Raw genomic sequence first — 55377 nt, forward strand, 5'->3', positions numbered from 1 at the left:
CATCTGATCAGACCCCGGCCGCCTTCGCGGTCGGGGTTTTGTGTTGTCCGGGGGTCCGTGGTGAAGCGCCGTGTCGCCGGTCCTCGACGGCTGGTGTAGGCGTCCGGCGGTACGGGTCCCGGGGGCGTCGGCGTTTCGGACGGCCGTACGGATTCCACGGATGGCGCAGGCCTGACCGGGGCAGGATGGGCCACGGCCGGGAGCGCGGGTACGGAGCGACGGGAGCGGCGCGTGCGGGGGCGAGGGTGTAGGACGTGGTGGCGGCGGGCCGGCCGGCCGACGGGTGCCGGAGCCCGGGCGGCGGTCGTGGCGGCCGTGCTGTGTGCCGTGGCCGCGCTGCCGGGCGGGATCGCGGCCGGCAGCGGGCCCGCGACATACGCCTTCGCCTCGAACGCCCGGCGGGTCACGGGTGCGGCGGGCACCACCGGCGCCCAGCTGCTCGAACCCGGCCGGACCTACCGCAGCTCCCTCCCCGAGCACGGCAGGCTCTACTACCGCCTCGACCTCGCCAGGACGACCACGGCGTACGTCCCCGTCACCGCCGTACCCCCCGCCCACACCACCGTCGCCGCCACCGACGGCATCCGCGTCTCCGTCCAGGACACGGGCGGCGGCTCCTGCTCCTACGCCTCCGCACGCTTCGGCGCCGCACTGAGCCCGCGTCCCGTCACGGCCCTGGGGCAGCGCGAGGCCGGCCGGACGCTGTGCCAGGGGGCGGGGACCTACTACCTCGTGGTGGAACGACTGGACTCCCAGGACTCCGCCGCGGCGGGCTCGGCGCAGCGCTGGGACCTGGAGATCGCACCCGTCACGGAACCGCGTCCGGCGCGGCCCGGTCCCACCACGGCGCCGCGGAGCTGGGACTCCGCCTCACCCGAGCCTCTCGCCGACAATCCCCGCGAGCGGTCCGGGGGTGCCGGCTTCGCCGGGGCCCGTCCGCTGGACCAGGGGGTCTGGCGGACCGACATGGCCCCCGGGCAGACCCTCTTCTACAAGGTGCCGGTCGACTGGGGCCGCCGGGTGCACGCCGTCGCCGAACTGGGCAGCTCCACGAGCGGCCACGGCTACGTCGGCGGTGCCCTGACCCTGTCGCTCCACAACCCCGTCCGCGGATACGTCGACGACGCCTCCCTCGGTTACACCGGCACTCAGAAGAGCGCGGCGCTCGACCCGCTGCCGCCCGTGGAGTACGCCAACCGGTACGCCGTCCTCACCGGGGAGAACGCGGTGCGCTTCGCCGGCGAGTACTACCTGGTCGTGCACCTGAGCGAGCGGATGGCCGACACCTTCGGGCCAGGGCCGTTCGGGGTGACGCTGCGGGTACGGATCGACGGGCAGGCCCACGGCGGCCCCGGGTACGCCGGGCGGCCCGTGCCGGACGACGTCTTCACGGTCACGGAGCAGGACCGGGAGGCAGCGGTGACCGGGCGCACGAGAGGCGGCGGCACGGCGATGAAGGCGCTCGCGGTGGGCGGGATCGGCGCGGGGACCGCGCTGCTGCTGGTGCTGGGCGTGTGGACGGTGGCGGCCCGGCGGGCTCAGACGCGCATCAGCGCCCAGAAGCCCACGGCGTAGCAGGCCAGCGCCAGGAGCAGGATGGGGATCGCCGCCCTGGCCGGGGGACCGGCGCGGCGGGCCCGGTGGCCGTGGGCGCGGACCGGCTCCGTCGGCCGCGCAAGCGGTGGGACCTGCGGGTCCTGAGCGGTGTACGAGGCGGTGGAGGTGTCGGCGCGCAGGTGTGCTTCCGGGGCAGGAGGGGCGGTCGGGACGGGGTGCCAGGTGGTGTACGGCGGGTGCGTGGGGGCGTGCGGGGAGAGCGGGAGGGGCCCGGTGGTGGGAGTGGGGGCCTGCTCGGCGGGGTGCCCGCCGTACTGGTCGCCGCGCTGTGCCCGCCGGAGTTCCGGCTGCGGGGGCGGGGTGTACGGCTGGGGGCTCGGGGTCGGCTGTGGGGGCGGGAGGTGGAAGCTTCCGGTGTCCGACATCGACGAGGGCACGGAGTGCTGCGTCCCGTCGCCCTCCCGGCGGGGATCGAGGGGCTCGGCGGCGGATGCCGGCCCCGCTGTGCTCCCCGTGGTCCCGTCGGTGGTGTCCGTGGCCCGTTGCACTGCCCGTAACCGCACTCCGGATGCGGGCTCGAGCGGACCGTCGGGCCCGAATCCCGGTGGCAGCGGTCCGAGTTGGTCGAAGATCTCGATCAGCTCGTCGTCGGGACCGGGCTCCGGCAGGAGCTCCGCCGCGGAGGCGAGCGCCTTGCGCGCTCCCGTGGCGGTGCGGAAACGGGTCCCCGGATCGGGCTGCAGCAGGGTGGCGACGACCTGCCAGAGCGGCTCGGGAACTCCCTTGGGCGGGCCGGGCGTTCCGTGTTCCATGAAGTACTGCACGAGCGCCTTGGCGTCGGGCTTGGCACCCTCCATGAGATAGAGGGCGACCAGGCCCACGGCGAACAGGTCGGCGGGGAAGTCCGGTTCGGCGCCCAGCATCTGCTCGGGCGCCAGGTAACCGGGCGTGCCCACCACGAGGTTGGTCTCCGTCAGGCGGGGCTCGCCGAACCGCATGGCGATGCCGAAGTCGGACAGCCTGAGCCGCGGCCGGCCGGTGCCGGTGGCTTCGAGCAGCACGTTGGCGGGCTTGATGTCCCGGTGCACGACCCCTTCCGCGTGCACCGCGGCGAGGCCGGACAGCAGTTGGTCGAGCAGGACGCACACGAACGCCGGCGGCAGCGGGCCGTAGTCACCGACGAGGTGGACCAGCGAGCCGCCCGCGACCAGGTCCATGGTGAACAGGACCTTGTCGTCGTCGGCGGCCCAGCTGGCCGGAGCGAGGACATGGGGGTGGTCGATGCGCAGCGCCTGTTCCCGTACGAAGCGCAGCAGTGAGTGGGCGTCGCGCTGCTGGAGCACCTTGGCGGCCACATAGCGCCGGCGCCGGTGGTCCCAGGCACGCCAGACGGCACCCGCACCGCCACGCCCGATCGGGTCGGCCAGCTCGTACCGGCCGGCGAAGACCTCACCCATGACAGTCCGCCGCTCCTCCCCCTAGCCCCTCGCTGCTCCCTCTACCCGCTGCAGCCCCGGCTTGCCCCCGGGTTCTCCCCCTGGATGAGTGATGACGCCCCGGGCCCTCACGCCCCGAAAGGAGGCTGCCCCTCGAACCCTGCCCATGGCCCGGCCCCGGACCCCCTCCGAGAAACCGGGCCCCGGGATCAGTTCTGGTGGGACTGGTAGTGCGCGACCGCGTCGGAGGTGCGGCCGGCGCCGTAGACCCGGAGGAATTCCGCCAGTTCGGGGTGGCTCGGGGCGAGGGTTTCGGCGGCCTCGATGATGTCACCGGCGGCGGCCACCGAGCGCAGCAGCGACTGGATCTCGCGCACCACGCGCTTGACCGTCGGCGCGCCCGAACTGTTCGTCGTGTGCGTGGTGTTGCTGAGCACGGATCCCCCCTGAGACTTCTTGATCTCGTCCATGCGGTCGGTCGCCTCCGCCGCGCTGACGCTGCCGTCCGCGACCTGGGCCGCCAGCTCCTGCAGCAGTTGCACCCGCTGGACCACGGCGGGATTGCCGATCTTCGCGCGCTGGCCGCTCATCAGCTGCGACAGCATCGGAGCCGACAGGCCCAGCACCGCCGCGAGCCGGGCCTGGTTCAGCCCGAGATCGTCGATGAGCTTACGGAAGAGCGCCCCCAACGGCTCCCCGTACCAGTTCCGCTGCAGCTCCCGCGCTCTGGCGGTGGCTTCCTGCTGTGCGGCGTCCATTGCGTCTCCCCATCGCTTCCCCTGAAAACCGCGGTTCGCTGTAGCGAACCACGTCGAGCATCTTACGGAGAGTGGTCATCCGCGGGGACCCCCAATCTTTTTGCGGGATACGGGGGGTGACCCGGTACTCTGGTCTGCGGCGCCCGCCGGATCGCGAGATCTCCGGCCGACGCTACCCTTCCGGGGCCTTAGCTCAGTTGGTAGAGCGCCGTCTTTGCATGGCGGATGTCAGGGGTTCGACTCCCCTAGGCTCCACGCTTCAGACCCCCTCTGACCTGCGAAATCGCGGTCGGAGGGGGTCTTTTTCGCGTACGAGCGGCTTCGCGCTGCCGTGGGTCACACCCCCGGCGGCGCCTTACGCACCAGGTCAGAAGGCGATCAGCCAGCGGCCGCGCACTCCGCCGGCGGCCGGCCGTTCATGGGCGGTGGCGGCCTCCTCGGGCGGGAGGACGGCGGCCGTGCGCAGGGCGATCGCGCCCTCGGCGGCCGGCCGGACGAGTTCCGTCAGGCCTCGCGGGGCGCGGGGTGGGCCATCACCAGCACCTGGTGGCAGGTGATGTCCCGGGCCGCGGGCAGATCGTACGGACGGCGGCGGACGAGGTGGCCGCCGTCCCGGACGATGTCGAGCGCCGGTGCGCCGAGGGACGGCGGCGTCCACGACGACCTCGGCGCCCTCCGGCAGCGCCCGCCGGTAGGCCGCGACCGTCTCCTCGGCGCTGCCGCCCCGGGGCACCACCAGGTCGGCACCCAGCGCCCGCAGCAGGTCGTGGTCTCGGGGCGGCCGACCACGCTCAGGCCGCGGTGCCGGGCCGGCTGCACGACGTACCCGCCGAGCAGAGCGCTCCGCCACGCCGATAACGGACAGCACGCTGCCGGGACTCAACGGGGGCAGGGACAGCCCCTGATGGGCGGCCAGCCCGTTCACGGGCAGCCCGGCGGCGCCGGTCAGCGGCAGCGATCCGGGCAGCCGTACGGTCTGCTCCACGGGCACGCACAGATGGGTGGCCCGCGAGCGGCCGGCCGGGGTGAAAGGGGTTGACGAAGACGACGACACGGTCGCCGACGGCGAGGTCCGTGACGCCGTCGCCCAGGGCGTCGACGTGGCCAGAGGCATCCATCCCGGGGGTGGAGGCATCCGTCCCGGGGGTGAAGGGGGTGTGAACACCCTCCAGCCCCTGCCCGCCCCGCGTCCCCGCCGGGCCCCACGCGCACCTCGAGGACGCGCCGGCTCGAGGACCGGTAGGCCTCGCCGTACGGGCCGTCTCCCGCCGGAGCCTGCGTCCCCTCACCGCCTGTCCGACCGCACGCTGACGGCTCCCGGGCCGACCCACAGCGGTTTCACGTGAAACGAGCCGTGGGGCGGGCAACCTCACGTCGCCCGCCCCACAGCCCAGTTGACATCGTGACAGCCGGTCGCCTCACTCCTGCTCGTCGCGATCAGCGGCCTCGGCCTGCTTCGCCTGGACCTCAGGGTCAAGCACCGAGGTGCCGCTGCCGTCCACGGAACTCAGCCGGCCCGACTCCGGCACCTCCGTCGCGGCGGGCGGCTCTACCAGCCAGTCGGGATTGGCCTGCTTGTCCCACCACTTCCAAGCCGCGAACGCGCCGCCCGCCACCAGGCCCAGCAGCGCCAGGACCTTCACGGCACGGCCGGTCCGGGACCGCCGCTCGTGCCTGCGGGCCAGCTTGTGGATCTCCTTCGCCGAGACCTGACCGCGCAGCGCGGCAAGCGCGGCAGCACCTGCGGCGGCACTCCGCGCGGCGGCCTCGTCCGCCACGGGGGCGGCCACGGCCACCGCCTGCTCGATCTTGGGGCGTGAATAGTCGGCCGCCTGCCGGGCAGCCTTGCGGGTGCGGATGGCGGCCTCATGCGCGGCAAGGTCCACTTTCGGCGGCACATGCGCACGGGCCTGCTCCAGGCGTGGGGCGAGCCGGGCGTCGTACTGCTCGCGGGCCTGTTCTGCGGCCTGCGACACCACGGGTGCCAGCCGTACGCGTGCCTCCTGCGCGTAGTACGCGGCACGCTCCTTGGCCGTGTCGGCGTAGGGCGCCACCACTTCCGCGGCGTGCAGCACGCTGTCCTTCGCCGAGCCGGTCGCGGCGCGCACGCTTTCAATGCGGGTCACGGGTTCCTCCTCCTCGGTGGCGTACGGTAATCGACTTTCCACCCTTTTACGGATCATGCCTGCCAACGGCGCGCGCGGCATGCGAGGGCGGGCATATGGGTGCAACAGGTGCCTCCCGTCGACACTCCCACGAATCGCGGTCACGCGCCCCCTCACTGGAGGAACTCGTGGCGGCCCGGCTCCGTCGGCTCCCGGGCGTGCGAGGATCAGGGGGTGACACGAGGACAACGGAAGGCAGATCGTGGCTGAGCAGCTCTACGCCACCCTGAAGACCAACCACGGCGACATCGAGGTCCGGCTGTTCCCGAACCACGCGCCCAAGACGGTCAAGAACTTCGTCGAACTCGCCCAGGGCGAGCGTGAGTGGACCCACCCGGGCACCGGTGCGGTGACCACGGACAAGCTCTACGACGGCACGATCTTCCACCGGATCATCAGCGGCTTCATGATCCAGGCCGGCGACCCGCTGGGCAGCGGCATCGGCGGCCCCGGCTACGAGTTCGAGGACGAGTTCCACCCGGACCTGCGCTTCGACCGGCCCTATCTGCTCGCCATGGCCAACGCGGGCCCGGGCACCAACGGCTCCCAGTTCTTCATCACCGTCAGCCCCACCCCCCACCTGAACCGCAAGCACACCATCTTCGGCGAGGTCGCCGGCCCGGCCGGCCAGAAGGTCGTGGACGCCATCGCCGCCGTGCCGACCACCCTCCCGAACAATCGCCCGGTCAACGACGTGGTCATCGAGACGGTCGTCGTCGAGAAGCGCCAGGGCTGAGCCCCGCCACCGCCCGGCAACCTCCCGGGGAACCAAACGCCCCGCTCGTCCGTATGGAGGAGCGGGGCGGGGTATTGCCGGGAGACAGGCCCACGACCAGCAAGGGGATCCGATGGACCAGGCCGCAGGCAGCACGCAGGACGCCCGGAGCCTGCCCGTGTGCTACCGGCACCCGGACCGTGAGACCGGCGTGCGCTGCACCCGCTGCGAACGCCCCATCTGCCCCGAGTGCATGGTCAGCGCCTCGGTCGGCTTCCAGTGCCCCGACTGCGTCCGCGGCGACTCCGGCACGGGACACGCTCCGGCCGCGTCCCGGCCTTGTACGGTGGCGGGGGGCACGGTGGCGGCCGACCCGAGGCTGGTCACCAAGATCCTCATGGGGATCAACATCGCCGTGTTCATCGCGGTGCAGGCCAAGAGCTCGCTCCTGAACGACCTGGTCCTCATCGGACAGTGGCCCCCGAAGCCCTTCCAGCCGACCATGGGCGTCGCCCAGGGCGAGTGGTACCGCTTCGTGACCTCGATGTTCACGCACCAGCAGGTCTGGCACATCGGTTTCAACATGCTCAGCCTGTGGTGGATCGGAGGCCCCCTCGAGGCGGCCCTCGGCCGGGCCCGCTATGTGGCGCTCTACTTCGTCTCCGGCCTGGCCGGAAGCGCGCTCACGTATCTGCTCGCGGGCCCGTCGACGGCCTCGCTCGGCGCCTCCGGGGCGATCTTCGGGCTCTTCGGCGCGACCGCCGTGCTCATGCGCCGGCTGAACTACGACATGCGGCCGATCATCGCACTGCTGGTGATCAACCTGATCTTCACCTTCGGGTTCAAGGACATCGCCTGGGAAGCCCACATCGGCGGCCTCGTGGCCGGTGTCGTCACCGGGTACGCCATGGTCCACGCACCCCGCGAGAAGAGGGCACTGGTCCAGTACGGCACCTGCGCCCTCGTCCTGGCCGTGACGGTGCTCCTCGCGCTGGTCAGGACCGCTCAGCTCAGCTGATACCGAACCGTTGTCCACAGCGTGTGCCGGATCTTGTGCATACGGTGCGGAAACAGCTGTGCCCCCTGCCGCTCGCATGTGTTTCCGCAGGTGGGGCAGGGGGCGAACAGGCGTATGAGCGCCGGTAGGGCAGTCACACCGGCGTCAACCGCCGATGAGTTATCCACAGATCGTAGTCTTTTCCCCAGGAGGGTGTGGACAGGGGGTCGGACCTGTGGATAACTCAGCGAACAGCCGTGGGCAGAGCTGTCCGGGCAGTGGCTACTTCCACTGCGTGGAGACACCGAACCCGGCGGCGATGAAGCCGAAGCCGACCACGATGTTCCAGTTGTCCAGGCTGTCGATCGGCAGTGAACCGTCGGTGACGTAGAAGACGACGATCCAGGCCAGGCCGATGAGGAACATGGCCAGCATGACCGGCGCGACCCAGGCGCTGGTGGTGAGCTTGATGGCCTGCGTCGGCTTCGCGGGCGGCGGCGTGTAGTCGGCCTTCTTGCGGATACGTGACTTCGGCACGAGGGTCTCTCCTGTCGATGCGCTGCGTGGCCGCGCAGGGAACTGGGTCGGGCTCGGGGGAGCGTACAAGGGTCCGTGAAGACGACTCTGCGTGCTGCCCCGGGCGTCCGTTAGCGTAGTGCTTCCGTGGCGCCGAAGGAGATAAGGGTACGTTGAGCAATTCTGCCGACTCCCCCGGGACGGGATCAACGGGTCCCGGCCCCGCTCGTGGGCTCCGCTACCGGCCGGTGCGGATCCTCACGGTGGCCGTCTTCGCGCTGGCGGGGCTCATCTTCTTCACGAGCTTCAACACGGCCAAAGGCACCGACATCCGCGAGGACTCCTCCCTGCTGAAGCTGTCCGACCTGATCCAGGAGCGCAGCCGCAAGAACAAGGAGCTGGACACGTCCAACGCGACCCTGCGCGAGAACGTGGAGTCGCTCGCCGAGAGCGACGACGGCAGCACCAGGGCCCAGGACGAGAGGCTCAGCGGGCTCGAGAAGAGCGCGGGCACCGAGAAGGTCACCGGCAGGGCGATCACCGTCAGCCTCAATGACGCCCCGCAGAACGCGACCGCCAAGCTCCCCGGCTACCCCGAGCCGCAGCCCGACTACCTGGTCATCCACCAGCAGGACCTGCAGGCCGTGGTGAACGCGCTGTGGCAGGGCGGAGCCAAGGGCATCAAGGTCATGGACCAGCGGCTGATCTCCACCAGTGCTGTCCGCTGCGTGGGCAACACCCTGATCCTCCAGGGCCGCGTCTACTCACCGCCGTACAAGATCACGGCAGTCGGGGATCCCGGCAGGCTGCAGCAGGCGCTCGCCGCGAGCAAGGCGATCCAGACCTACATGGTGTACGTCAACGTCTACGGCCTCGGCTGGAAAGTCACCGAGGACGGGACGGTGACTCTGCCGGGCTACTCGGGCACAGTGGATCTGCACTACGCGAAGCCCGTCGACTAGTACGTCCAGCACGTGCAGGTCCCCCCTCAGGAGCCGCTGGTGCGTGTGATGGTCCGGACCGTCAGCGAACTGTGCATCACCGTCGGCGCCCTGATCGTGCTCTTCGTCGTCTACGTGCTGTTCTGGACCGGCGTCCGGGCCGACGCCGTCATGAGCGACCAGATCGACCAGCTGCACCAGCAGTGGTCCAAGGGAAGCGTCCGGCCCCCGACGGGAAGCTCCGGGGCCCCGGCGAGCGAGGCGAAGCCGGCGGTGTACCACTACGGCAGGCCCTTCGCGATCATGTACATCCCGCGGCTCGGTTTCACGTGGAACAAGCCGGTGCTCGAGGGGACCGGCACCGATGTGCTGAAGAAGGGCCTCGCCCACTACGCCGGGACCGCCCGCCTCGGGCGGAAGGGCAACTTCGCGGTCGCGGGCCACCGGCGCACCTACGGCGATCCCTTCAAGGACTTTCCGCGGCTGCGGGCGGGCGACACGGTGGTGCTCACGGACGGAACGACCTGGTTCACGTATCGGATCGACAAAGGGCCCTACAAAACGGTTCCGGCCGACGTTGAGGTGATCGACCCTGTGCCACGTAAGTCGGGGTACACGCGACCGGGCCGGTATCTGACGCTGACCACGTGCGATCCGGAATGGGGGCACAGTCATCGGCTGATCGTCTGGGCGCATCTGGACTCCACGCAGCCTGTGGAGGCAGGCCAACCGAAGGCTCTGCGCCGTTAGTCTGGTGCTGTACGGCGTGAGTCAGGTGCCGTGGCGGAACGGAAGGGACGGCATGTACGGCTGGATCTGGCGGCATCTGCCGGGGAACGTGTGGGCGAAGGCGCTGATCTCGCTCCTACTGGTCCTGGCCGTGGTCTACGTCCTCTTCCAGTACGTCTTCCCCTGGGCGGAACCGCTGCTGCCCTTCAACGATGTGACGGTGGACAACCAGTGAGCGCGCGGATTCTCGTCGTCGACAACTACGACAGCTTCGTCTTCAACCTCGTCCAGTACCTGTACCAGCTGGGTGCCGAGTGCGAGGTGCTGCGCAACGACGAGGTGTCGACGGCGCCCGCCCAGGACGGCTTCGACGGCGTGCTGCTCTCGCCCGGTCCGGGAACGCCGGAGGAGGCGGGTGTGTGCGTGGACATGGTCCGCCACTGCGCCTCGACCGGGGTGCCGGTCTTCGGGGTCTGCCTCGGCATGCAGTCGATGCAGGTGGCCTACGGCGGTGTCGTGGACCGGGCGCCCGAGCTGCTGCACGGCAAGACCTCCCTGGTGGAGCACGCGGGCAGGGGCGTCTTCGCCGGGTTGCCCTCGCCCTTCACGGCGACCCGCTACCACTCGCTGGCCGCCGAGCCGGCCACCGTCCCGGCGGAGCTGGAGGTCACGGCCCGGACGCACGACGGCATCATCATGGGCCTGCGTCATCGCGAACTTCCGGTCGAGGGCGTGCAGTTCCATCCCGAGTCGGTCCTGACCGAGCACGGGCACCGGATGCTGGCCAACTGGCTGGTGGAGTGCGGCGACCAGGGTGCCGTGGCGAGGTCGGCGGGGCTCGCCCCGGTGGTGGGCAGGGCCACGGCGTGACCGCGCTGCGCCCGGAGCGCGAGACCGATGCCTCGTACGGGGATCAGTCGTACGGGGCTTCCGGTGCGCTTGGGGACTGGACCGCGGCGGGGGCGATGCCCGAGGAGCCGTACCGGCCTTCCCTGGACGACGAGACGATGGCACTGCGGATCCCCGAACGGCCGCCGGGCCGGGGGAGCGGGCCCGTACGGCTCTCTCACGCCTCTTCTGCATCTCCCGCCGATGGAACCCCAGTGGGCGGTCGTGCGGCCCGCAGAAAGGCCGCCAAGCGGCGCGGCGGGCGTCATGGCGGCGCACGGGAGGTGGCGGGTTCACCGGGCACCCCGCCGGAGTCGGGCCCCCGGCGGCCGCTCTCCCGTGTCGAGGCCCGGCGTCAGGCGCGGCTGCGCAAGCCGAGTCCGGCCGTGCTCGCGAGCCGGGCGATCGGTGAGGTGTTCATCACCACCGGGGTGCTGATGCTGCTGTTCGTCACCTATCAGCTGTGGTGGACGAATGTCCGCGCGCACGCGCAGGCCGGCAGTGAGACGCACCAGCTGCAAAGCGACTGGGCCAGCGGCAAACGGGCCCCGGGGGCGTTCGAGCCGGGGCAGGGCTTCGCCATCCTGCACATCCCCAAGCTGGACGTCGTGGCGCCGATCGCGGAGGGCGTCAGCAACAAGAACGTGCTCGACAAGGGCATGGTCGGGCACTACAGCGAGGGCGCGCTGAAGACGGCGATGCCGGGCGCGAAGACCGGCAACTTCGGGCTGGCCGCGCACCGCAACACGCACGGTGAGCCGTTCCGTTACATCAACAAGCTCGCAGCCGGCGACGCGGTCGTGGTCGAGACGCAGAACACGTACTTCGTGTACAAGGTGACGTCGATGCTGCCGGTGACACCACCGTCCAACACGAGCGTGCTGAACCCGGTCCCCAGGGGTTCGGGCTTCACCAAGCCGGGCCGGTACATCACCCTCACCACCTGTACGCCGGAGTTCACCAGCAAGTACCGGCTGATCGTCTGGGGCAAGATGGTCGAGGAACGCCCGCGCAGCAAGGGCAAGCCGGACGCGCTCATCGAGTAGGGGCTAAGGAACAGTGGCAGGGACCGCCGACGACACCGAAGAGCACACGGACGCGTCCGACGCGGCGTCCACCCCGCGCCACCGGCGCCCCGGGCGGATCGCCCTGGCGGTCAGCGTCTTCGGTGAACTCCTCATCACAGCGGGCGTGGTGCTCGGCCTGTTCGTCGTCTACTCGCTGTGGTGGACGAACGTGATAGCGGACCGCAAGGCGGACAAAGAGGCCGACAAGGTCCGCGACCACTGGGCCCGTGCGACCGACTCGGGGCCCGGGGCGCTGGACACCAAGGACGGCATCGGCTTCCTGCACGTTCCGGCGATGCGGAACGGCGAGGTCCTGGTCGAGAAGGGCACGGGCACGGACGTCCTGAACAACGGCGTGGCCGGCTACTACACGGACCCGGTCAAGGCGGCCCTCCCCATGACCGGCAAGGACGGCAACTTCGCCCTCGCCGCCCACCGCGACGGCCACGGCGCGAAGTTCCACAACATCGACAAGCTGAGGAAGGGCGACCCGATCGTCTTCGAGACGAAGGACGACTGGTACGTCTACAAGGTGTACTCGATCCTGCCGGAGACCTCGAAGTACAACGTCAAGGTGCTGACGTCGGTCCCCAGGCAGTCCGGCAAGCAGCAGGCCGGCCACTACATCACCCTGACGACCTGCACCCCCGTGTACACCTCCCGCTACCGGTATGTGGTGTGGGGCGAGCTGGTCCGTGTGCAGAAGGTGGACGGCAAGCGGACGCCGCCGGCGGAACTGGGCTGAAAAACTGGGCTGAAAGAAAGGGCCCCTGCCGGGAAGTCCCGGCAGGGGCCCACTCATATGTCCGTCCGCGAGCGGTGTCAGCCGGTGACGCCGCCGAAGATGTTGGTGCCTCCGTTGTTGCCGCCGTCTTGGCCGTTGCCCAGGTCCACGGTGGTCAGAACGATCTGCGTGTTGCTCGGGTCCGCCTGGGTGCCCTGCGGCGGGGTCTGCTGGATCACTCGCGCCTTGTCGTCGCTCGGGCCGTTGACCTGGATCTGGGTGAAGCCCTTGCCCTGCAGGATCTGCCTGGCGTCCTTCAGGGTCTGGCCCTGGACGTTCGGCACATCCGTCTGCGTGGGCTGCTGCACCTTGCCGACGTTGATCGCCACGGGCGTGTTCTTGGCGACCTGCTGACCCGCCTGCGGGTTGGTCGAGAGGACCTTGCCGTCGTCGTCGGGGTTGGTGGTGGGGGTGTCGTTGCAGGTGGGCACCAGGCCCAGCTGCTGCAGCTCGGCCTTGGCTTCGTCGCAGGACTTGCCGACGAGGTCGTTGGGGACGGTGACCTTCTCCTCGGCCTTGGCGACCGTGAGGGTGATCGTGGAGCCCTTCTGCTTCTCCGCGCCGCCCTCAGGGTTCTGGGCGGTGACGACACCCGGGGTCTGGGTGGACACCTGGGTCTTCTTGTCGACCTGGAAGCCCTTGGCCTCCAGCTGGGCCTTGGCCTTGTCGAACTGGATGCCGAGCACGTCCGGCACGGCGACCTTGGGGGCGCCCGTCGACACCACCAGGGTGATCGTGTCGCCCTTCTTGACGTCCGAGCCCGCCGTGGGGTTCTGGGAGCAGACGTTGCCCCTCGGCTGGGTGTCGCATGGCTTGCGCTTGGGCGCCGCCAGTTTCAGGTCCGAGTTGACGGCCATCTTCTGGGCGGTGGCGTAGCTGTTGCCGACGAAGTTCGGGGCCGCGAAGGTCCCGTCCGTGTTCTTCCCGGTGAACGCCCACTTCCCGATCAGGATCGCGCCGACCAGGACCAGGATGCCGGCGACCACGAGGAGGATCGTGGAGGTGTTCTTCTTCTGCTGGCGGCGCCGGTCGGGCCGGTCGTCGTAGCCGTAGCCGTCGTCCGGGTGCATCGGCGGGAGCATGGTGGTCGCTCCCGCACCCGCGTCCGCACGCAGCGCCGTCGTCGGCTGGTCGTCGGGATAGCCGCCGTAGCCCATCCCACCCATCGCGGCCGTCGCCGCGACCGGCTGGCCATCCAGGCAGGCCTCGATGTCGGCACGCATCTCGTCGGCCGACTGGTAGCGGTAGTTCGGGTCCTTGACCAGCGCCTTCAGGACGATGGCGTCCATTTCGGGAGTGATCTCGGGGTCGAAGACGCTGGGCGGCTGCGGTTCCTCGCGGACGTGCTGGTAGGCCACGGCCACCGGGGAGTCGCCCACGAAGGGCGGCCGTACCGTCAGCAGCTCGTAGAGCAGGCAACCCGTCGAATACAGGTCCGACCTGGCGTCGACCTGCTCACCCTTCGCCTGCTCCGGCGACAGGTACTGCGCGGTGCCGATGACCGCCGCCGTCTGTGTCATGGTCATACCGGAGTCGCCCATGGCGCGGGCGATGCCGAAGTCCATGACCTTGACCTGACCGTTGCGGGTCAGCATGACGTTGGCCGGCTTGATGTCACGGTGCACGATGCCGCTGCGGTGGGCGTACTCCAGGCCCTGGAGGATGCCGATGGTCATCTCCATCGCGCGCTCGGGCAGCAGCTTGCGGCCCGAGTGGAGCAGCTCACGGAGCGTGGAGCCGTCGACGTACTCCATGACGATGTACGGGATCGAGACCCCGTCGATGTAGTCCTCGCCCGTGTCGTAGACCGCGACGATCGCGGGATGGTTGAGCGAGGCGGCCGACTGGGCCTCCCGGCGGAAGCGGGCCTGGAAGGACGGATCACGCGCGAGGTCCGCGCGCAGCGTCTTCACCGCCACGGTGCGGCCGAGGCGGGTGTCATGCGCGAGGTAGACCTCGGCCATGCCACCACGGCCGAGCACCTGGCCCAGCTCGTACCGGCCGCCGAGGCGACGCGGCTCTTCCATAGCTACCTACCAGCCCTCTCCGTCGGTCTCGGCCACGCACGTCCTGTGCGGCCCGAGGCTGCCGTCCGGGCCTACCGTACCCGGCTCGCTCTGTGTGACCTGGCCAAGCCCGAAACCCGATACAGGACCGGTATCGCAACGTGCGACGATGTGAAGAGGGCGTGATGGGGGTCACTTCTTGGAGTGGATGACCGCCTCCATCACGTTCTTCGCGATCGGCGCGGCCAGGCCGCCGCCGGAGATGTCGTCGCGGTTGGCGCTCTCGTCCTCGATCACCACGGCCACGGCCACCGGCGAGCTGTCGTCGCTGAGCTTGGCGTAGGAGATGAACCACGCGTAGGGGTTCGCGCTGTTCGCCACACCGTGCTGGGCGGTACCGGTCTTGCCACCGACGGTGACGCCGCCGCCGATCTGCGCCCTGGTGCCGGTGCCCTTCTGGACGACCGTTTCCATCATCGACTGCAGGATCTGCGCGTTCTGCGGCGACAGCGGCCGGCTGAGCTCCTGCGGCTTGGTCTTGGCGACCGGGTCGAGGTTGGAGGACTGCAGCTCGTCGACCATGTACGGCTTCATCAGCCTGCCGTCGTTGGCGACGGCCGAGGCGACCATGGCCATCTGCAGCGGGGTGGCGGCCGTGTTGTACTGGCCGATGGAGGACAGGGCGGTCTGCGACTGGTTCATGTGGTCGGAGAACACCGAGGCGTTGGAGCGCACCGGGGTGAACTGCTCGCTGTCGAAGCCGAACTTCTTCGCCTCGGCGAGCATCTTGTCGTTGCCGAGGTCGGCGCCGATCTTGCCGAAGACGGTGTTGCAGGAGTACTGCAGCGCGGTCCGCATGCTCGCGTTCTTGCAGGGGATGCTGCCTTCGTTCTTCAGCTCGGTCGTGGTGCCCGGCATGACGTACGGCAGCGGCGAATCGGTCTTCTCGTCGGCCGAGGTGTACTTGCCGTTCTCCAGCGCGGCCGCGGCGGTGACCACCTTGAAGGTGGAGCCCGGCGGGTAGGTCTCGCGCAGCGCCCGGTTCAGCATCGGCTCGGCCGGGTTGTTCTTCTTCTGCAGCTTGTTCCAGGCCTTGGCGTCGTCGTTGGAGTAGCCGGAGAAGGACGAGGGGTCGTACGACGGGTAGGAGGCCAGCGCGAGGATCTTGCCGGTGGAGGGTTCGAGGGCCACCACGGCGCCCTTGGCGCCCCGTTGCTTCAGACCGTCGTAGGCCGCCTTCTGCGCGGCCGCGTTGAGCGTGGTGACGACGTTGCCGCCCTGCCTCTGCTTGCCCGTGATCATGTCGAGCGTGTTGCGGAAGAACAGCCGGTCGTCGTTGCCGGTGAGGATGCCGTCGTTGAGCTTCTCCAGCTGGCTGCCGTCGAAGGCCTGCGAGGAGTAGCCGGTGACCGGGGCCCACATGGGCCCGTTCTTGTAGGTGCGCTTGTACTTGAAGTCGCCACTCTTGGACTCGGCCGAGCCGGTTATGGGGTCGCCGTCGACGACGATGTCGCCCCGCGGGTTCGCGTACCGCTCGATGGCGACCCGGCGGTTGTCCTTGTCGCTCGCCAGCTGGTCGGCCTTGACGTACTGGAGGTAGTTGTCACGGATCAGCAGGGCCAGCACGAGGAGGCCGCAGAAGATCGCGATCCGGCGCAGGGGCTTGTTCATGACGGGCGGACCACCTGGGTCATCTCGGCGTCGGGGTTGGCGGCGGGAGCGGGCGCCGGGCGCCGGGCGGTGTCGCTGATGCGGATGAGGATGCCGATCAGCGCCCAGTTGGCGAGCACGGAGGAACCGCCGTACGCGAGGAACGGCATGGTCATACCGGTCAGCGGGATGAGACCCATCACACCGCCGGCCACGACGAACACCTGGAGTGCGAAGCCACCGGACAGGCCGATGGCCAGCAGCTTGCCGAACGGATCACGGGCGGCGAGGGCGGTGCGGACACCGCGCTCGGCGATCAGGCCGTAGATCAGCAGGATCGCCATGATGCCGGCGAGCCCCAGCTCCTCGCCGAAGGTGGCGAAGATGAAGTCGGAGTTGGCGGCGAACTTGATCAGGTCCGAGTGGCCCTGACCGAGGCCGGTGCCGAGGGTGCCGCCCGAGCCGAAGGCCCACAGGGCCTGCTGCAGCTGGTCGGAGTGGAGAATGCCGTCGTGGGTGATCTGGCGGCTGAGCTGGTACTCGCGCATCGGGTTGAGCCAGGCCTGCACACGCGTCTGGATGTGCGGCTCGAAGCTCGCCACGCCGACGGCGCCGACCGCGGACATCAGCAGACCGAAGACGATCCAGCTGGTCCGCTCGGTGGCGACGTACAGCATGATGACGAACATTCCGAAGAACAGCAGCGACGTACCGAGGTCGGTCTCGAAGACCAGGATGAGGATCGAGATCGCCCAGACGACCAGGATCGGACCGAGGTCGCGGCCGCGTGGCAGGTACAGGCCCATGAAACGGCGGCTGGCCAGGGCCAGGGCGTCGCGCTTGACCATCAGGTAGCCGGCGAAGAAGACCGCGAGGACGATCTTCGCGAACTCACCGGGCTGGAGCGAGCCGAGGCCGGGGATCCTGATCCAGATCTTGGCGCCGTAGATGTTGGCGCCGAGGCCCGGCACCAGCGGCAGGATGAGCAGGACCAGGGCGGAGAACATCGAGATGTACGTGTACCGCTGAAGGACGCGGTGGTCCTTCAGGAAGATCAGCACGACCGTGAACAGGGCGATGCCGAGCGCCGTGTACAGCAGCTGGCGGGGCGCGGCCGGGGCGAAGTGGGGCAGCGACTGCAGCAGTCTCGACTGGTCCAGCCGCCAGATCACCACCAGCCCGAGCCCGTTGAGCAGGGTGGCCAGCGGCAGCAGCAGCGGGTCGGCGTACGGCGCGAACTTCCGGACGGCGAGGTGGGCGACGCCGGCCAGCAGGCCGAGGCCGAGGCCGTAGCTCAGCAGGCCCGCGGGTACCTGGTCGTTGATGGCCAGGCCCACGTTGGCGTAGGCGAACACCGGGATGGCCACCGCGAAGACCAGCAGGGCCAGCTCGGTGTTGCGCCGGCTCGGCGCGCCGATCGCGCCGATCGTGGACGTGTGGTGCGTCGGCGAATTCGAAGTACTGCTCATGGTGTGACAGGGCCCCTCACGGCTTGCCTACTGCTTGCCGCACTGATCGACGACCTTCTGCTCATTCTCGGAGAGGCTCGGGCCGGGGTTGGGAGTGGCGGTCGCGGACGGGCTCGGGGACTTCGAAGGCGACTTCGGGGAAGAAGCCGAGCCCGACGGGTTCGGTGTCGGTGATGCCTTGGACGTGAGGGAGGTACGGGTGGTTCCCGTGGTGCCTCCGGCCTCGCCCTGACCCGTCTTGGTGTTCCGCTTGCTCTCGGCGGCCGCGCGTTCCGCCTGCTTCCTGCACGCGGAGGCCTGCACGGACAGTGCGTCGATCTTCGTCCGGGCCTGCTGCAGGCCGCCCGCCGTGATCGTGTTCTTGACCTGCTTCTGCTGGTAGGGCGGCAGGTACTTGAGTTCGATCTCGGGGTGGTCCTTCTCCACCTTCGACAGCGACACCCAGGCCAGGTCCTGGCTGATGCCGCGGTACAGCGCGACGTGCTCGCCGTTGGCGCCGACGTAGTACTGCGTCTGCGTCCAGCGGTAGCCGCCGTACACACCGCCGCCGATCACCGCGAGGGCGAGGGCGCCGTACAGCGATCTCTTCAGCCACTTGCGGTTCCTGCGCGGCTTGGTGAAGTCCTCGTCGGTGTAGTCGCCGAAGCCGCCGGCGGGGACGTAGCCGGTGGTGTCGCCGGAGCCGGGCGGGCCGAACTCGCCGCCGCCCTGTCCGTGGCCCTGGCGGCCGAGGTGGGAGGCGCGGCCTGCCGGGGTCTGCATGATGCCGTTGTCGTGCAGGTGGTGCTGGTTCTCGGCGACGGCGCCGACCACGACCGGGGTGTCCGACAGCTGCCCGGCGAGCGTGTCGCCGGTGTCCAGGTCGAGCACGTCGGCGACGATCACGGTGATGTTGTCGGGGCCGCCGCCGCGCAGCGCGAGCTGGATCAGCTCCTGCACGGTCTCCTGCGGGCCCTGGTAGCTGGCGAGGGTCTCCTCCATCGTCTGGTGGGAGACCACGCCGGACAGGCCGTCGGAGCAGATCAGGTAGCGGTCGCCGGCCCGGACCTCGCGGATCGACAGGTCGGGCTCGACGTGGTCGCCGCTGCCGAGGGCGCGCATCAGCAGCGAGCGCTGCGGGTGGGTGGTGGCCTCTTCCTCGGTGATCCGGCCCTCGTCCACGAGCCGCTGCACCCAGGTGTGGTCCTGGGTGATCTGTGTGAGCACGCCGTCACGCAGCAGGTACGCACGGGAGTCGCCGACGTGCACGAGGCCGAGCCGCTGCCCGGTCCACAGCAGGGCGGTGAGCGTGGTGCCCATGCCCTCCAGCTGGGGGTCCTCCTCGACCATGGCGCGCAGCTGGTCGTTGGCGCGCTGCACGGCGACGCCGAGGGAGGTGAGGATGTCGGAGCCGGGCACGTCGTCGTCGAGCGTGACCAGGGTGGAGATGACCTCGGAGGAGGCGACCTCGCCGGCCGCCTGGCCACCCATGCCGTCGGCGATGGCGAGCAGGCGCGGACCGGCGTAACCGGAGTCCTCGTTGCCCTCCCGGATCATGCCCTTGTGCGATCCGGCGGCAAAGCGCAGTGACAGACTCATGCGCACCTCGCCCGTCGGCTCCGGGTACAGCCGGTCGTGTCGAGCCACACTGCCCACCCTCCGGTCGGGAGCGCGCCGGAGACCGGGGTGCGGCCTGCCGCTGCGTGCTCGCTCCGCTCGCTCATTGTCGTACTACTTCCGCAGCTCGATGACGGTTTTTCCGATGCGGATCGGCGCGCCCGGCGGGATCGGTGTGGGGGTCGTCAGCCGGGCCCGGTCCAGGTAGGTGCCGTTGGTGGATCCGAGATCCTCGACGATCCACTGACCGTCGCGGTCCGGGTAGATCCTGGCATGGCGGCTGGAGGCGTAGTCGTCGTCCAGCACGATCGTGGAGTCGTGTGCCCGGCCCAGGCTAATGGTCTGGCCCTGCAGCGCGACGGTGGTGCCGGTCAGTGTGCCTTCGGTCACCACCAGCTTGGTGGGGGCGTTGCGGCGCTGCCGGCCGCCGCCCTGCTGGCCGCGCTGCGGCGGGGGCGCGGCCTGCTGCCGGGCCGCCTGTTGCGGGCGCGCGGCTTCCCTACGCGATCCGCGCTGGGTGACGCGCGTACCGAACAGGTCGCTCCGGATGACCTGCACGGCCACGATCACGAACAGCCACAGTACGGCCAGGAAACCCAGCCGCATGACCGTGAGGGTCAGCTCTGACATTGCCCCCGCTTCACCCTTCGGCTTGCCTATAGATAACGGTGGTGCTGCCCACGACGATCCGCGAGCCGTCGCGGAGCGTAGCGCGGGTGGTGTGCTGCCCGTCCACCACGATGCCGTTGGTGGAGCCGAGATCCTGGATCGTAGAGGGCGTTCCGGTCCGGATCTCGCAGTGCCGGCGGGAGACGCCGGGGTCGTCGATCCGCACGTCGGCGTCGGTGCTGCGGCCCAGCACCAGCGTCGGGCGGGAGATCTGATGGCGGGTGCCGTTGATCTCGATCCAGTAGCGGGTGCGCCCGCCGGTCATCGGGGCGGCCGCGGGCCGCTGGGTGGCGGGCTGGGGGTAGCCGTAACCGCCGGGGCGGGTGCCGGGCGGCGGCGCGGACGGCATCGGGGGCGCTCCGGCGGGCGTGGCGGGCGGGTAGCCGTAGCCGCCCTGGCCCGGGCTCGCGGGGCCCGGCCGGCCGGCCGGCGGGGCTGCGGGCGCCTGCTGGTTGCTGGAGGAGGCGAGGGTGCGGCTGCGCACCCGGTACAGGCCGGTGTCGAGGTCGTCGGCCTTCTCCAGGTTGACCTTGATCGGTCCCATGAAGGTGTAGCGCTGCTGCTTGGCGTAGTCGCGCACCATGCCGGCCAGCTCGTCACCGAGCTGCCCGGAGTAGGGGCTGAGACGCTCGAAGTCCGGCGCGCTCAGCTCCACGATGAAGTCGTTCGGGACGACGGTGCGGTCCCGGTTCCAGATCGTGGCGTTGTTGTCGCACTCCCGCTGGAGTGCTCCGGCGATCTCCACCGGCTGGACCTCGGACTTGAAGACCTTGGCGAAGGTGCCGTTGACCAGACCTTCGAGACGCTGCTCGAACTTCTTCAGGACTCCCATGGGGCACCTCCTCCGTCGTTCCCGCTCTGTCTTGCCCTGCTCTGGGCCGCTGTCCTGCCCGGTACTGCTTACTGATCGTATCTACGCGCCCGGCAATCAGCCGGTTCCCCCAGCGGCTCCCCTTCGAACTCCTCTGGCAAGGATCGTAGAGGGGGGAGAACACCAGTGTCCCGCACCCGGCTGTGGACCCGGCCCGCCTCCTGGGGAGATGACCGGGACCGGTACGAGGTTGATACGTGAACAGGCACTCCCTGATACGTCGGTGGCGCCGCGGCGGGGTCGGGGCGGCCCGTAAGGGATGTGAACCCACCCCGTACGACGTGCTAATGTTCTGGGTGTCGGAAGGGGCCCGCCCGAGAGGGACGGACCCGGAGGACACACCCAATGCGCGGGTGGCGGAATAGGCAGACGCGCTGGATTCAGGTTCCAGTGCCCGCAAGGGCGTGGGGGTTCAACTCCCCCCTCGCGCACAGAGAGAAACCGACGAAACGGGTCTCTGCCGGTGACGGAAGTCACGGCGGGGCCCGTTTCTCGTTGTGTCCGGGTTTGTGAGAAATCGCACGTCCCGGGACGGGCGCGGCCTGGCCAGTCGGTGAGGTACGTCATGTCCGGGTGATCGCTCCGTCGGGCGTGGCGATCTGACGAACGGCCACTCGACCCGGCTCCAGCCGTTGTTGCCGCCGGGCATCGAGCAGGGCCGTCCGCCGGGGTGGACCCGGCGGACGGACGGCGGACGGTGGCGGACCCGGATCCGTGGTCGGGAACCGAGGTCAGGCCTCCCGCTGGGCGTCGATCTCGGCGATCAGCGCCTCGATACGGGTCCTGATCTCGTCGCGGATGGGGCGGACGGCCTCGACGCCCTTGCCCGCCGGGTCCTCGAGCGCCCAGTCGAGGTACGTCTTGCCGGGGAAGACCGGGCATGCGTCGCCACAGCCCATGGTGATGACGTAGTCGGACTCCTGGACGGCCTCGGTGGTCAGGATGTTCGGCCTGGCCCCGGAGATGTCGACGCCGACTTCCTTCATGGCCTCGACGGCGGCCGGGTTGACCTGGTCGCCCGGGATGGAGCCGGCGGAGCGGACCTCGATCCGGTCGCCCGCGAGGTGGGAGAGGAATCCGGCGGCCATCTGCGAACGCCCGGCGTTGTGGACACAGACGAACAGCACGGACGCGAGCGCGCTGGAGGACATCGGTTCTTCCTTCGTCAGTGGCATAAAGAGTCGGTACGGGGACGCCCTGTCCGGGCTGCGCGGTCGGCTCAGCCCAGCGTGCCGAGCATCTGCCCCATCGCGGCGATCACGGACGGTTCCACCCGGTAGTACACCCAGGTGCCGCGCCGCTCGGAGGTCAGCAGTCCGGCCTCCTTGAGCTTCTTCAGGTGGTGGGAGACGGTCGGCTGCGAGACACCGACGTCGGAGATGTCGCACACGCACGCCTCGCCACCCTCGTGCGAGGCGACCAGCGAGAACAGCCGCAGCCGCACCGGATCGCCGAGCGCCTTGAACATCCGAGCGGTCTTCTCCGCCTCGTCGGCGGTCAGCGGGCGCTCGGTGAGCGGCGGGCAACACGGCGCCATGGCCTCGGTGCCCTCCGGCTCCAGCAACGGAAGCGCCTTCACATTCGACATGCGTCTATGTTGACACATGTCGATTCGATGAATGTCTATATTGACATTCACCTAATCAGGGTCTCCTGCTGGCCGCACCAGCCCATCGACAAACGTCGAAACAAAGGGGAATCTCGTGGCCGTATCCACCCACAGCGTGCCCACCGCCGACCAGCTGCCCGTCGTTGTCGTCGGAGCCGGGCCCATCGGCCTTGCCGCCGCCGCCCACCTCGTCGAGCGCGGCCTGGAACCGCTGGTCCTGGAAGCCAGACCGTCCGCCGGCTCCGCCGTTCGCGAGTGGGCGCACGTGCGGCTGTTCTCCCCCTGGGCCGAGGTCACCGACCCCGCCGCGGAGAAGCTGCTCGCACCGACCGGCTGGGTGCGCCCCGACGGCGCCGGCTGTCCCACCGGCGGCGAATGGGTCGAGAAGTACCTGCAGCCGCTCGTCGCCGTCCTCGGCGACACGGTCCGCTACGGCGCCACCGTCACCGGCATCGCCCGCTCCGGGCGCGACCGCATCGTCGACTCCGGACGCGACGAGCAGCCCTTCAGCGTCCACATCCGGCCGGCCGACGGCCACGAGGAGCGCATCACCGCCCGTGCCGTCATCGATGCCTCCGGCACCTGGTCCGTCCCCGGCCCGATGGGGGCCGACGGCCTGCCCGCCCTCGGTGAGAAGGCGGCCGCCGACCGCGTCTCCTACCGTGTCCCCGACCTCGGCGACCTGGCCGTCCGCGCCCGGTACGCGGGCAAGCGCACCGCCGTCGTCGGCTCGGGCGCGTCCGCTTTCACCGCGCTGGCCCACCTCGCCGACCCGGCCGAGGACGAGCCGGGCACGCACACGGTATGGGTCCTGCGCCGGGGTATCGGTGCGAGCACGTTCGGCGGCGGCGAGGCCGACCAGCTCCCGGCTCGGGGCGCCCTGGGCCTGCGGGCCAAGGCCGCCGTCGAAGGCGGACACGCCGGCGCGGTCACCGGCTTCCGTACGCGGACCGTCGACCGCGACGGCGACCGGCTCGTCCTGGTCGCCGAGGACGGCCGCCGCCTGGACCCCGTGGACGAGGTCCTCGTCCCTACCGGCTTCCGCCCCGACCTCTCCTTCCTCTCCGAGGTCCGCCTCGGCCTCGACGAACGCCTCCAGGCCCCGACCGCTCTCGCCCCGCTCATCGACCCGAACGTCCACTCCTGCGGCACCGTCTACCCGCACGGTGTGGGCGAGCTCTCCCACCCGGAGCAGGACGTCTACCTGGTCGGCATGAAGTCCTACGGCCGCGCCCCCACGTTTCTCGCAATGACCGGCTACGAGCAGGTCCGCTCCGTCACCGCCGCCATCGCCGGAGACCGTGAAGCCGCCGAGCGGGTCGAGCTGACCCTCCCGGAGACCGGCGTGTGCGGTGGCGCCGGTCTGTTCGACGAACCCGACGCCGCCCAGGGCAGCGAGGGAGGCCGGTGCTGCGGGGCCCCGGCCTCCCTGCAGACCGGCACCGGCGCCCCGGCCGCCTCCGGCGGTTGCTGAACCAACATCCACTCAAGGAGGTTCGCCATGTCCCGCGTACAACTCGCTCTCCGCGTCCCCGACCTCGTCGCGTCCATCGGCTTCTACAGCAAGCTGTTCGGCACCGAGCCCGCCAAGCTCCGGGACGGCTACGCCAACTTCGCCATCGCCGAACCCCCGCTCAAGCTCGTCCTCATCGAAGGCACCGAGGGCGAGGCGACCCGCATGGACCACCTCGGCGTCGAGGTCGAGAGCACGGAGGCGGTCCGCGCCGCCACCACCCGCCTCGGCGAGGCCGGCCTCGCCACCGACGTCGAGAACGACACCACCTGCTGCTACGCCCTCCAGGACAAGGTCTGGGTCCACGGTCCCGGCCAGGAGCCCTGGGAGGTGTACGTCGTCAAGGGCGACGCCGACTCCCTGGCCAAGCAGCAGGGCAGCACCTGCTGCACCGCATGCCGGAGTTTCCACACGCGCCGAGTTGTCCACAGGGTCTGACGCGTTTCGGCCACCGGCTGTACGGTCTGCACGAGTTGATGTTCGGCTCGACATACGTACAGTCACGTGTTCGGGGGAGGCGGTCGCGATGACCGAAGCCGGTGAAGCCGGTGTGGAAGTGGCGGAAACGGCCGAGCGGGCGGCGGCGCGCCGACTGTCCCAGCCACGCGGCTTCGCCGAGTGGCCGCCGCAGGGCTCGCCCAAGGAAGGGGGCAAGGCACTCAGGGCGAGCGTGCCGCGCAGCTCCCACCGCACCCTCGACCTCGACGGCTCCCGCCCGGACGCCGTCGCTGCCGTGGAGGCGTCCAACGCCGGCCGCATCCCCGAACTCACGCCGATACGGGTGGGCCGGATGGCGGCCACACCCTTCGCCTTCCTGCGCGGCGCGGCCGGACTCATGGCCTACGACCTGGCACGCACTCCCACGACCAGGATCGCCACCCAGATATGCGGCGACGCACACGCGGCCAACTTCGGCCTCTACGGCGACGCACGCGGCGGCCTGGTCATCGACCTCAACGACTTCGACGAGACCGTGCACGGCCCCTGGGAGTGGGACCTGAAGCGGCTCGCCGCCTCGCTGGTGCTGGCCGGAAGGGAGGCGGGCGCCGACGAGGACACCTGCCGCCAGGCCGCCCAGGACGCCGTGGGCGCCTACCGGCGCACCATGCGGCTGCTGGCCAAGCTGCCGGTGCTGGACGCCTGGAACGCCATCGCGGACGAGGAACTGGTCTCCCACACCGACGCCCACGACCTGCTCGGCACGCTGGAAAGGGTCTCCGAGAAGGCACGGGCCAACACCAGTGGCCGTTTCGCGGCGAAGTCGACCGAAGAGGCGGCGGACGGCGGACGCCGCTTCGTCGACGCACCGCCGGTGCTCCGCCGGATCCCCGACGCCGAGGCGGCCACGGTGGCCGCTTCCCTGGAGGCGTACGTGGCGACCCTCGCCGAGGACCGGCTGCCCCTGCTGGCCCGGCACGCGGTGCACGACGTGGCCTTCCGCGTGGTCGGCACCGGCAGCGTCGGCACCCGCTCCTACGTGGTGCTGCTCCTCGACCACCGCGGGCAGCCGTTGGTGCTCCAGGTGAAGGAGGCCCGACCCTCGGCGCTCGTCCCGCACCTGGCCACCGCCGGCTTCGAGGCACCGCCCGTGGAACACGAAGGACGCCGGGTGGTCCTCGGCCAGAAGCGGATGCAGGTGGTCAGCGACATCCTGCTGGGCTGGACCACGGTCGACGGGCGGCCGTTCCAGGTCCGCCAGTTCCGCAACCGCAAGGGCAGCGTCGACCCGGCTGCGCTCGCCGCCGACCAGATCGACGACTACGGCCGTATGACCGGCGCCCTGCTGGCCCGCGCCCACGCCCACAGCGCCGACCCCCGCCTGATCGCCGGCTACTGCGGCAAGAACGAGGAGCTGGACGAGGCGATGGCCGACTTCGCCGTCGCCTACGCCGACCGCACCGAGGCGGATCACGCCGACCTGGTGGCGGCGGTGCGGTCGGGGCGGATCGCGGCCGAGACGGGAGTGTGACGGCGGTCGCGGAGACGGGAGTGCGACGGCGGTCGCCGAGAGGGGAGTGTGACGGCGGCCGCCGAGAGGGGAGCGCGACGGCGGCCGCGGAAGGCCGGGGACGCTCGCAGCCCCTGCCGGGAGCTGCAGACCGAGTGGATTCCGGCTGACTGCCCGGACGCGGAGTCCCGGCCCGAGCCGGGCCGTCTCCCCCAACGGGTTTCGGCCGTGGCCTACGCTGGTCGGGTGACGACCCCGGAAGCTGAGCAGTCCCAGGCACCGCGGCCCGAAGAACGGCTGGAACAGGCCGTACGGGCCGCCGAGCAGGCGTTGATCGAGTACGAGATCGCCCTCGAGACCTTCCGCGTCGAGGTCGAGAACTTCTCCCGGCTGCACGAACAGAGGCTCGGCCCGCTCTACATGCGCATCGAGGAGCTGGACGCGCAGATCGCCGAGGCGAAGGCCGCCCGCACCGGCGACCCCGAAGACATCCGCCGGGCCGAGGAGGCCCGCGCCCGCGTGCTGCCCATCCCCGGCGTAGAGGAACTGCTGCACGGCTGGATGGACGGCCACGGCCTGTTCGCGGAGGCCGCCGCCATGCTCACCGACCAGGCGGTACGGCCGCCCGAGCGGGTGCGGCCCAGCGACGAGGCCCGTCGGCTCTACCGCGAGCTCGCCCGCAAGGCCCACCCCGACCTCGCCCAGGAGGAAGAGGAAGTGCAGCGGCGCGAGGAGTTCATCACCCGCGTCAACGCCGCCTATGCCCGCGGCGACGAAAAGCTCCTGGAGGAACTGGCCGAGGAGTGGGCGGCAGGCCCCGTGCCGCCCGAGCGGCGCCCGAGCCCCAGCGAGGAGCTGTACGCCCGCCTCGAGTGGCTCGACCAGCGCAAGGAACTGCTCACCCTGGTCGCCCGCGAACTCGAGGAGGGCGCGATCGCCGGCATGCTGCGCCTCGCCCCGGACGACCCCGACGGCCTGCTCGAGGAGATCGCCGCCCGGCTGCGCACCGACATCGAACAGCGGGAGACCGAGCTGGCAGGCCTGCTGGGGCAGGAATGAACACCGACGTCCTTCGGGTAGCGTCGGAGGCATGAGTTTTGGAGCGGGTGTGCCCACGGTCCAGGTCACGGACCTCAAGGACGACGACTTCCTGCTGGACGTCCGTGAGGACGAGGAGTGGGATGCGGGCCACGCCGAAGGGGCACTGCACATCCCCATGAGCGAGTTCGTGGCCCGGTACGGCGAGCTGACCGAGGCGGCCCCGCAGGACGGCCGGGTGCATGTCATCTGCCGCTCCGGCGGCCGCTCGGCCCAGGTCGCGATGTACCTGATCCAGCAGGGCATCGACGCCGTGAACGTCGACGGCGGCATGCAGATCTGGCAGGCCACGGGCCGACCCGTGATCACCGACGACGGGAAGCCGGGCGCGGTCGTCTAGACGACCCCCGGCCCCCGGGGATGCCGGGTCAGCTGAGCGGATGCGCCGCCAGCAGGTCCCCGAGCGTCTCCTCGTACGCCGCCGCCGGACCGAGCGCCAGCTCCAGGTGCTTGGCCCAGGCGTGGTACCGGTGCAACGGGTAGTCGGTGTCCGCGCCGAACCCGCCGTGCAGGTGCTGTGCCGTCTGCACCACGCGGCGCACGCCCTCCGCCGCCCAGATCTTCGCCACGGCGACATCTCCGGCGGCGGGCAGCACCCCCAGTGCCCCCGAGGCGATCCGCCAGGCTGCCTGCCAGAGGGTGGCCTCCATGGCGCGCAGGTCGATGTACCGGTCGGCGGCCTGGACGGCCACCGCCTGAAAGGTCGCGATCGGGTACCCGAACTGCTCCCGCTTGCCGGTGTACTCGCCGGTCATCTTCAGCACCCGTTCGCCCAGACCGAGCGCCAGCGCGCAGGTGCCGGTGACCAGCAGCGCGTGCAGCCACTCCCAGGCTCCCTCGGCCTCAACGACGTCACCCGCCTCGATCCGCGCGGACCGCAGGCGCAGCTCGGCCAGCCGCTCCCCACTGGTCGAGATCTGTTCGGCGAGCACCAGCCCGTCCAGCGCGCGCGGCACCAGCGCGAGCACGGTCCGGTCGGTATCGGTGTGCGCCGGTACGAGGACGAGGTCCGCGTCGTACGCCCAGGGCACCGCCGTCTGCACCCCGTCCAGCACCCATGCCTCTGAATCCCACCGCGCGGTGACCGCGAGTTCCGCCGGATCATGCCCGGTACGGCCGTGTGCGGCGACGGTCAGCACCAGCTCACCGCGCCCCGCCCGGGACAGCAGCCGTCCCGCCAACTCCTCGCCAGCGTATGCCTGTACGGCCGCCATGGCCGCGCTGTGCTCCAGCAGCGGCACCCGGGCCAGCACCTTCGCGGACTCGCGCAGCACCAGGCACAGCGCGATGGCGTCGAGACCTGCCCCGCCGTACTGCTCGTCGAGCAGCAGGCCGAGGAGATCCGCGCCGGCCAGCCGGGACCACAGCTCCCGGTCGAAACCCTCGGCCACGGCACCGGTGGTGAGCGCCGGACTGGGCACCGCGTCCGGCACCACCCCGGCGAACACCCCCCGCGCCGCCTCGGCCGCCGCCAGCTGCTCCTCATTGAAGGTGAAGTCCACGGCCTGTCCTCCCGGGGGTCCGGTGATCCGACGGTTCGCCTGACGGGCCGTCAAGATAGAACAGGTTCTAGGAGAAGGGAACGGGGAGGGAGGGGGGCGGGGGCATCTTCGAGGTTGCTTTCCGGGGCCCTCCCCCTCCCCCTCCCCCTCCCCCTCCCTCCCCCACGCCACCCCACCCCGCCCACCACAAAGCCGCCTCTCAGCGGTCGAAGTCCAGCTCCACCGTCTCCGTCACCGGATGCGACTGGCAGGCCAGTACATAGCCGGCCTCCGTCTCCTCCGCCTCCAGTGCGAAGTTGCGCTCCATGCGTACCTCGCCCGAGACCAGGAAGGCACGACAGGTTCCGCACACCCCGCCCTTGCAGGCGTAGGGCGCGTCGGGACGGTTGCGCAGCACCGTGTCCAGCAAGGACTCGCCGTCCTGGACCGGCCAGGTGCCCCCGCGTCCGTCGAGCCGGGCGGTGACGGAGCTGTGCGCCGGTGCCGGGACGGTGGCCGCCGGGGTCGCTCCCGCGTCCACGTGGAAGATCTCCTGGTGAATGCGGGCCCGCTCCACGCCCAGCTCGCGCAGCGCCTTCTCCGCGCCCTCGACCAGTCCGAACGGCCCGCACAGAAACCATCCCGCCACCCGGTCCACCGGCAGCAGCACCGGCAGCAGTCCCGCGAGCCGCTCCCGGTCGAGCCGTCCGGACGGCAGGCCCGCCTGCTGCTCCTCACGGGAGAGCACGGTCACCAGCTGCAACCTCTCCGGGTAGCGGTCCTTCAGGTCGGCGACCTCCTCCAGGAACATCGTCGAGGCGGCCGTACGGTCGCTGCGTATCAGGCAGAACCGGGCCGCGGGCTCACGCGCCAGCAGCGTGGAGAGGATCGACAGGACGGGGGTGATACCGCTGCCGCCGACGATCGCCGCGTACAGGCCCGGTGCCGGTTCGACGGTGAAGCGTCCGGCGGGGGTCATCACCTCCAGCTCGTCGCCGACGTTGATCTCCTTCAGCGCGTACGTCGAGAAGGCCCCGCCCTCGACCAGGCGTACTCCCACGCGCAGCATGTCCGGGCCCTCGCCGGCCGGGTCGGGGGCCGGGGAGCAGATCGAGTACGTCCGCCGTATCTCGCTGCCGTCGGCGCGCCGCCGCAGGGCGAGGTGCTGCCCGGGTGCGTGCCGGTACTCCTCGCGCAGTTCCGGCGGGACGGCGAGGGTGAGGGCCACGGAATCGTCGGTGAGCCGGTCGACCGCGGCCACCGGGAGCGGGTGGAAGCGCGCCATCACAACTCCTTGAAGTGGTCGAACGGTTCGCGGCAGGACCGGCAGCGGCGCAGGGCCTTGCACGCGGTGGAGGAGAACCGGCTCAGCAGCTCGGTGTCCGCGGATCCGCAGTGCGGGCAGCGGACCGGGTCGGTGTCCTCGGCGACGGTGCGGGTCGCCCCCAGAGTCAGGGCTACCGGTCCCGGGTCGTGGCCCACCCGCGGGGGAGCGATGCCGAACTCCTGGAGCTTGCGGCGTCCTTCGGGGGTGATGTCGTCGGTCGACCAGGCGGGGGCGAGCACCGTGCGGACGGTGACCTCGCGCATGCCGTGGGCACGCAGTATCCGTTCGATGTCCAGGCTCATGGCCTCGATGGCGGGGCAGCCGGTGTAGGTCGGGGTGAGGTCGACCTCGACCGTGTCCGTGCCGCTGACGTGGATCGCGCGCAGCACGCCCAGCTCCTGGAGCGTGAGGACGGGCAGTTCCGGGTCGGGAACCGAACCGGCCAGCTCGAGGAGCTCTGCCTCCAGGGCGGTGGCCGTCACCATGACGCCCCCGGGTGGCTGCGGTGCAGGTGCTGCATCTCGGCGAGCATTCTCCCGAACGGCTCGGTGTGCAGGCCCTGCCGGCCGGCACCCGCCGACCACGCGCCCGTGCGCGGACCCTCGGGCACGGTCAGGGTGGCCCGGCCGAGTACGTCCGTCATGGACTCCAGCCAGCGGGCCTCCATGCCGGCCCAGTCGGCGTCCAGGCCGTCCACCGGCTGGAACATCTCCCCGGTGTACCGCCACAGCCCCGCGCAGGCGCGCTGCATCCGCTCCCGGCTGACGTCGGTGCCGTCGCCGAGGCGGAGCGTCCACTGCTCGGCGTGGTCGCGGTGGTAGGCGACCTCCTTGACGGCCTTCGCGGCCAGCGGCGCGAACGGACCGTCGCCGGTGGCCAGTTCGGTGTAGAGGAGCTGCTGGTAGGTGGAGAAGTACAGCTGGCGGGCGATGGTGTGCGCGAAGTCGCCGTTCGGCTGCTCGACCAGCTGGAGGTTGCGGAAGGCGCGCTCCTCGCGCAGGTAGGCCAGTTCGTCCTCGTCGCCTGCCATCGACAGCAGTACGCGGGCCTGGCCGAGCAGGTCGAGGGCGATGTTGGCGAGGGCGACCTCCTCCTCCAGGACGGGGGCGTGTCCGGCCCATTCCCCGAGGCGGTGGGAGAGCACCAGGGCGTCGTCGCCGAGGGCGAGTGCGGCTGTCACGGGGACGGTCGTGGTCACAGGTGCTTCACCCCTTCCGGGATCTCGTAGAAGGTCGGGTGCCGATAGGGCTTGTCGGCGGCCGGCTCGAAGAACGGGTCCTTTTCGTCGGGCGAGGAGGCGGTGATCGCGGCGGCGGGGACGACCCAGATCGAGACGCCTTCGCCGCGGCGGGTGTACAGGTCGCGGGCGTTGCGCAGGGCCAGTTCGGCGTCGGGCGCGTGCAGGCTGCCGGCGTGGGTGTGGGAGAGGCCGCGCCGGGAGCGCACGAAGACCTCCCACAGGGGCCAGTCGGTGTTCGTCATGCTCGCGTCTCTCCTGTCCCGGCGGTGGTCTTGGTGTGCTTGGCCGCGTGGGCGGTGGCCGCCTCCCTCACCCAGGCGCCCTCGTCGTGGGCGCGCCTGCGCTGGGTGATCCGCTGCTCGTTGCAGGGGCCGTTGCCCTTGAGGACCTCCCAGAACTCCGACCAGTCGATCGCGCCGAAGTCGTGGTGCCCCCGCTCCTCGTTCCATTTCAGGTCCGGGTCGGGGAGGGTCAGGCCCAGGGACTCGGCCTGCGGGACGCAGATGTCGACGAAGCGCTGGCGCAGCTCGTCGTTCGAGTGGCGCTTGATCTTCCACTCCATCGACTGCGCGGAGTGCTGTGATGCGTCGTCGGGTGGGCCGAACATCATGAGCGAGGGCCACCACCAGCGGTTCACCGCGTCCTGGGCCATGGCGTGCTGTTCCTCGGTGCCCTTGCTGAGGGCCAGCAGCAGCTCGTAGCCCTGGCGTTGGTGGAAGGACTCCTCCTTGCAGATCCGCACCATGGCGCGCGCGTACGGGCCGTAGGAGCAGCGGCACAGGGGGACCTGGTTGGTGATGGCCGCGCCGTCGACCAGCCAGCCGATCGCGCCGACGTCGGCCCAGGTCAGCGTGGGGTAGTTGAAGATCGAGGAGTACTTCTGGCGGCCGTTGTGCAGCTTGTCGAGCAGTTCGTCGCGGCCGGTGCCGAGGGTTTCGGCGGCGCTGTACAGGTACAGGCCGTGGCCGGCCTCGTCCTGGACCTTGGCCATCAGGATCGCCTTGCGGCGCAGACTGGGTGCGCGGGTGATCCAGTTGGCCTCGGGCTGCATGCCGATGATCTCGGAGTGCGCGTGCTGGGCGATCTGGCGGACCAGGGTCGCGCGGTAGGCGTCGGGCATCCAGTCGCGCGGCTCGATGCGTTCGTCGGCGGCCACGGCCGCGTCGAAGGCGCGCTGGTACTCCGCCGTGTCGTCGGCGGTGGCCCGTGTGCCGTCCGCCTCCGGGCGGGCCGTGCGGTGCGCGGCTGCTGTGGCCATGCGGTCCCCCTGACCTCGGGCTCTGCTGGAATTCGGAACCGACCGATCGTTCGGTCCGTGCGTCATCAATGGTGTGCCGGGCCGCTGCCGGGTGTCAACCGCTGTGGAAAACCTTGCGGGCCGCCGGTGGAAAACGGCGGGACGGGCGGGCCGGCGTGGTGAGGGCCACTGCATCGGGCCGTACCCGGGGCTGCGCCGAGCGGCCGGGGCTGAGTACCGTTCCGTGCGAGTGCCGAGGAGTGGCGCTCGGGAAGAGTGCGGCGCCAGTGGCGGTGCCGGGACGACCGGGTGGAAGCGGGGGACGGGGCGACATGGACGCGTACGACGAGGACTCGCAGGCCCCTGACGGGCCCGACGGGTCGACCGGGGCGCGTCGCCCGGAGGTCCCCGAGCGCCGCGGGGATCCCGCCCGCGAGGCCTCCGGCGGCCCCGAGGCCTCCGGCGACCCCAAAGGCTCCCCGCCCCCCGAGGGCTCCCCGCCCCCCGAGTCGGCGCTCCTTCCGGCGGCACTGCGCACCGGCGTCGCCGCCCTCTCCCCGCGCTACCAGGTCGGCGCGGCGGTCGCGCTCGCGGTGGTGGCCGTCGCCGCCTGTGTGCATCTGGCGATGGTGTTCCTGAGTATCGCGCCGGCGAACACGGTGACCAAGCAGCACGGCAAGGCGATAGAGGAGTGGGTGTACCCGGAGTTCGAGCAGAACTGGAAGCTGTTCGCCCCCAACCCGCTGCAGCAGAACATCGCCGTCCAGGCGCGCGCCGAGGTGCGGATGAAGGACGGCAGCCTGCGCACCACCGGCTGGAGGGACCTTTCCGCCCAGGACGGCGCCGACATCGACGGCAGCCTGGTGCCCAGCCACACCCAGCAGAACGAGCTGCGTCGTGCCTGGGACTTCTTCGTCGCCACGCACGGCGCCGACAACCGGCCGGTCGGCATGCGCGGCGCGCTGTCCGAGCAGTACGTGCGCCGGATCGTCGTGATGCGCCTGGGCCGGGAGGACGCGATCAGCCGGGAGGGTGACATCCAGCGCGTTCAGGTCCGCTCCCGCACCACCAATGTGCAGCCGCCCAGGTGGAGCCGCGAGAAGATCTCCGACAAGCCCGTCTTCCGTCTGCTGCCCTGGTGGACGGTGGCCGCCGACGAGGCCGCGGGGGGTGTGCGGTGAACCGTCTGTCCCTGACGCTCTCACGGGGCATCGCCCGCGTCACCGAGTCGCCGCTGGGCCGGTACCAGAGCGCCGTGATCCGCATCGGCTTCGCCGCGACCTGGCTGCTGTTCCTGCTGCGGGAGTTTCCCCACCGCCAGGAGCTGTACGGTCCCGACGGTCCCTGGAGCTGGGACCTCGCCCAGCAGCTGACCTCCGACAACCACGCCTTCACGGCCCTGATGTGGTCCGACGGACAGGCCTGGTTCGAGGCCTTCTACCTGCTGGCGATCCTCTCCAGCGCGGCGCTGCTGCTGGGCTGGCGCACCCGGACCGCGTCCGTGCTGTTCATGGTGGGGGTGCTGTCGCTGCAGAACCGCAGCGTCTTCGTCGGCGACGGCGGCGACAACGTCCTGCACCTGATGTCCTTCTATCTGGTGTTCACGCGGTGCGGCGGGGTGTGGTCGCTGGACGCCCGGCGGGCCGCCCGCCAGGAGGAGGCACGCGCGCGTGGGGAGCGGGTCCGCCCCGACCGGGTGGGGCCGGTGCTGTGGGCGGTGCTCGGTCTCGTCCTCGTCGGGGTGACGCTGGCCGGCCGGTTCGACAACGGCCGGCTGGTGCCCGCGCTGCTGTGGACGGCCTGGGTGGTGCTCGGCCTGTGGGGCGCCGTGCAGCGCCGGGCCGGGGCGCGGGAGCCGCGGATCCTGCTGGACGTGATCGCCAACGTCCTGCACAACGGCGCCCTGTTCGTGATCATGGCCGAGGCCTGCCTGATATACGCCACGGCCGGCTGGTACAAGATCCAGGGCTCGCGCTGGCAGGACGGCACCGCCGTCTACTATCCGCTCCACCTGGACTACTTCTCGCCGTGGCCCGCCCTGGCCGACCTGATGTCCTCCAGCGGCACGATCATGATGATCGTGACCTACGGGACGGTCATGGTGCAGGTCGCCTTCCCGTTCACCCTGTTCAACCGGCGGGTCAAGAACGTCCTGCTGGTGCTGATGATGACCGAGCACGCCGTGATCGCGGTCGTCCTCGGGCTGCCGTTCTTCTCGCTGGCGATGATCACGGCCGACGCGGTCTTCCTGCCGACGTCCATCCTGCTGCTGCTCGGCGGCCTCGCCGCACGCGCCCGTGGCCGGCTGACCCGGCGCGACGGTGACGGCGACCGCGCGCTGCCGCCGCCGCGCTCGCCGGAGGAGAGCACGCGGGGCCGCGTAGGGTTCACGGCATGACCGATCCCGTGACCCGCTGGCGCGAGCGCGCCGGTGCCGCCGTGCTGCTCGACGGGTACCACGCCCTCAAGCACGCCCTGCGCTTCGGCGCGGAGGTCCCGGTGGCGGTCACCACCGACCGGCGGGCCACGCTGGCCCTCGCCGAGGAACTGGCCGGCGACGTCAGGGACTCGCTGGACGCGCTGCTGGTGGAGGTGTCACGGGAGACGTACGCCTCGCTCGTGCCGCGTCCCCACCCGACAGGTGTCGCCGCCCTGGCCGTACGGCCCTCCCGTGAGACCCATCTGCGGGCGCTCGCCCGCACGCCCCGCACCGCGCCGATCGTGGTCCTCGACAACCCGCGCAACCTGGGCAACGCCGGGGCCGTGATCCGGCTGGCCGCCGGTTTCGGGGCGACCGGAGTGGTCACCACCGGCACACTCGACCCCTGGCACCCCACGGTGGTGCGCGGCGGAGCTGGGCTGCACTTCGCGACCGCCGTGGAGCGGCTCGGCGTCGAGGAACTGCCCTCCGGGCCGCTGTTCGCCCTCGATCCGGAAGGCGACGACATCCGGGGCACCAAGCTGCCCGACGACGCCGTCCTGGCCTTCGGCTCGGAGCGCAGCGGCCTGTCGGCGGAGCTGCGCGCGCGTGCCGGCCATCTGCTGCGACTGCCGATGCGCCCCCAGGTCTCCAGCTACAACCTGGCCACGAGTGTGGCCATGACGCTGTACCACTGGAGTGTCACCGGGGGCGCACCCTCGGCTTCCTAGGCCTCCCGGCGGACCTCCACCACCCGGAAGCGGCCCGCCACGAACGCGCCGTCGGTGAGGGCCGCGTTCGCCGCCGGGTTGCCGCCGGAGCCGTGGAAGTCGGAGAAGGCCGCCGTCTGGTTCACGTACACCCCGCCGGTGAGGTTGAGGGACAGCTGGGCGGCCTCCTCCAGGCAGACCTCCTCGACGGCCCGCTCGACCTCCGCGTCGGTGGTGTACGCGCCGACCGTCATGGCGCCCTTCTCGCGGACCGTGCGGCGCAGCAGCTCCACCGCGTCGGTCACCGAGTCGACCGCGACGGCGAAGGAGACGGGGCCGAAGCACTCGCTCATGTAGGCGGCCTCGTCGTCCGGCTTGGCGCCGTCCAGCTTGACGATCACGGGGGTGCGGACGGCCGCCCCCGGGAACTCGGGGTTGGTGATCTCACGGGAGGCGAGGGCGACCTCGCCGAGCCCGGCCGCCGCCTCCAGGCGGGCCTTCACGTCGGGGTTGACGATCGCGCCGAGCAGGGCGTTCGCGCGCGCGTCGTCGCCGAGGAGGCCGTCGACGGCGCGGGCGAGGTCGGCGGTCACCTCGTCGAAGGTCTTGGGGCCCTCGTCGGTGCGGATGCCGTCGCGCGGGATCAGCAGGTTCTGCGGGGTGGTGCACATCTGGCCGCTGTACAGCGACAGCGAGAAGGCCAGGTTGGACAGCATGCCCCGGTAGTCGTCGGTCGACTCCACGACGACCGTGTTGACGCCGGCCTTCTCCGTGTAGACCTGCGCCTGGCGGGCGTTGGCCTCCAGCCAGTCGCCGAAGGACGTCGAGCCGGTGTAGTCGATGATCCGGATCTCGGGGCGGGTGGCGAGGGTCTTGGCGATGCCCTCGCCGGGCCGTTCGGCGGCCAGGGCGACCAGGTTCGGGTCGAAGCCGGCCTCGGTGAGCACCTGGCGGGCGACCTGCACCGTGAGCGCGAGCGGCAGCACCGCCCGCGGGTGCGGCTTGACCAGCACCGCGTTGCCGGTGGCCAGGGAGGCGAACAGGCCCGGGTAGCCGTTCCACGTCGGGAAGGTGTTGCAGCCGATGACCAGGCCGATGCCGCGCGGGACCGGTGTGAACCGCTTGGTCAGCGCCAGCGGGTCGCGCTTGCCCTGCGGCTTGGTCCACTCCGCCGTCTCCGGCGTGCGGACCTGCTCCGCGTACGCGTACGCCACCGCCTCCAGGCCGCGGTCCTGCGCGTGCGGGCCGCCCGCCTGGAACGCCATCATGAAGGCCTGTCCGCTGGTGTGCATGACCGCGTGCGCGAACTCGTGCGTCCGGTCGCTGATCCGCTTCAGGATCTCCACACAGACCACCGCACGGGTCTCCGCGCCCGCGTCCCGCCAGGCCCGCTGTCCCGCCCTCATGGCCGGCAGCAGTACCTCGACGTCCGCGTGCGGGTAGGTCACGCCCAGCTCGATGCCGTACGGCGAGACCTCGCCGCCGACCCAGTCGTCGGTGCCGGGCTGGCCGAGGTCGAGGCGGGTACCGAGGAGGGCGTCGAAAGCGGCCTTGCCCGCCGCCGCGTCCAGGCTGCCGTGCTCACCGTAGGCCTTGGGGTGCTCGGGGTGCGGAGACCAGTACGCGCGCGTGCGGATCGCTTCCAGCGCCTGGTCGAGAGTGGGCCGGTGCTTGGCGATCAGCTCGTGCGCGGTCAGTTCGGCGGCCATGCGGGACCAACTCCTCGTCTGGAGAACTCTTCCTCGAGTTCACGACCTGGCAGAAAGAGCAGCGGGATGGGACGGTCAGAGCTAGAGTAACCGAACGATCGGTCGGGACAAGGGGGTCCGCCGCATCTGTGGAAAACGTCGTGCGGGAGGATCGCGCACATGACAGCACTCGACCTCAGCAGCCCCGTGGCCGTCGTCGGCACCGGCACCATGGGCCAGGGCATCGCCCAGGTCGCGCTGGTCGCCGGCCACCCCGTGCGGCTCTACGACGCCGTTGCCGGGCGTGCCCAGGAGGCGGCCGCAGCGATCGGCGACCGCCTCGACCGGCTCGTGGCGAAGGACCGGCTCACCGCCGCCGAACGGGACGCGGCCCGCGCCCGGCTCACGCCCGCCGCCGGCCTCGCCGAGCTGGCCGACTGTGCGCTGGTGGTCGAGGCCGTCCTGGAGCGGCTGGACGTCAAGCAGCAGCTCTTCCGCGGGCTGGAGGGGATCGTCGCCGACGACTGCCTGCTCGCCACCAACACCTCCTCCCTGTCGGTGACGGCCATCGGCGGCGCCCTCACCCACCCCGGCCGCTTCGTGGGCCTGCACTTCTTCAACCCGGCCCCGCTGCTGCCGCTGGTCGAGGTCGTCTCCGGGTTCGCCACCGACGTCACGTCGGCCACGCGCGCGTACGAGACCGCACGGGCCTGGGGCAAGACCCCCGTGGCCTGCGCGGACACCCCCGGCTTCATCGTCAACCGCATCGCCCGGCCCTTCTACGCCGAGGCCTTCGCCGTCTACGAGGCCCAGGCCGCCGACCCGGCCACCATCGACGCGGTCCTGCGCGAGTGCGGCGGCTTCCGGATGGGCGCCTTCGAGCTGACCGACCTCATCGGGCAGGACGTCAACGAGTCCGTCACCCACTCGGTGTGGCAGTCCTTCTTCCAGGACGTCCGCTTCACGCCCTCGCTCGCCCAGCGCCGGTTGGTCGAGTCCGGGCGGCTCGGCCGCAAGAGCGGCCACGGCTGGTACGACTACGCCGAGGGCGCCGAGCGCCCCGAGCCGCACACCGCCGAGAAGGAGCAGCCGCCCGCCCACGTAACCGCCGAGGGAGGCCTCGGCCCCGCCGCCGACCTGCTCACGCTGATCCGCGAGGCGGGCATCACGGTCCGCGAGGAGGACGAGGACAACGGCACCCGGCTGGTGCTGCCCAGCGGCGGCCAGCTGGTCCTCGCCGACGGCCAGACCTCCGTGGAGTTCCGCGACGTCGTCTACTTCGACCTCGCCCTCGACTACCGCAAGGCCACCCGCATCGCCCTGTCCGCCTCCCAGGACACCTCGCCGCAGACCCTCGCCGAGGCCACCGGCCTCTTCCAGGCGCTCGGCAAGGACGTCAGCGTCATCGGCGACGTGCCCGGAATGATCGTCGCCCGCACGGTCGCCCGGCTCGTCGACCTCGCGCACGACGCCGTCGCCAAGGGCGTGGCCACCGAGGAGGACGTCGACACCGCGATGCTCCTGGGCGTCAACCACCCGCTCGGCCCCTTCGAGTGGAGCCGCAGGCTCGGCCGCGGCTGGGCCTACGACCTCCTGGACGACCTGCACCTGCGCGACCCCTCCGGCCGGTACGCGCCGTCCCTCGCGCTCTACCGTCACGCGTACGCCACCGACAAGCGGGAGGGCACCCCATGACCACCGCCAAGCGCGACACGTACACCCCCGAGACGCTGCTCTCCGTCGCCGTCCAGGTCTTCATCGAGCGTGGTTACGACGGCACCTCCATGGAGCACCTCTCCAAGGCGGCCGGCATCTCCAAGTCCTCGATCTACCACCACGTCAGCGGCAAGGAGGAACTGCTGCGCCGGGCCGTCAGCCGGGCGCTGGAGGGCCTGTTCGGGATCCTCGAGGAGGAGCACGCGCGCGTGGGGCGTCCCGCGGACCGTCTGGAGCACGTCGTGCGGCGCACGGTCGAGGTGCTCATATCCGAGCTGCCCTACGTGACGCTGCTGCTGCGCGTGCGCGGCAACACCGAGACCGAGCGCTGGGCGCTGGAGCGGCGCCGCGACTTCGACCACCGGGTCGCCGAGCTGCTGAAGGCCGCGGCCGCCGACGGCGACATAAGAGGCGACGTCGACGTGCGCCTGGCCACCCGGCTGGTCTTCGGCATGATCAACTCCGTCGTGGAGTGGTACCGGCCGGACACCCGCGGTGCCAGCGGCCGCGAGGTGGCCGACGCGGTGGTCCGGCTCGCCTTCTCGGGCCTGCGGCAGAGCTGAGGCCGGGCCCTCTCCGACCGGGGCCCCTCCGACGGAGGCCCGACCGGGCCCCCTGCGACCGGGCCCCCTGCGACCGGGGTCCCTCTGACCGGGGCGCGACCTGGACCCTCCGACTCAGGTCTCCGGCTCCAGGTCCTCCTCCTCGAACACCAGCAGCGTGCGGGTACTGAGGACCTCGGGGATCGCCTGGAGCCGGGTGAGCACCAGCTCGCGCAACGCCCTGTTGTCGGGCGTGTGCACCAGCAGCAGAACGTCGAAGTCGCCGCCCACCAGGGCGATGTGGGAGGCGCCGGGCAGCTGTCTGAGCTGTTCGCGGACCGTGCGCCATGAGTTCTGGACGATCTTCAGCGTGATGTACGCCGACGTGCCGTGCCCCGCCCGCTCGTGGTCGACGCGGGCACTGAACCCCCGGATCACCCCGTCCTCGACCAGACGGTTGATGCGCGCGTAGGCGTTGGCACGGGAGACGTGGACGCGCTCGGCCACGGACCGTATCGAGGCCCGGCCGTCCGCCTGCAGGATCTTCAGGATGTCCTGGTCGATGGCGTCCAGCGGACGCGGCGGTGGCAGAACGGCTCCGTCCCGCGGTCCGTCGGCCATTTGTTCAGTTGCCATGTCCCCCCGCTTCATCGCCGTAGACGTCCTGCATTCATTCCAGGTTGCGGAGAACCGTTTGTCCACAGCCTGACGGGGCCTGTAGCCAAAATGTGCCGACGACCGAACAATCGGTAGGTGAGGCGAGTCACAGCCGACGCGCCTCCCGTAGCCACTCCCACGAGGAGGTGCCGTCATGACGGTCATGGAGCAGCGGGGCGCGTACCGGCCATCGCCGCCGCCCGCCTGGCAGCCCCGTATGGACCCCGCGCCGCTGCTGCCCGACGCCGAGCCCTACCGCGTCCTCGGCACCGAGGCGGCCGCCAAGGCCGACCCGGACCTGCTGCGCCGGCTGTACGCCCAGCTGGTGCGCGGCCGACGCTACAACGCGCAGGCCACCGCGCTGACCAAGCAGGGCCGCCTCGCCGTCTACCCCTCCAGCACCGGACAGGAGGCCTGCGAGGTCGCCGCCGCCCTGGCCCTGGAGGAGCGCGACTGGCTCTTCCCCAGCTACCGCGACACCCTCGCCGTGGTCGCCCGGGGCGTCGACCCCGTCGAGGCGCTCACCCTGCTGCGCGGCGACTGGCACAGCGGCTACGACCCCCACGCCCACCGTGTGGCACCCCTCAGCACCCCGCTGGCCACCCAGCTCCCGCACGCCGTCGGCCTCGCGCACGCCGCCCGCCTCAAGGGCGACGACGTGGTCGCGCTCGCCATGGTCGGCGACGGCGGCACCAGCGAGGGCGATTTCCACGAGGCCCTCAACTTCGCCGCCGTCTGGCAGGCACCGGTCGTCTTCCTGGTGCAGAACAACGGCTTCGCCATCTCCGTCCCGCTCGCCAAGCAGACCGCCGCGCCCTCCCTGGCCCACAAGGCCGTCGGCTACGGCATGCCGGGCCGGCTGGTCGACGGCAACGACGCGGCCGCCGTTCACGAGGTGCTCAGCGACGCCGTACGGCACGCGCGGGCGGGCGGCGGACCCACCCTGGTGGAGGCGGTGACGTACCGCATCGACGCCCACACCAACGCCGACGACGCCACCCGCTACCGCGGCGACGCCGAGGTGGAGGCCTGGCGCGCCCACGACCCGATCCGGCTGCTGGAACAGGAGCTGACCGCGCGCGGCCTGCTCGACGAGGCCGGTGTCGAGGCCGCCCGCCATGACGCCGAGGAGATGGCTGCGGACCTGCGAGAACGCATGAACCGGGACCCCGAACTGAACCCCATGGACCTCTTCGACCACGTCTACGCCGAGACCACCGCGCAACTGCGCGAGCAGCGCGCCCTGTTGCGCGCCGAGCTCGAGGCCGAGCAGGACGACCAGGAAGGCGGCCCGCGATGACCACGGTCGCCGTCAAGCCCGCCACCATGGCGCAGGCCCTCACGCGCGCGATGCGCGACGCGATGGCCGCCGATCCCTCCGTGCACGTCATGGGCGAGGACGTCGGCACCCTCGGCGGTGTCTTCCGCGTCACCGACGGGCTCGCCAAGGAGTTCGGCGAGGACCGCTGCACCGACACCCCGCTCGCAGAAGCGGGCATCCTCGGCGCCGCCGTCGGCATGGCCATGTACGGCCTGCGCCCGGTCGTCGAGATGCAGTTCGACGCCTTCGCCTACCCGGCGTTCGAGCAGCTGATCAGCCATGTCTCCCGGATGCGCAACCGCACCCGCGGCCGGATGCCCCTGCCGATCACCGTGCGCGTCCCCTACGGCGGCGGCATCGGCGGCGTCGAGCACCACAGCGACTCCTCCGAGGCCTACTACATGGCCACCCCGGGCCTCCACGTCGTCACGCCCGCGACCGTCGCCGACGCCTACGGCCTGCTGAGGCAGGCCATTGCCTCCGACGACCCGGTGGTCTTCCTGGAGCCCAAGCGGCTCTACTGGTCCAAGGACTCCTGGAACCCCGAGCAGCCCACGGACGTCGAGCCCATCGGCCGCGCCGTGGTGCGGCGGCCCGGGAGCAGCGCCACGCTCCTCACCTACGGCCCGTCCCTGCCGGTCTGCCTGGAGGCCGCCGAGGCGGCCCGGGCGGAGGGCTGGGACCTGGAAGTGGTCGACCTGCGCTCCTTGGTGCCGTTCGACGACGAGACGGTGTGCGCGGCCGTCCGGCGCACCGGGCGCGCGGTCGTCGTGCACGAGTCGACCGGATTCGGCGGCCCCGGCGGCGAGATCGCGGCCCGGATCACCGAGCGCTGCTTCCACCACCTGGAGGCGCCGGTGCTGCGCGTGGCCGGCTTCGACCTCCCCTACCCGCCGCCGATGCTGGAGCGGCACCACCTGCCCGGCGTCGACCGCATCCTGGACGCCGTGGCGCGCCTGCAGTGGGAGGCCGAGGGCTGATGGCACAGGTGCTGGAGTTCAAGCTCCCCGACCTCGGCGAAGGCCTCACCGAGGCGGAGATCGTCCGCTGGCTGGTGCAGGTCGGTGACGTCGTCGCCGTCGACCAGCCGGTCGTGGAGGTCGAGACGGCCAAGGCGATGGTCGAGGTCCCCTGCCCGTATGGGGGCGTGGTCACCGCCCGCTTCGGCGAGGAGGGCACGGAACTGCCCGTCGGCGCCCCGCTGCTGACGGTGGCGGTGGGGCCCGAGGCCCCCCGGACCGCGGGAGGGGACGCCGAGGGATCGGGCAACGTCCTCGTCGGATACGGCACCTCCGAAGCGCCGACGCGGCGCCGAAGGGTGCGGTCGGCGGCCGCCAACGGTCAGGTGAGGGAGCCCGCTCCGGCACCCCCCGCCCAGCCCGCTCCGGCACCTCCCGCCCCCGGGCCGGCGCCCGCCGAGGGACCGGTCCCCGTGATCTCCCCGCTGGTGCGCCGACTCGCCCGGGACAACGGCCTGGACCTGCGGCAGCTGAGCGGTTCGGGACCTGACGGGCTGATCCTGCGGGCAGACGTCGAGGGCGCGCTGCGAGCCAAGGCCGCCCCGGCCCCCGTGACGGAGGAACCGGCCGCCCGCGTCTCCCCCGTCCGCAACGGCATCCGCACCCCCCTCCAGGGCGTCCGGGGCGCCGTAGCCGACAAGCTCTCCCGCAGCCGGCGTGAGATCCCCGACGCCACCTGCTGGGTCGACGCCGACGCGACGGAACTCATGCGCGCACGATCCGCCATGAACGCCGCCGGAGCACCGAAGATCTCCCTCCTCGCGCTGCTCGCCCGGATCTGCACCGCCGCCCTCGCGCGCCACCCGGAGCTGAACTCCTACGTCGACACCGAGGCCCGCGAGGTCGTGCAACTCGACCAGGTGCACCTCGGGTTCGCCGCGCAGACCGAGCGCGGGCTCGTCGTGCCGGTCGTCCGGGACGCCCACGCGCGCGACGCCGAATCGCTGACCGCGGAGTTCGCCCGGCTCACCGAGGCCGCCCGGACCGGGACACTCACGCCCGGGGAACTCACCGGGGGGACCTTCACGCTGAACAACTACGGCGTCTTCGGCGTCGACGGCTCCACCCCGATCATCAACCACCCCGAGGCCGCCATGCTCGGCGTCGGCCGCATCGTCCCCAAGCCCTGGGTGCACGAGGGCGAGCTGGCCGTGCGCCAGGTCGTCCAGCTCTCGCTCACCTTCGACCACCGGGTGTGCGACGGCGGCACGGCGGGCGGCTTCCTGCGGTACGTGGCGGACTGTGTGGAACAGCCGGCGGTGCTGCTGCGCACCCTGTGACCCCGCAGCAGGGCCCGGGGAACGCCGCACGCGAGTGTTCCCCGCGGCGCCCCTCGCCGCCCCTCGGTTCCCTGTGATCAGCACGGCACGCATACTCGGGGGGTGACCGAGAACGCTCCCGCCGGCCCCGGCCCCGGCCCCGCCGCGCCGTACGACGCCGTCGTGCTGGCCGGCGGGGCCGCCCGGCGGCTCGGCGGGGCCGACAAGCCCGGACTGCGGGTCGGCGGGCGCGCGCTGCTCGACCGGGTGCTCGCGGCCTGCGCCGGCGCGGCCACGACCGTCGTCGTCGCCGACCCCCGGCCCACCGCCCGCCCGGTGCGCTGGACGCGTGAGCAGCCACCCGGCGCCGGCCCCGTCGCCGCGCTGGAGGCGGGCCTGCGGCTCACCACCGCCGGGCACACGGTCGTCCTCTCCGCCGACCTGCCGTTCCTCGAAACGGCCACCCTGGAGCGGCTGTTGACCGGCCTGCGGGAGGCGGGCGCCGACGGCGCGCTGCTCACCGACGCCGACGGCCGCGACCAGCCGCTCGTCGCCGCCTACCGCACCGCCGCGCTGCGCCGCGAACTGGCCGCCCTCGCCGCCGCGCACGACGGCCTGACGGGCCTGCCCTTGCGCCGGCTGACCGGCGCCCTGCATCTCACCCGCGTCCCGGACCCGCTCGCGTCCTTCGACTGCGACACCTGGGACGACATCGTCAACGCCAGGGCACGCATCAGGGAGCATGGGCACGTGTTGGATGAATGGATCTCCGCAGTCAAGGACGAGCTGGGCATCGACCTGGACGTCGACACCGGCGCCCTGCTCGACCTGGCCCGTGACGCCGCGCACGGCGTGGCCCGGCCCGCCGCGCCGCTGACCACCTTCCTCGTCGGCTACGCCGCCGCCCGCGGCGAAGGCGGCCCGGAGGCGGTCGCCGAGGCCGCCCGCAAGGCCGCCGCGCTGGCGCTGCGCTGGGAGGAAGAGAACCAGGAGAAGAACGAGACCGAGGAGAAGACAGAGAAAGGCGCGGGCCCCTCCGGCCCGGACGCCGGATGACCGCCCCCGGCATCCGGGCCGGAGCGCCCGCCGAGGACAGCGACGACCTCGACGTCGAGGAGGCCCTGGCCCTCGTGAGGGAACCGAACGACGCCAGCGACGCACCCGCGCCCACCCCCGCCCAGGGCGAGCAGCGGCACGTGCGGCACAAGGCCACGCCCTGGCCCCGGGCCCGCGCGATCGCCGCGCGCGCCGCCCGCTCGGGAAGCCGCGCCACCCCCGTCTCCGTCTCCCTCGCCGACGCCCTCGGCCTGGTCCTTGCCGCCCCGCTCGACGCGCTCACCGACCTGCCCTCCTTCGACACCTCCGCGATGGACGGCTGGGCCGTCGCCGGACCCGGGCCGTGGGAGGTACGGGAGGAGGGCGTGCTCGCCGGACACGCCCAGCCCGGGCCGCTCACCGACGGCGAGGCGGTCCGCATCGCGACCGGCGCCCGTATCCCGGGCGACACCACTGCCGTCCTGCGCACCGAACACGGCCGCACGGACGCCCAGGGGCGGCTCCACGCCACCCGCGAGGTAAGCCACGGCCAGGACATCCGCCCGCGGGGCCAGGAGTGCCGCAGCGGCGATCAGCTGCTCCCCGTCGGCACCCTCATCACCCCGGCCGTCCTGGGCCTGGCCGCGGCCGCCGGATACGACGCCGTCACCGCCGTTCCCCGTCCACGGGCAGAAGTCCTCGTCCTCGGCGACGAGTTGCTCACCGAGGGACTCCCGCACGACGGGCTGATCCGGGACGCGCTCGGCCCGATGCTGCCGCCCTGGCTCCGCGCGCTCGGCGCCGAGGTCACCGCGGTACGCCGACTGGGTGACGACGCCAAGGCCCTGCGCAAGGCGCTCACCAGCTCCACGGCCGACCTCGTCGTCACCACCGGTGGCACCGCGGCCGGACCCGTCGACCACGTCCACCCGACCCTGGACCGCATCGGCGCCGAACTCCTCGTCGACGGTGTCAAGGTGCGCCCCGGCCACCCCATGCTGCTGGCCCGCACCAAGGAGAACCAGCACCTCGTCGGCCTGCCCGGCAACCCCCTCGCGGCCGTCTCCGGCCTGCTCACGCTCGCCGAGCCCCTGCTGCGCACCCTGGCCGCCCGCCCCGCCCCGGAGCCGTACACGCTGCCGCTCAGGGAGGCGGTGCAGGGGCATCCGTACGACACCCGGCTCATCCCCGTGGTGCTGCGCGGCGACCATGCCGTGCCGCTGCACTACAACGGCCCGGCCATGCTGCGCGGCATCGCCGCAGCCGACGCGCTGGCCGTCGTACCACCGGGTGGCGCCCGGCAGGGGGAGGAGGCGGAGCTGCTGGACCTGCCGTGGGCGACGGCCGGAATCGGGGTGTGTTTCACGTGAAACTTCCGGGCCATGACGCCATCGCCCGCCAAGCGGACGAACATCGGGTGTGTGCGTGAGGAGGAGAACGCCCCGCTGCTCAAGCAGTCCGGCGCCAACGCCGTCATCACCAGCTCCGGCGCGGCCGGCCGGCTGATCGGGCTGTCCGTGCTCACCCCCGCGGCCGGGCTGGTCATGGAGGACCTGATCCAGCAGGGCAGCGGTCTGGACCTCATCGAACGCCCGGTGGTCCGGGCCGGGGTGGGCAGGTCGCCGCGCGAGACGGACGACCTCGTGGTGAGCGTCGTACGCGGACACCGGGTGCTCGGTCACGACGACCCGTCCATCGGCACGCTCCAGCTGACCGACCGCCTGATCACCATCGTCCGCGCGACCCCCGGCGCCCGGTCGCCCCGGACACCCGCCCGCTTCCCCACGACTGAGTGGGCCTGCCCCGGAGGCGGGGCGGGCGGGGAGTAGCGTCGCGTCCATGCATGCGATCACGATTCCCGAACCTGGTGGGCCCGAGGCGCTGGTGTGGGCGGAGGTCCCCGACCCGGTGCCCGGCGAGGGCGAGGTGCTGGTCGAGGTGGTGGCCAGCGCCGTCAACCGTGCCGACATCCTGCAGCGGCAGGGCTTCTACAACCCGCCGCCCGGCGCGTCCGAGTACCCCGGCCTGGAGTGCTCCGGCAGGATCGCCGCGCTCGGCCCCGGAGTCTCCGGCTGGGCCGTCGGCGACGAGGTGTGCGCGCTGCTCGCGGGCGGCGGCTACGCCGAGAAGGTCGCCGTTCCGGCCGGGCAACTGCTGCCCGTGCCCGACGGTGCCGAGCTGAAGCAGGCGGCCGCGCTGCCCGAGGTGGTCAGCACGGTCTGGTCCAACGTCTTCATGATCGCCCACCTGCGCCCGGGCGAGACCTTGCTGGTGCACGGCGGCTCCAGCGGCATCGGCACGATGGCGATCCAGCTGGCCAAGGCCATCGGCGCCAGGGTCGCGGTGACCGCCGGGACGAAGGAGAAGCTGGACGTCTGCGCCGAGCTGGGCGCGGACGTCCTCATCAACTACCGGGAGCAGGACTTCGTCGCCGAGATCCGGCAGGCCACGGACGGGGCGGGCGCCGACGTCATCCTCGACAACATGGGGGCCAAGTATCTGGACCGCAATGTCCAGGCGCTCGCCGTCAACGGGCGGCTCGCGATCATCGGCATGCAGGGCGGGGCCAAGGCCGAGCTGAACATCGGCGCGCTGCTGAACAAGCGGGCCGCGATCAGCGCGACCTCGCTGCGGGCCCGGCCGCTGGGTGAGAAGGCAGCCATCGTGGCCGCGGTACGCGAGCATGTGTGGCCCCTGCTGGCGTCGGGGCAGATCCGCCCGGTCGTCGACCGCGAGCTGCCGATGCCGGAGGCTGCCGAGGCACACCGGGTGGTGGAGGCGAGCGGGCACATCGGGAAGGTGCTGCTGGTCGCGCCGTAACGGGCCGATCAGCTTCGCCGTACCCGCAGGCCCAGGAAGGCCAGGCCCAGGCCCAGGCCGATGAGAACCAGGCCGGTGCCCAGGGGCAGGATCCGCAGGGCCGGTTCGCCGGGGGCCTGGCCCTGGTGGACGGCGTTCTGGGCCTCGGGTGTCAGCGGGGGCCGGGCGGGGTCCAGCCCGGCCTCCTCGGGCGAGTCGGAGGCCGCCGGAGTTCCGGCCGGGGGGTCCGCCGTCTCGGGCTCCTCCGGGTAGCCGTCCTCCGGGTCCGCGGTGACCGTGCCGGTGTCGTCGTCGCCCTCCTCCTCGGCGGCCGGCCCGTCCGGGCGGCCCGGCCGCATCCGCCCCTCACCGGCGCGGCTTCCGGCCCGCGACGGCTCCACCGCGGAGGCGGAGAAACGGGGGGTCCGTGCGGCCGGGGAGGCGTGCGCGGTGAGCCGGGCCGAGGGCGTGGGGGAGCCCGGCGGGGCGGTTTCCGCGCCGTACGCGGTGGCCGTGCCGCAGACCGGCGTGGCCGTCGCGAGGACGAGCAGCAGCCGTGCGAGGCGGAGCGTGAGTCGCAGCCATGGAGTCACGGCGGTGACCTCCCGGAGCCCATTCGTCGAAACACCGACGAGAGCCAGCCTCACATTCCACGGCGAACGGGGCATTTCAGATTAGGCCGACAGGTCTAAAGGGTGGATCAGCCCCATGAGGGGGCAGCACGGTGATGAGGTGCAGGCGTGCGAGAGAATGGCGGCATGGAGATGCCGAGGAACGAACGGTCGCCGGAGAATCCCCAGATCCTGGTCGTGGGCCAGGACGGCATGGCGATTGGTGGCGGCGGAGACGACGACCCCCGCGAGATCCCGGTGACGGAGCAGGTCGAACAGCCGGCCAAGGTCATGCGGATCGGCAGCATGATCAAGCAGCTCCTGGAGGAGGTGCGCGTGGCACCCCTGGACGAGGCCAGCCGGGTGCGGTTGAAGGAGATCCACGCCAGCTCGGTGAAGGAGCTGGAGGACGGCCTGGCGCCGGAGCTGGTCGAGGAGCTGGAGCGGCTCTCCCTGCCGTTCACGGACGAGGCGACCCCGAGCGACGCGGAACTGCGGATTGCCCAGGCCCAGTTGGTGGGCTGGTTGGAGGGCTTGTTCCACGGGATCCAGACGACCCTGTTCGCCCAGCAGATGGCCGCGCGGGCCCAGCTGGAGCAGATGCGCCGCGCGCTCCCGCCGGGTGTGGGAGGCCCCGACGTCGGCGACGACACCCGAACCGGTGGCCGCTCGGGCGGGCCGTACCTGTAAGCCGTTCACGCGAAAGGGCCCGTTCGCCGGGCCCTTTCGGCGTCTGCGGGGACCTCTGTCCCGCAGGATCACTCGTCACTGCGGGGGATTGCCCGTCGAGACACTCAGCTCGACGCTCTGGCCGCCCTTGGAATCCACATCGGTGCCCGGGCTGGGGAACTGGTCCAGGACGGTCCCGTCGCCCCAGGTGTTGTTGTCTTCCTTCTTGATCTCGTACTTCCAGCCCGCGGCCTGGAAGCACGCCTTCACGGAGTCGATGTACTTGTAACGGAAGTCGGGTATCCGGATCTTGTGGGGATCGCTGTACGACTCCTGCGGCTCCGTGCACTCGGTCTTGTCGATCGTCTTCGACGTGTCGGGACCCCGGTAGCCCGTCCCGTGGGTCGACGTCGAGGGGCTGGCACCGCCGCCCTTGTTGTCCTCGCCGCCACTGTTCAGCGTCAGCGCGACGATCAGGCCGACGACCGCGACGAGGGACACGACGACGGACCCGATGATCACCGGCTTGTTGCCCTTGCCGCCGCTGGGGGGCTGACCCGCGGTCCGGGGCGTGAGGTCGTACGGCGCAGGGGTCGACGGCGACTGCTGCCCGTACGCCACCGGCGGGGTCGGGTAGCCACCCTGCTGCGGATAGCCGTACGCCGGGGCCGGGGTGGGCGCCGGCGTGCCGTACGGATGCGGGGCCGGAGTCGGCTGGTACGGCGTCTGGACCGGGCCGGTGGGCGCCGGGGTCGCCTGGTCGACCGGCGGGAAAACGGCGGAGCCGACGCCCGCGCCGCTCTGCGTCGGTGCGGCGCCCGGCACGATGCTCGGCGCCGCCGCCTGGAAGGAGGCGGCGATGCGCAGGCACTCGTCGCGCATGGACTCGGCGGTCGGGAAGCGCTCGTTCGGGTTCTTCTTCAGTGCACGGGCGACCAGCGCGTCCACCGCGGGCGGCAGGGAGCGGTTGACCGAGGAAGGAGCCACCGGCTCCTCCTGCACGTGGGCGTACGCGATCGCCAGCGCGGAGTCCGCGTCGAACGGCAGCCGCCCGGTGACCAGCTGGAACAGCATGACGCCGACCGAGTACAGGTCGGAGCGGGCGTCCACGCCGCGCCCGAGGGCCTGCTCGGGCGAGAGGTACTGCGGGGTGCCGACGACCATGCCGGTCTGGGTCATGGAGGTGACCCCGGACTGCATGGCGCGGGCGATGCCGAAGTCCATCACCTTGATCACGCCGCGCTTGGTCATCATCACGTTGCCCGGCTTGATGTCGCGGTGGACCAGCCCCATCTCGTGACTGATCTCCAGCGCGGCCAGCACATCCGCGGTGATCTTCAGCGCCTTGTCGGCGGGCATCGCGCCGAACTGCCGGATGTCCTCCTCGAGGACCGAGCCCAGCGGGCGGCCCTCGATGTACTCCATGACGATGTACGGCGTCGTCATGCCGTTCAGCTCGTCCTCGCCGGTGTCGAAGACGGAGACGATGTTGGTGTGCGTGAGCTTGGCCACGGCCTGTGCCTCGCGGCGAAAGCGCTCGCGGAAGGCCTGTTCCCGGCCCAGTTCCGTGTGCAGGGTCTTGATCGCGACCTGGCGGTCCAGCACGGCGTCGTACGCCAGGTGCACCGAGGCCATGCCGCCCTCACCGAGCAAGTCGCGCAGCTGGTAACGACCGCCGGCCAGCGCCCGCCCCGCGTACCGGCCCTGTGCGCCGTCCTGGCTCATCTCTCCGCGTCCCCCACTGGCCGTCCGGCGCCGTCATTGAGCGGAACACGCGCGGAACATGCCTTGATCGAATGTGTCATTCCCGGCCAGTCTGCCCCAGGGCACCGACACGTCAAGCGCGGTGCCCGTTCCGTGACCGTACGAGAAAGAAGCGTCGCGGAAGCGTTACGGCGGACGTGCGGCCGGTACACGGAATTTGCACGAGAGCGCGTGCTAGAGGTTTCATGACCGGTCCGTCCGGGGCCGGTCCCGGTGCCGGATCCGGACCGGCGGCCCCCGCGAAGGCTGTAGCGTGGCCGCTGGAGACCGTAACAACACCGCGCGCACCGCGGGCAGAAACGACGGCGAGGACCGATGGCACAGACGCACAGCGCCCAGGGCCCGTCCGACCCCGAGGCGACTGGCGGCGGCATGTCAGACACGCCGGAGATGTGGGGCAACGGAGGGCTCGTCGGCGACGGCCGGTACCGGCTGACCCACCGGCTGGGCCGCGGCGGCATGGCCGAGGTGTTCGCCGCCGAGGACGTCCGCCTGGGCCGCACGGTCGCGGTCAAACTGCTCCGCGCCGACCTGGCCGAGGACCCGGTCTCCAAGGCCCGCTTCACGCGCGAGGCCCAGTCGGTGGCCGGGCTCAACCACCACGCGATCGTCGCCGTGTACGACTCCGGCGAGGACTTCGTGGGCGGCCAGTCCGTGCCGTACATCGTGATGGAGCTGGTCGAGGGCCGCACCATTCGCGACCTGCTGTTGAACGCCGAGGCGCCGGGCCCCGAGCAGGCCCTGATCATCGTCTCCGGGGTACTGGAGGCGCTCGCCTACTCGCACCAGCACGGCATCGTGCACCGCGACATCAAGCCCGCCAACGTGATCATCACCGACAACGGCGCCGTCAAGGTCATGGACTTCGGCATCGCCCGCGCCCTGCACGGCGCGTCGACAACGATGACTCAGACCGGCATGGTCATGGGCACCCCGCAGTACCTCTCCCCGGAGCAGGCGCTCGGCAAGGCCGTCGACCACCGCTCCGACCTGTACGCGACCGGCTGCCTGCTGTACGAACTCCTCGCCCTGAGGCCGCCGTTCACCGGCGAGACCCCGCTGTCGGTGGTCTACCAGCACGTCCAGGACATCCCGACTCCGCCGTCCGATGTCTCCGAGGCCTGCCCGCCCGAGCTGGACGGCCTGGTCATGCGCTCGCTCGCCAAGGAGCCCGACGACCGGTTCCAGACGGCCGAGGAGATGCGCGGCCTGATCCAGTACGGCCTGCAGATGCTGTACGACCAGGGCGGCCACACGGGCACCTGGAACACCGGGCCGGTGGAGACGCACGACGGCCGGCACACCCCGGCGGGCGGTTTCGCGGGTACGACCGCGATGCAGCACCCCGGCAACTTCGGCGCGGGCACCGCGCAGATCCCGAAGCCGATCCTGCCCACCGGGTACGGGGGCGACGACGGCGGGTTCGAGGGGCACGGCAACCGGGGCAGCGGCCGCGGCAAGCTGTGGATCCTGGCCGTCTTCGCGGTGATCGCGATCACGGCGGGCGTCGCGCTGGCGCTCAACCACAAGAACGGCGACAGCGGCAACGGCGGCGACACCAAGCCGACGACGACGCACTCGAAGTCCACGAAGGACGAGACGGCCTCCGAGACGCCGTCCGACGACTCCACCGGCCGGCCCTCGGACACGTCCACGAACACCGGCACGGACACGGGCACCGGCTCGAACTGGCCACCGTCGTACACCCCGTCGTCGACCCCGTCCGACACGGCCACCTCCTACCCGACCGACGAGCCGACGGACCCGCAGACCTCGCAGCAGCCGACGGACCCGCAGACCACCCCGTCGCAGCCGACGGACCCGGCGGGCGGGGGCACGGACGCGGGCACCGCCGACGGCGGCACGGACGCGGGCAGCACGGCCGGCACCACGAGCGGCGACGGGACTTGAAGGCCTCCGACACCGTCCGCCCCGGCGTCCCCCTGAGGCGCGACGGGTAGGTCGCGTCACGCACGCCTGCGCGCCACGGTTCCCCGCGCGCGTGCCGTTGCGTACGACGGCTCCCGGCGCGCGTGCCGTTCGCGTACGGCGTCGGCGGGCGGCCGTTCGCCGTGCACGCCTGGTGCGGCGGTTCACCCGGCGGTCATTCCACGAAGGCGTCGCACACCGCGTCGTACTCCCGTGTCCACCACCCCGCGAGCGCCGAGGCGGCCGGGAACTGGCAGTCCGCGCGGGTGTCCCCGCGCTCGTAGTGCCAGCGCAGCATCCAGAAGTCGTTCAGGCGCTCCCACCACACCCGGTGCACCGCCGCCGCGAGCTCCGAGGGCGTGGCGCGGGCCGCGCGCCGGTACGCGCGCGCGTACGCCCGCACCTTGCACAGGTCCAGTGCCCCCGCGGGCCGTACGAAGAAGATCACGGCGGCGCGTACGGCCTCCTCGGCGCGGGGCTGCACGCCGAGCCGGTCCCAGTCGACGATGGCGGCCGGTGCGTCTCCCTTGTAGAGCAGGTTGAACGGGTGGAAGTCGCCGTGCACCCAGCCCACCGAACCGCCGCGCGGCGGGCGCCGGTGCGCGTGCTGCTCCAGGAGCGCGCGGCGCTCCAGGAGCCGGTGGCGGGCCAGTGCGTCGAAGGCGTCGGCGGGGCGGTGGCGGTGGACGTGGGTGAGCAGGTCGTCGATGAGCGCGAAGGTGGCGGCCGGATCGGCGCTCTCCACGGGATGGGGGCCGGTGGCGGGGCGCGCGCGCCGCTTGGGGGGCATCACCCGCTCCAGGCAGGCGTGGACGGCGCCCAGGAGCGCCCCGAGGCGGGCGCTCTCCGCTCGGGTCAGCTGGCCGCCGTGGCGGTGCCGGCCGTCGATCCAGGGGTGCAGGGCGTAGGCGTGGCCGCCGACGACGGCGACGGTACGGCCCTCGCGGTGTGCGAGGGGCGGGGCGACCGGCACACCGAGGTCGGCCAGGCGCTGGGTGGCCCGGTGTCTGCGTTCGATGGCGGCGGGGTCGGCGGTGTCGGGGTCGAAGTGGTGCTTCAGGAAGTAGCGGCCGCGGGTGGTGCTGAGCCGGTAGCCCCGGTTGAGCAGCCCCTGGTCGACGGGCTCGCACGTGACGGCGGTGCCGGCGGCGTACAGGCGCAGCAGAGCGCCCAGAGGGGGCGCGTGGGGCAGAAGGGGTGGTACACATGAGCGCGGCACGCGCCAGATGCTAGGGCACGAAAAGCGGCCTTGAGCTGGGGCGTATCACAGACAGTCATCAGTGGTCGCTTTCGGTCACGCGGTGCACTACGGCGAACAAAGGTCCGGCTCGAAGGGCCCGCGAGGGCCGGGTCGCGCCGCCCACGGCGGGTGGCCGGAATCCGCAACGGCGCCGCGGCGGCTGTTTCCACCCCGTCGGGCCCCTCGTCCAGCGTGAATACCCGGATTTTTCCGCTTTCGCGTGCGAGGCCAGTGTCACACGCAGGCTCTTCCCGTGTCCGGGGTCGCCGGGATAACGTGCCGTAGCTCCGGCCTCCTGCAAGGCTGTGACCAGCGGCCTTCCAGCCCCTGCGGATTTACTTGGAAATCCAAGCAAAAACGCAGGTCAGGAGGGGTTTCACAGAAATGTGGAGCACTGGGTAACGTAACAGTCGCAGGGCGCTCGCCGGGGCACCTGTCACGCCTGTTCCCGGCCGAGTGGCACCCACCCCGTGCCCCGGTGGTCGAAAACAGGTGAGCCGCACTGGCCTACCGGCAACCCCGGGGGCCGGAACGACGGAGGAGCACACGTGACCGTGGACAGCAGTGCCGCGCGCAAGCCGCGACGCAGCGCCGCAGGCAAGGCCGGCACCACCGGCACCAAGCGCACCACCCGCACCACCCCCCAGAGCACCGACCTGGAACTCGTGCAGCTCCTGACGCCCGAGGGCAAGCGGGTCAAGAACGCGGAGTACGACGCGTACGTCGCCGGGATCACCCCCGACGAGCTGCGCGGTCTGTACCGCGACATGGTGCTCACCCGCCGCTTCGACGCGGAGGCCACCGCTCTGCAGCGCCAGGGCGAGCTGGGCCTGTGGGCCTCGCTGCTGGGCCAGGAGGCCGCCCAGATCGGCTCCGGCCGGGCCACCCGCGAGGACGACTACGTCTTCCCGACCTACCGCGAGCACGGCGTCGCCTGGTGCCGCGGGGTCGACCCCTCCAACCTGCTCGGGATGTTCCGCGGTGTGAACAACGGCGGCTGGGACCCGAACAGCAACAACTTCCACCTGTACACGATCGTCATCGGCTCCCAGACGCTGCACGCCACCGGCTACGCGATGGGCGTGGCCAAGGACGGCGCGGACTCGGCGGTCATCGCCTACTTCGGCGACGGCGCCTCCAGTCAGGGCGACGTGGCCGAGGCGTTCACCTTCTCCGCGGTCTACAACGCGCCGGTGGTCTTCTTCTGCCAGAACAACCAGTGGGCGATCTCCGAGCCCACCGAGAAGCAGAGCCGCGTGCCGCTGTACCAGCGCGCCCAGGGCTTCGGCTTCCCGGGCGTGCGCGTGGACGGCAACGACGTGCTGGCCTGCCTCGCGGTCACCAAGTGGGCGCTGGAGCGCGCTCGCAACGGCGAGGGCCCGACCCTGGTCGAGGCCTACACCTACCGCATGGGCGCCCACACCACCTCCGACGACCCCACCCGGTACCGGGGGGACGAGGAGCGCCTGGCCTGGGAGGCGAAGGACCCGATCCTGCGCCTTCGCAGGTTCCTGGAGGCCTCACACCACGCGGACGAGGGATTCTTCGCGGAACTCGAGGCCGAGTCCGAGGCGTTGGGCAGGCGGGTGCGCGAAGCGGTCCGTGCCATGCCGGACCCGGACCACTTCGCCATCTTCGAGAACGTGTACGCGGACGGGCACGCGCTCGTCGACGAGGAGCGAGCGCAGTTCGCCGCCTACCAGGCGTCGTTCGCGGACGAGGGGGGTCACTG

Annotated in this window: 52 protein-coding genes, 2 tRNA genes and 2 pseudogenes (1 of these 56 cut by a window edge); 31 read left to right on the forward strand and 25 right to left on the reverse strand. The window is 71.5% G+C overall.

Features of this window, described 5'->3' with window-relative positions; all coding sequences use genetic code 11:
* Window positions 1-231 precede the first annotated feature (231 nt).
* On the forward strand, window positions 232-1575 hold the full coding sequence (locus ACFZDC_RS04725; RefSeq protein ID WP_391320103.1) for a hypothetical protein: 1344 nt from the start codon (window positions 232-234) through the stop codon (window positions 1573-1575).
* On the opposite strand, the gene ACFZDC_RS04730 is transcribed toward ACFZDC_RS04725, so the two are convergent.
* Window positions 1539-3014 carry a protein kinase gene (locus ACFZDC_RS04730; protein ID WP_391320105.1) on the reverse strand — a complete coding sequence of 492 codons (1476 nt, stop codon included), beginning with the start codon at window positions 3012-3014 and terminating at the stop codon, window positions 1539-1541. The two genes, ACFZDC_RS04725 and ACFZDC_RS04730, sit on opposite strands and share 37 nt — an antisense overlap.
* Before the next feature lie 188 nt (window positions 3015-3202).
* Window positions 3203-3751 carry a helix-turn-helix domain-containing protein gene (locus ACFZDC_RS04735; protein WP_391320107.1) on the reverse strand — a complete coding sequence of 183 codons (549 nt, stop codon included), beginning with the start codon at window positions 3749-3751 and terminating at the stop codon, window positions 3203-3205.
* Between the two features lie 182 nt (window positions 3752-3933).
* Between ACFZDC_RS04735 and ACFZDC_RS04740 the strand changes: the two genes are divergently transcribed.
* Window positions 3934-4006 (forward strand) — tRNA-Ala (locus ACFZDC_RS04740).
* A 112-nt stretch (window positions 4007-4118) separates the two neighbouring features.
* Here ACFZDC_RS04740 and ACFZDC_RS04745 read toward each other — a convergent pair.
* From ACFZDC_RS04745 to ACFZDC_RS04755, 3 genes and pseudogenes are all read right to left on the reverse strand, one after another.
* Window positions 4119-4742, reverse strand: a complete 624-nt coding sequence (locus tag ACFZDC_RS04745) for a hypothetical protein (protein ID WP_391320726.1) — start codon at window positions 4740-4742, stop codon at window positions 4119-4121.
* Between the two features lie 61 nt (window positions 4743-4803).
* Window positions 4804-5124 (reverse strand): annotated as a pseudogene (locus ACFZDC_RS04750) (hypothetical protein); the annotation flags it as partial.
* Between the two features lie 45 nt (window positions 5125-5169).
* Window positions 5170-5877 (reverse strand): DUF5324 family protein, encoded by a 708-nt coding sequence (locus ACFZDC_RS04755; protein WP_391320109.1) that lies wholly within the window; start codon window positions 5875-5877, stop codon window positions 5170-5172.
* 241 nt (window positions 5878-6118) lie between these two features.
* Here ACFZDC_RS04755 and ACFZDC_RS04760 point away from each other — a divergent pair, with 241 nt between their 5' ends.
* Complete coding sequence (locus ACFZDC_RS04760) at window positions 6119-6652, forward strand: peptidylprolyl isomerase (protein ID WP_391320111.1); 534 nt, start codon at window positions 6119-6121, stop codon at window positions 6650-6652.
* 112 nt (window positions 6653-6764) lie between these two features.
* Complete coding sequence (locus tag ACFZDC_RS04765; protein ID WP_391320113.1) at window positions 6765-7649, forward strand: rhomboid family intramembrane serine protease; 885 nt, start codon at window positions 6765-6767, stop codon at window positions 7647-7649.
* Window positions 7650-7910: 261 nt separating this feature from the next.
* Here ACFZDC_RS04765 and crgA read toward each other — a convergent pair whose 3' ends face one another.
* Entirely contained in the window at window positions 7911-8165 is a 255-nt protein-coding gene (gene crgA, locus ACFZDC_RS04770; RefSeq protein ID WP_391320115.1) for a cell division protein CrgA, read from the reverse strand.
* 152 nt (window positions 8166-8317) lie between these two features.
* Between crgA and ACFZDC_RS04775 the strand changes: the two genes are divergently transcribed.
* Genes ACFZDC_RS04775 through ACFZDC_RS04800 form a run of 6 tightly spaced genes read left to right on the forward strand, consistent with a single transcriptional unit; the run spans window position 8318 to window position 12514 of the window.
* Entirely contained in the window at window positions 8318-9106 is a 789-nt protein-coding gene (locus ACFZDC_RS04775; RefSeq protein WP_391320117.1) for a DUF881 domain-containing protein, read from the forward strand.
* A gap of 39 nt (window positions 9107-9145) precedes the next feature.
* Window positions 9146-9835 (forward strand): class E sortase, encoded by a 690-nt coding sequence (locus tag ACFZDC_RS04780; RefSeq protein WP_391320119.1) that lies wholly within the window; start codon window positions 9146-9148, stop codon window positions 9833-9835.
* A gap of 52 nt (window positions 9836-9887) precedes the next feature.
* Window positions 9888-10049 (forward strand): hypothetical protein, encoded by a 162-nt coding sequence (locus ACFZDC_RS04785; protein ID WP_391320121.1) that lies wholly within the window; start codon window positions 9888-9890, stop codon window positions 10047-10049.
* Window positions 10046-10684 carry an aminodeoxychorismate/anthranilate synthase component II gene (locus tag ACFZDC_RS04790; RefSeq protein ID WP_391320122.1) on the forward strand — a complete coding sequence of 213 codons (639 nt, stop codon included), beginning with the start codon at window positions 10046-10048 and terminating at the stop codon, window positions 10682-10684. The genes ACFZDC_RS04785 and ACFZDC_RS04790 overlap by 4 nt, the downstream gene beginning before the upstream one ends.
* A complete protein-coding gene (locus ACFZDC_RS04795; protein WP_391320124.1) occupies window positions 10681-11748 on the forward strand; it encodes a class E sortase in 1068 nt (355 codons plus the stop codon). The genes ACFZDC_RS04790 and ACFZDC_RS04795 overlap by 4 nt, the downstream gene beginning before the upstream one ends.
* Before the next feature lie 13 nt (window positions 11749-11761).
* Window positions 11762-12514, forward strand: coding sequence for a class E sortase (locus tag ACFZDC_RS04800; RefSeq protein ID WP_391320126.1), 753 nt, complete (start codon window positions 11762-11764; stop codon window positions 12512-12514).
* Between the two features lie 77 nt (window positions 12515-12591).
* Here ACFZDC_RS04800 and pknB read toward each other — a convergent pair whose 3' ends face one another.
* The 6 genes from pknB to ACFZDC_RS04830 form a co-directional block, all read right to left on the reverse strand.
* The gene (gene pknB, locus ACFZDC_RS04805; RefSeq protein ID WP_391320128.1) at window positions 12592-14580 is read right to left on the reverse strand and encodes a Stk1 family PASTA domain-containing Ser/Thr kinase; all 1989 of its coding nucleotides are present in this window, start codon (window positions 14578-14580) and stop codon (window positions 12592-12594) included.
* Between the two features lie 171 nt (window positions 14581-14751).
* The gene (locus tag ACFZDC_RS04810) at window positions 14752-16230 is read right to left on the reverse strand and encodes a penicillin-binding transpeptidase domain-containing protein (protein ID WP_391320130.1); all 1479 of its coding nucleotides are present in this window, start codon (window positions 16228-16230) and stop codon (window positions 14752-14754) included.
* Window positions 16227-17678 (reverse strand): FtsW/RodA/SpoVE family cell cycle protein, encoded by a 1452-nt coding sequence (locus ACFZDC_RS04815; RefSeq protein WP_391320132.1) that lies wholly within the window; start codon window positions 17676-17678, stop codon window positions 16227-16229. The genes ACFZDC_RS04810 and ACFZDC_RS04815 overlap by 4 nt, the downstream gene beginning before the upstream one ends.
* Window positions 17679-17705: 27 nt before the next feature.
* The gene (locus ACFZDC_RS04820; RefSeq protein WP_391320698.1) at window positions 17706-19256 is read right to left on the reverse strand and encodes a Stp1/IreP family PP2C-type Ser/Thr phosphatase; all 1551 of its coding nucleotides are present in this window, start codon (window positions 19254-19256) and stop codon (window positions 17706-17708) included.
* 132 nt (window positions 19257-19388) lie between these two features.
* A complete protein-coding gene (locus tag ACFZDC_RS04825; RefSeq protein ID WP_391320134.1) occupies window positions 19389-19904 on the reverse strand; it encodes an FHA domain-containing protein in 516 nt (171 codons plus the stop codon).
* 10 nt (window positions 19905-19914) lie between these two features.
* A complete protein-coding gene (locus tag ACFZDC_RS04830) occupies window positions 19915-20775 on the reverse strand; it encodes an FhaA domain-containing protein (protein WP_391320136.1) in 861 nt (286 codons plus the stop codon).
* 386 nt (window positions 20776-21161) lie between these two features.
* Between ACFZDC_RS04830 and ACFZDC_RS04835 the strand changes: the two genes are divergently transcribed.
* Window positions 21162-21245: transfer RNA gene (locus tag ACFZDC_RS04835), tRNA-Leu, on the forward strand.
* A gap of 300 nt (window positions 21246-21545) precedes the next feature.
* Here ACFZDC_RS04835 and ACFZDC_RS04840 read toward each other — a convergent pair.
* Both ACFZDC_RS04840 and ACFZDC_RS04845 read right to left on the reverse strand, forming a co-directional pair.
* Window positions 21546-21965, reverse strand: coding sequence for an arsenate reductase ArsC (locus tag ACFZDC_RS04840; RefSeq protein WP_391320138.1), 420 nt, complete (start codon window positions 21963-21965; stop codon window positions 21546-21548).
* 68 nt (window positions 21966-22033) lie between these two features.
* A complete protein-coding gene (locus ACFZDC_RS04845; RefSeq protein ID WP_391320140.1) occupies window positions 22034-22402 on the reverse strand; it encodes a metalloregulator ArsR/SmtB family transcription factor in 369 nt (122 codons plus the stop codon).
* Window positions 22403-22517: 115 nt separating this feature from the next.
* Between ACFZDC_RS04845 and ACFZDC_RS04850 the strand changes: the two genes are divergently transcribed.
* The 5 genes from ACFZDC_RS04850 (at window position 22518) to ACFZDC_RS04870 (ending at window position 27322) form a co-directional block, all read left to right on the forward strand.
* Window positions 22518-23897: an FAD-dependent oxidoreductase gene (locus ACFZDC_RS04850; RefSeq protein ID WP_391320141.1), complete on the forward strand. Its 1380-nt coding sequence runs from the start codon at window positions 22518-22520 to the stop codon at window positions 23895-23897.
* A 27-nt stretch (window positions 23898-23924) separates the two neighbouring features.
* Window positions 23925-24374 carry an ArsI/CadI family heavy metal resistance metalloenzyme gene (locus tag ACFZDC_RS04855; protein WP_391320143.1) on the forward strand — a complete coding sequence of 150 codons (450 nt, stop codon included), beginning with the start codon at window positions 23925-23927 and terminating at the stop codon, window positions 24372-24374.
* Between the two features lie 88 nt (window positions 24375-24462).
* On the forward strand, window positions 24463-25905 hold the full coding sequence (locus ACFZDC_RS04860; protein WP_391320144.1) for a DUF2252 family protein: 1443 nt from the start codon (window positions 24463-24465) through the stop codon (window positions 25903-25905).
* Between the two features lie 225 nt (window positions 25906-26130).
* Window positions 26131-26943: a hypothetical protein gene (locus ACFZDC_RS04865; RefSeq protein ID WP_391320146.1), complete on the forward strand. Its 813-nt coding sequence runs from the start codon at window positions 26131-26133 to the stop codon at window positions 26941-26943.
* Window positions 26944-26974: 31 nt separating this feature from the next.
* Complete coding sequence (locus tag ACFZDC_RS04870; protein ID WP_391320148.1) at window positions 26975-27322, forward strand: rhodanese-like domain-containing protein; 348 nt, start codon at window positions 26975-26977, stop codon at window positions 27320-27322.
* A 28-nt stretch (window positions 27323-27350) separates the two neighbouring features.
* Here ACFZDC_RS04870 and ACFZDC_RS04875 read toward each other — a convergent pair whose 3' ends face one another.
* The 6 genes from ACFZDC_RS04875 to paaA all read right to left on the reverse strand — a co-directional run bounded on the left by ACFZDC_RS04875 (window position 27351) and on the right by paaA (window position 32288).
* Entirely contained in the window at window positions 27351-28484 is a 1134-nt protein-coding gene (locus ACFZDC_RS04875; protein WP_391320150.1) for an acyl-CoA dehydrogenase family protein, read from the reverse strand.
* A 199-nt stretch (window positions 28485-28683) separates the two neighbouring features.
* Window positions 28684-29748 carry a 2Fe-2S iron-sulfur cluster-binding protein gene (locus ACFZDC_RS04880; RefSeq protein ID WP_391320152.1) on the reverse strand — a complete coding sequence of 355 codons (1065 nt, stop codon included), beginning with the start codon at window positions 29746-29748 and terminating at the stop codon, window positions 28684-28686.
* Window positions 29748-30275: a 1,2-phenylacetyl-CoA epoxidase subunit PaaD gene (paaD, locus tag ACFZDC_RS04885; RefSeq protein ID WP_391320153.1), complete on the reverse strand. Its 528-nt coding sequence runs from the start codon at window positions 30273-30275 to the stop codon at window positions 29748-29750. The genes ACFZDC_RS04880 and paaD overlap by 1 nt, the downstream gene beginning before the upstream one ends.
* Entirely contained in the window at window positions 30269-30988 is a 720-nt protein-coding gene (gene paaC / locus ACFZDC_RS04890; RefSeq protein WP_391320155.1) for a 1,2-phenylacetyl-CoA epoxidase subunit PaaC, read from the reverse strand. The genes paaD and paaC overlap by 7 nt, the downstream gene beginning before the upstream one ends.
* The gene (paaB, locus tag ACFZDC_RS04895; protein WP_094218582.1) at window positions 30985-31272 is read right to left on the reverse strand and encodes a 1,2-phenylacetyl-CoA epoxidase subunit PaaB; all 288 of its coding nucleotides are present in this window, start codon (window positions 31270-31272) and stop codon (window positions 30985-30987) included. Before paaB ends, paaC begins: the two co-directional genes overlap by 4 nt.
* Window positions 31269-32288: a 1,2-phenylacetyl-CoA epoxidase subunit PaaA gene (paaA, locus tag ACFZDC_RS04900; RefSeq protein WP_391320157.1), complete on the reverse strand. Its 1020-nt coding sequence runs from the start codon at window positions 32286-32288 to the stop codon at window positions 31269-31271. The genes paaB and paaA overlap by 4 nt, the downstream gene beginning before the upstream one ends.
* A gap of 311 nt (window positions 32289-32599) precedes the next feature.
* On the opposite strand from paaA, the gene ACFZDC_RS04905 reads away from it, so the two are divergent.
* Genes ACFZDC_RS04905 through ACFZDC_RS04915 form a run of 3 tightly spaced genes read left to right on the forward strand, consistent with a single transcriptional unit; the run spans window position 32600 to window position 35417 of the window.
* A complete protein-coding gene (locus ACFZDC_RS04905) occupies window positions 32600-33448 on the forward strand; it encodes a DUF5819 family protein (protein ID WP_391320159.1) in 849 nt (282 codons plus the stop codon).
* Window positions 33445-34665 carry an HTTM domain-containing protein gene (locus ACFZDC_RS04910; RefSeq protein ID WP_391320161.1) on the forward strand — a complete coding sequence of 407 codons (1221 nt, stop codon included), beginning with the start codon at window positions 33445-33447 and terminating at the stop codon, window positions 34663-34665. The genes ACFZDC_RS04905 and ACFZDC_RS04910 overlap by 4 nt, the downstream gene beginning before the upstream one ends.
* On the forward strand, window positions 34662-35417 hold the full coding sequence (locus tag ACFZDC_RS04915; RefSeq protein ID WP_391320163.1) for a TrmH family RNA methyltransferase: 756 nt from the start codon (window positions 34662-34664) through the stop codon (window positions 35415-35417). The genes ACFZDC_RS04910 and ACFZDC_RS04915 overlap by 4 nt, the downstream gene beginning before the upstream one ends.
* Here ACFZDC_RS04915 and paaN read toward each other — a convergent pair.
* Entirely contained in the window at window positions 35414-37105 is a 1692-nt protein-coding gene (gene paaN / locus ACFZDC_RS04920; protein WP_391320165.1) for a phenylacetic acid degradation protein PaaN, read from the reverse strand. The genes ACFZDC_RS04915 and paaN overlap by 4 nt on opposite strands.
* 159 nt (window positions 37106-37264) lie before the next feature.
* Between paaN and ACFZDC_RS04925 the strand changes: the two genes are divergently transcribed.
* Both ACFZDC_RS04925 and ACFZDC_RS04930 read left to right on the forward strand, forming a co-directional pair.
* Entirely contained in the window at window positions 37265-38779 is a 1515-nt protein-coding gene (locus ACFZDC_RS04925) for a 3-hydroxyacyl-CoA dehydrogenase (RefSeq protein WP_391320167.1), read from the forward strand.
* Window positions 38776-39363 (forward strand): TetR family transcriptional regulator, encoded by a 588-nt coding sequence (locus ACFZDC_RS04930; protein ID WP_391320169.1) that lies wholly within the window; start codon window positions 38776-38778, stop codon window positions 39361-39363. The genes ACFZDC_RS04925 and ACFZDC_RS04930 overlap by 4 nt, the downstream gene beginning before the upstream one ends.
* A 114-nt stretch (window positions 39364-39477) precedes the next feature.
* On the opposite strand, the gene ACFZDC_RS04935 is transcribed toward ACFZDC_RS04930, so the two are convergent.
* Window positions 39478-39963: a winged helix-turn-helix transcriptional regulator gene (locus tag ACFZDC_RS04935; RefSeq protein ID WP_391320700.1), complete on the reverse strand. Its 486-nt coding sequence runs from the start codon at window positions 39961-39963 to the stop codon at window positions 39478-39480.
* Between the two features lie 190 nt (window positions 39964-40153).
* Between ACFZDC_RS04935 and pdhA (ACFZDC_RS04940) the strand changes: the two genes are divergently transcribed.
* From pdhA (ACFZDC_RS04940) to ACFZDC_RS04970, 7 genes and pseudogenes are all read left to right on the forward strand, one after another.
* On the forward strand, window positions 40154-41299 hold the full coding sequence (pdhA, locus tag ACFZDC_RS04940) for a pyruvate dehydrogenase (acetyl-transferring) E1 component subunit alpha (protein ID WP_391320170.1): 1146 nt from the start codon (window positions 40154-40156) through the stop codon (window positions 41297-41299).
* The gene (locus ACFZDC_RS04945; RefSeq protein ID WP_391320172.1) at window positions 41296-42300 is read left to right on the forward strand and encodes a transketolase C-terminal domain-containing protein; all 1005 of its coding nucleotides are present in this window, start codon (window positions 41296-41298) and stop codon (window positions 42298-42300) included. Before pdhA (ACFZDC_RS04940) ends, ACFZDC_RS04945 begins: the two co-directional genes overlap by 4 nt.
* The gene (locus ACFZDC_RS04950) at window positions 42300-43619 is read left to right on the forward strand and encodes a 2-oxo acid dehydrogenase subunit E2 (protein ID WP_391320174.1); all 1320 of its coding nucleotides are present in this window, start codon (window positions 42300-42302) and stop codon (window positions 43617-43619) included. The genes ACFZDC_RS04945 and ACFZDC_RS04950 overlap by 1 nt, the downstream gene beginning before the upstream one ends.
* Before the next feature lie 102 nt (window positions 43620-43721).
* On the forward strand, window positions 43722-44654 hold the full coding sequence (locus tag ACFZDC_RS04955; protein ID WP_391320176.1) for an NTP transferase domain-containing protein: 933 nt from the start codon (window positions 43722-43724) through the stop codon (window positions 44652-44654).
* Entirely contained in the window at window positions 44651-46003 is a 1353-nt protein-coding gene (locus tag ACFZDC_RS04960; protein ID WP_391320178.1) for a molybdopterin-binding protein, read from the forward strand. The genes ACFZDC_RS04955 and ACFZDC_RS04960 overlap by 4 nt, the downstream gene beginning before the upstream one ends.
* A 42-nt stretch (window positions 46004-46045) precedes the next feature.
* Window positions 46046-46425 (forward strand): annotated as a pseudogene (locus tag ACFZDC_RS04965) (Ion channel protein); the annotation flags it as partial.
* Between the two features lie 47 nt (window positions 46426-46472).
* The gene (locus ACFZDC_RS04970; protein ID WP_391320179.1) at window positions 46473-47453 is read left to right on the forward strand and encodes a zinc-binding dehydrogenase; all 981 of its coding nucleotides are present in this window, start codon (window positions 46473-46475) and stop codon (window positions 47451-47453) included.
* An 8-nt stretch (window positions 47454-47461) separates the two neighbouring features.
* Here the strand turns inward: ACFZDC_RS04970 and ACFZDC_RS04975 are convergent, their stop codons facing one another.
* Window positions 47462-48025, reverse strand: coding sequence for a hypothetical protein (locus tag ACFZDC_RS04975; protein ID WP_391320181.1), 564 nt, complete (start codon window positions 48023-48025; stop codon window positions 47462-47464).
* A gap of 165 nt (window positions 48026-48190) precedes the next feature.
* On the opposite strand from ACFZDC_RS04975, the gene ACFZDC_RS04980 reads away from it, so the two are divergent.
* Entirely contained in the window at window positions 48191-48733 is a 543-nt protein-coding gene (locus ACFZDC_RS04980; protein ID WP_391320183.1) for a proteasome activator, read from the forward strand.
* A gap of 75 nt (window positions 48734-48808) precedes the next feature.
* Here ACFZDC_RS04980 and ACFZDC_RS04985 read toward each other — a convergent pair whose 3' ends face one another.
* Window positions 48809-50437 carry a protein kinase gene (locus tag ACFZDC_RS04985; RefSeq protein WP_391320185.1) on the reverse strand — a complete coding sequence of 543 codons (1629 nt, stop codon included), beginning with the start codon at window positions 50435-50437 and terminating at the stop codon, window positions 48809-48811.
* Window positions 50438-50791: 354 nt separating this feature from the next.
* Here ACFZDC_RS04985 and ACFZDC_RS04990 point away from each other — a divergent pair, with 354 nt between their 5' ends.
* Window positions 50792-52387 carry a protein kinase gene (locus ACFZDC_RS04990; protein WP_391320187.1) on the forward strand — a complete coding sequence of 532 codons (1596 nt, stop codon included), beginning with the start codon at window positions 50792-50794 and terminating at the stop codon, window positions 52385-52387.
* Between the two features lie 193 nt (window positions 52388-52580).
* Here ACFZDC_RS04990 and ACFZDC_RS04995 read toward each other — a convergent pair whose 3' ends face one another.
* The gene (locus tag ACFZDC_RS04995) at window positions 52581-53597 is read right to left on the reverse strand and encodes a phosphotransferase (RefSeq protein WP_391320702.1); all 1017 of its coding nucleotides are present in this window, start codon (window positions 53595-53597) and stop codon (window positions 52581-52583) included.
* 596 nt (window positions 53598-54193) lie between these two features.
* Between ACFZDC_RS04995 and pdhA (ACFZDC_RS05000) the strand changes: the two genes are divergently transcribed.
* Window positions 54194-55377, forward strand: partial view of a pyruvate dehydrogenase (acetyl-transferring) E1 component subunit alpha gene (pdhA, locus tag ACFZDC_RS05000; RefSeq protein WP_391320189.1) — the 5' portion only. It continues 1 nt past the right edge of the window; only the first 1184 of its 1185 coding nucleotides appear in the window; the start codon lies at window positions 54194-54196; the stop codon is cut by the window's right edge — 2 of its three bases fall inside, at window positions 55376-55377.

Source organism: Streptomyces sp. NPDC007905, assembly GCF_042959345.1.
GTDB lineage: Bacteria > Actinomycetota > Actinomycetes > Streptomycetales > Streptomycetaceae > Streptomyces.

Excerpts from the sequence above, each read along its gene's own strand:
- ACFZDC_RS04730 (WP_391320105.1), bottom strand. The coding sequence starts at position 3,014 with ATGGGTGAGGTCTTCGCCGGCCGGTACGAGCTGGCCGACCCGATCGGG.
- ACFZDC_RS04945 (WP_391320172.1), top strand. The coding sequence starts at position 41,296 with ATGACCACGGTCGCCGTCAAGCCCGCCACCATGGCGCAGGCCCTCACG.
- ACFZDC_RS04840 (WP_391320138.1), bottom strand. The coding sequence starts at position 21,965 with ATGTCCTCCAGCGCGCTCGCGTCCGTGCTGTTCGTCTGTGTCCACAAC.
- ACFZDC_RS04980 (WP_391320183.1), top strand. The coding sequence starts at position 48,191 with ATGGAGATGCCGAGGAACGAACGGTCGCCGGAGAATCCCCAGATCCTG.
- ACFZDC_RS04785 (WP_391320121.1), top strand. The coding sequence starts at position 9,888 with ATGTACGGCTGGATCTGGCGGCATCTGCCGGGGAACGTGTGGGCGAAG.
- paaN (WP_391320165.1), bottom strand. The coding sequence starts at position 37,105 with ATGGCCGCCGAACTGACCGCGCACGAGCTGATCGCCAAGCACCGGCCC.
- ACFZDC_RS04820 (WP_391320698.1), bottom strand. The coding sequence starts at position 19,256 with ATGAGTCTGTCACTGCGCTTTGCCGCCGGATCGCACAAGGGCATGATC.
- ACFZDC_RS04825 (WP_391320134.1), bottom strand. The coding sequence starts at position 19,904 with ATGTCAGAGCTGACCCTCACGGTCATGCGGCTGGGTTTCCTGGCCGTA.
- ACFZDC_RS04930 (WP_391320169.1), top strand. The coding sequence starts at position 38,776 with ATGACCACCGCCAAGCGCGACACGTACACCCCCGAGACGCTGCTCTCC.
- ACFZDC_RS04925 (WP_391320167.1), top strand. The coding sequence starts at position 37,265 with ATGACAGCACTCGACCTCAGCAGCCCCGTGGCCGTCGTCGGCACCGGC.
- ACFZDC_RS04935 (WP_391320700.1), bottom strand. The coding sequence starts at position 39,963 with ATGGCCGACGGACCGCGGGACGGAGCCGTTCTGCCACCGCCGCGTCCG.
- ACFZDC_RS04985 (WP_391320185.1), bottom strand. The coding sequence starts at position 50,437 with ATGAGCCAGGACGGCGCACAGGGCCGGTACGCGGGGCGGGCGCTGGCC.
- ACFZDC_RS04990 (WP_391320187.1), top strand. The coding sequence starts at position 50,792 with ATGGCACAGACGCACAGCGCCCAGGGCCCGTCCGACCCCGAGGCGACT.
- ACFZDC_RS04765 (WP_391320113.1), top strand. The coding sequence starts at position 6,765 with ATGGACCAGGCCGCAGGCAGCACGCAGGACGCCCGGAGCCTGCCCGTG.
- ACFZDC_RS04855 (WP_391320143.1), top strand. The coding sequence starts at position 23,925 with ATGTCCCGCGTACAACTCGCTCTCCGCGTCCCCGACCTCGTCGCGTCC.
- ACFZDC_RS04915 (WP_391320163.1), top strand. The coding sequence starts at position 34,662 with ATGACCGATCCCGTGACCCGCTGGCGCGAGCGCGCCGGTGCCGCCGTG.
- ACFZDC_RS04735 (WP_391320107.1), bottom strand. The coding sequence starts at position 3,751 with ATGGACGCCGCACAGCAGGAAGCCACCGCCAGAGCGCGGGAGCTGCAG.
- ACFZDC_RS04830 (WP_391320136.1), bottom strand. The coding sequence starts at position 20,775 with ATGGGAGTCCTGAAGAAGTTCGAGCAGCGTCTCGAAGGTCTGGTCAAC.
- ACFZDC_RS04905 (WP_391320159.1), top strand. The coding sequence starts at position 32,600 with ATGGACGCGTACGACGAGGACTCGCAGGCCCCTGACGGGCCCGACGGG.
- pknB (WP_391320128.1), bottom strand. The coding sequence starts at position 14,580 with ATGGAAGAGCCGCGTCGCCTCGGCGGCCGGTACGAGCTGGGCCAGGTG.
- paaD (WP_391320153.1), bottom strand. The coding sequence starts at position 30,275 with ATGGTGACGGCCACCGCCCTGGAGGCAGAGCTCCTCGAGCTGGCCGGT.
- ACFZDC_RS04870 (WP_391320148.1), top strand. The coding sequence starts at position 26,975 with ATGAGTTTTGGAGCGGGTGTGCCCACGGTCCAGGTCACGGACCTCAAG.
- ACFZDC_RS04810 (WP_391320130.1), bottom strand. The coding sequence starts at position 16,230 with ATGAACAAGCCCCTGCGCCGGATCGCGATCTTCTGCGGCCTCCTCGTG.
- ACFZDC_RS04970 (WP_391320179.1), top strand. The coding sequence starts at position 46,473 with ATGCATGCGATCACGATTCCCGAACCTGGTGGGCCCGAGGCGCTGGTG.
- ACFZDC_RS04860 (WP_391320144.1), top strand. The coding sequence starts at position 24,463 with ATGACCGAAGCCGGTGAAGCCGGTGTGGAAGTGGCGGAAACGGCCGAG.
- paaA (WP_391320157.1), bottom strand. The coding sequence starts at position 32,288 with ATGGCCACAGCAGCCGCGCACCGCACGGCCCGCCCGGAGGCGGACGGC.
- paaB (WP_094218582.1), bottom strand. The coding sequence starts at position 31,272 with ATGACGAACACCGACTGGCCCCTGTGGGAGGTCTTCGTGCGCTCCCGG.
- ACFZDC_RS04960 (WP_391320178.1), top strand. The coding sequence starts at position 44,651 with ATGACCGCCCCCGGCATCCGGGCCGGAGCGCCCGCCGAGGACAGCGAC.
- ACFZDC_RS04845 (WP_391320140.1), bottom strand. The coding sequence starts at position 22,402 with ATGTCGAATGTGAAGGCGCTTCCGTTGCTGGAGCCGGAGGGCACCGAG.
- pdhA (WP_391320170.1), top strand. The coding sequence starts at position 40,154 with ATGACGGTCATGGAGCAGCGGGGCGCGTACCGGCCATCGCCGCCGCCC.
- ACFZDC_RS04880 (WP_391320152.1), bottom strand. The coding sequence starts at position 29,748 with ATGGCGCGCTTCCACCCGCTCCCGGTGGCCGCGGTCGACCGGCTCACC.
- ACFZDC_RS04950 (WP_391320174.1), top strand. The coding sequence starts at position 42,300 with ATGGCACAGGTGCTGGAGTTCAAGCTCCCCGACCTCGGCGAAGGCCTC.
- ACFZDC_RS04815 (WP_391320132.1), bottom strand. The coding sequence starts at position 17,678 with ATGAGCAGTACTTCGAATTCGCCGACGCACCACACGTCCACGATCGGC.